Origin of the sequence: Dyadobacter subterraneus (assembly GCF_015221875.1) — a bacterium.
Lineage (GTDB): Bacteria > Bacteroidota > Bacteroidia > Cytophagales > Spirosomataceae > Dyadobacter > Dyadobacter subterraneus.
This window is the reverse complement of the sequence record NZ_JACYGY010000002.1, coordinates 173,015-230,685: the sequence shown is the minus strand read 5'-3', so window position 1 is coordinate 230,685 and position 57,671 is coordinate 173,015. Positions and strand designations below refer to the sequence as shown.

General features: G+C 39.9%; 39 protein-coding genes (2 of these 39 running past the window's edge). 15 read left to right on the top strand and 24 right to left on the bottom strand.

Going from position 1 to position 57,671, the window contains the following annotated elements:
- A protein-coding gene (locus tag IEE83_RS26240) for an APC family permease (protein WP_194123724.1) crosses the window boundary here: on the top strand, window positions 1-1,350 show its 3' portion. 78 nt of this gene lie to the left of the window's left edge; the window shows 1,350 of its 1,428 coding nt (coding positions 79-1,428); the start codon falls outside the window, past its left edge; its stop codon occupies window positions 1,348-1,350.
- Between the two features lie 29 nt (window positions 1,351-1,379).
- Entirely contained in the window at window positions 1,380-2,933 is a 1,554-nt protein-coding gene (locus tag IEE83_RS26235; RefSeq protein ID WP_194123723.1) for a M20/M25/M40 family metallo-hydrolase, read from the top strand.
- Window positions 2,934-2,941: 8 nt separating this feature from the next.
- Here IEE83_RS26235 and IEE83_RS26230 read toward each other — a convergent pair whose 3' ends face one another.
- From IEE83_RS26230 to IEE83_RS26215, 4 genes are all read right to left on the bottom strand, one after another.
- Entirely contained in the window at window positions 2,942-3,586 is a 645-nt protein-coding gene (locus tag IEE83_RS26230) for a DEAD/DEAH box helicase (RefSeq protein WP_194123722.1), read from the bottom strand.
- Window positions 3,587-3,603: 17 nt separating this feature from the next.
- Window positions 3,604-5,940, bottom strand: a complete 2,337-nt coding sequence (locus tag IEE83_RS26225; protein WP_194123721.1) for an AAA domain-containing protein — start codon at window positions 5,938-5,940, stop codon at window positions 3,604-3,606.
- A 65-nt stretch (window positions 5,941-6,005) separates the two neighbouring features.
- Window positions 6,006-7,169 carry an NRAMP family divalent metal transporter gene (locus IEE83_RS26220; protein ID WP_194123720.1) on the bottom strand — a complete coding sequence of 388 codons (1,164 nt, stop codon included), beginning with the start codon at window positions 7,167-7,169 and terminating at the stop codon, window positions 6,006-6,008.
- Window positions 7,170-7,305: 136 nt separating this feature from the next.
- Entirely contained in the window at window positions 7,306-11,082 is a 3,777-nt protein-coding gene (locus IEE83_RS26215; RefSeq protein WP_228102084.1) for a hydantoinase B/oxoprolinase family protein, read from the bottom strand.
- Window positions 11,083-11,277: 195 nt separating this feature from the next.
- Here IEE83_RS26215 and IEE83_RS26210 point away from each other — a divergent pair, with 195 nt between their 5' ends.
- The 4 genes from IEE83_RS26210 (at window position 11,278) to IEE83_RS26195 (ending at window position 16,314) form a co-directional block, all read left to right on the top strand.
- On the top strand, window positions 11,278-11,718 hold the full coding sequence (locus tag IEE83_RS26210; protein ID WP_194123719.1) for an RpnC/YadD family protein: 441 nt from the start codon (window positions 11,278-11,280) through the stop codon (window positions 11,716-11,718).
- A 266-nt stretch (window positions 11,719-11,984) separates the two neighbouring features.
- On the top strand, window positions 11,985-12,158 hold the full coding sequence (locus IEE83_RS26205; RefSeq protein WP_194123718.1) for a hypothetical protein: 174 nt from the start codon (window positions 11,985-11,987) through the stop codon (window positions 12,156-12,158).
- 254 nt (window positions 12,159-12,412) lie between these two features.
- Window positions 12,413-14,452 (top strand): ArnT family glycosyltransferase, encoded by a 2,040-nt coding sequence (locus IEE83_RS26200; protein WP_228102083.1) that lies wholly within the window; start codon window positions 12,413-12,415, stop codon window positions 14,450-14,452.
- Between the two features lie 59 nt (window positions 14,453-14,511).
- Window positions 14,512-16,314, top strand: coding sequence for a M61 family metallopeptidase (locus IEE83_RS26195; protein WP_194123716.1), 1,803 nt, complete (start codon window positions 14,512-14,514; stop codon window positions 16,312-16,314).
- 21 nt (window positions 16,315-16,335) lie between these two features.
- Here IEE83_RS26195 and IEE83_RS26190 read toward each other — a convergent pair whose 3' ends face one another.
- From IEE83_RS26190 to IEE83_RS26180, 3 genes are all read right to left on the bottom strand, one after another.
- On the bottom strand, window positions 16,336-17,214 hold the full coding sequence (locus tag IEE83_RS26190; RefSeq protein WP_194123715.1) for an AraC family transcriptional regulator: 879 nt from the start codon (window positions 17,212-17,214) through the stop codon (window positions 16,336-16,338).
- A 167-nt stretch (window positions 17,215-17,381) separates the two neighbouring features.
- Window positions 17,382-21,110 carry a PVC-type heme-binding CxxCH protein gene (locus IEE83_RS26185; protein ID WP_194123714.1) on the bottom strand — a complete coding sequence of 1,243 codons (3,729 nt, stop codon included), beginning with the start codon at window positions 21,108-21,110 and terminating at the stop codon, window positions 17,382-17,384.
- A gap of 143 nt (window positions 21,111-21,253) precedes the next feature.
- Window positions 21,254-22,378 carry a Gfo/Idh/MocA family protein gene (locus IEE83_RS26180; RefSeq protein WP_194123713.1) on the bottom strand — a complete coding sequence of 375 codons (1,125 nt, stop codon included), beginning with the start codon at window positions 22,376-22,378 and terminating at the stop codon, window positions 21,254-21,256.
- A 294-nt stretch (window positions 22,379-22,672) separates the two neighbouring features.
- On the opposite strand from IEE83_RS26180, the gene IEE83_RS26175 reads away from it, so the two are divergent.
- Both IEE83_RS26175 and IEE83_RS26170 read left to right on the top strand, forming a co-directional pair.
- Complete coding sequence (locus tag IEE83_RS26175) at window positions 22,673-23,254, top strand: GNAT family N-acetyltransferase (RefSeq protein WP_194123712.1); 582 nt, start codon at window positions 22,673-22,675, stop codon at window positions 23,252-23,254.
- Between the two features lie 79 nt (window positions 23,255-23,333).
- Window positions 23,334-24,605, top strand: coding sequence for an acyltransferase family protein (locus IEE83_RS26170; protein WP_194123711.1), 1,272 nt, complete (start codon window positions 23,334-23,336; stop codon window positions 24,603-24,605).
- A 184-nt stretch (window positions 24,606-24,789) separates the two neighbouring features.
- Here IEE83_RS26170 and IEE83_RS26165 read toward each other — a convergent pair whose 3' ends face one another.
- The gene (locus IEE83_RS26165) at window positions 24,790-25,647 is read right to left on the bottom strand and encodes a sugar phosphate isomerase/epimerase family protein (RefSeq protein ID WP_194123710.1); all 858 of its coding nucleotides are present in this window, start codon (window positions 25,645-25,647) and stop codon (window positions 24,790-24,792) included.
- A 139-nt stretch (window positions 25,648-25,786) separates the two neighbouring features.
- Between IEE83_RS26165 and IEE83_RS26160 the strand changes: the two genes are divergently transcribed.
- Complete coding sequence (locus IEE83_RS26160; RefSeq protein ID WP_194123709.1) at window positions 25,787-26,647, top strand: AraC family transcriptional regulator; 861 nt, start codon at window positions 25,787-25,789, stop codon at window positions 26,645-26,647.
- Window positions 26,648-26,830: 183 nt separating this feature from the next.
- Here IEE83_RS26160 and IEE83_RS26155 read toward each other — a convergent pair whose 3' ends face one another.
- The 5 genes from IEE83_RS26155 to uxuA form a co-directional block, all read right to left on the bottom strand.
- Window positions 26,831-28,513 carry an N-acyl-D-amino-acid deacylase family protein gene (locus tag IEE83_RS26155; RefSeq protein ID WP_194123708.1) on the bottom strand — a complete coding sequence of 561 codons (1,683 nt, stop codon included), beginning with the start codon at window positions 28,511-28,513 and terminating at the stop codon, window positions 26,831-26,833.
- A 149-nt stretch (window positions 28,514-28,662) separates the two neighbouring features.
- Entirely contained in the window at window positions 28,663-30,099 is a 1,437-nt protein-coding gene (locus tag IEE83_RS26150; protein ID WP_194123707.1) for a Gfo/Idh/MocA family protein, read from the bottom strand.
- Between the two features lie 100 nt (window positions 30,100-30,199).
- Window positions 30,200-31,039, bottom strand: coding sequence for a ThuA domain-containing protein (locus IEE83_RS26145; protein ID WP_194123706.1), 840 nt, complete (start codon window positions 31,037-31,039; stop codon window positions 30,200-30,202).
- A 37-nt stretch (window positions 31,040-31,076) separates the two neighbouring features.
- Window positions 31,077-31,868: an SDR family NAD(P)-dependent oxidoreductase gene (locus tag IEE83_RS26140; RefSeq protein ID WP_194123705.1), complete on the bottom strand. Its 792-nt coding sequence runs from the start codon at window positions 31,866-31,868 to the stop codon at window positions 31,077-31,079.
- Between the two features lie 104 nt (window positions 31,869-31,972).
- Complete coding sequence (gene uxuA, locus IEE83_RS26135) at window positions 31,973-33,169, bottom strand: mannonate dehydratase (RefSeq protein ID WP_194123704.1); 1,197 nt, start codon at window positions 33,167-33,169, stop codon at window positions 31,973-31,975.
- Window positions 33,170-33,311: 142 nt separating this feature from the next.
- On the opposite strand from uxuA, the gene IEE83_RS26130 reads away from it, so the two are divergent.
- Window positions 33,312-34,334: a LacI family DNA-binding transcriptional regulator gene (locus IEE83_RS26130; RefSeq protein WP_194123703.1), complete on the top strand. Its 1,023-nt coding sequence runs from the start codon at window positions 33,312-33,314 to the stop codon at window positions 34,332-34,334.
- A gap of 132 nt (window positions 34,335-34,466) precedes the next feature.
- A complete protein-coding gene (locus tag IEE83_RS26125; RefSeq protein WP_194123702.1) occupies window positions 34,467-35,033 on the top strand; it encodes a Uma2 family endonuclease in 567 nt (188 codons plus the stop codon).
- Between the two features lie 3 nt (window positions 35,034-35,036).
- On the opposite strand, the gene IEE83_RS26120 is transcribed toward IEE83_RS26125, so the two are convergent.
- From IEE83_RS26120 to IEE83_RS26095, 6 genes are all read right to left on the bottom strand, one after another.
- Window positions 35,037-36,365: a DUF3748 domain-containing protein gene (locus tag IEE83_RS26120; RefSeq protein ID WP_228102082.1), complete on the bottom strand. Its 1,329-nt coding sequence runs from the start codon at window positions 36,363-36,365 to the stop codon at window positions 35,037-35,039.
- A gap of 57 nt (window positions 36,366-36,422) precedes the next feature.
- Entirely contained in the window at window positions 36,423-38,654 is a 2,232-nt protein-coding gene (locus IEE83_RS26115; protein ID WP_194123700.1) for a hypothetical protein, read from the bottom strand.
- A gap of 38 nt (window positions 38,655-38,692) precedes the next feature.
- Complete coding sequence (locus tag IEE83_RS26110) at window positions 38,693-39,871, bottom strand: sialidase family protein (protein WP_194123699.1); 1,179 nt, start codon at window positions 39,869-39,871, stop codon at window positions 38,693-38,695.
- Between the two features lie 30 nt (window positions 39,872-39,901).
- Window positions 39,902-40,963, bottom strand: a complete 1,062-nt coding sequence (locus IEE83_RS26105) for a polysaccharide deacetylase family protein (protein ID WP_194123698.1) — start codon at window positions 40,961-40,963, stop codon at window positions 39,902-39,904.
- 62 nt (window positions 40,964-41,025) lie between these two features.
- A complete protein-coding gene (locus tag IEE83_RS26100) occupies window positions 41,026-43,284 on the bottom strand; it encodes a ligand-binding sensor domain-containing protein (RefSeq protein WP_194123697.1) in 2,259 nt (752 codons plus the stop codon).
- On the bottom strand, window positions 43,281-45,203 hold the full coding sequence (locus tag IEE83_RS26095) for a PfkB family carbohydrate kinase (protein WP_194123696.1): 1,923 nt from the start codon (window positions 45,201-45,203) through the stop codon (window positions 43,281-43,283). Before IEE83_RS26095 ends, IEE83_RS26100 begins: the two co-directional genes overlap by 4 nt.
- Window positions 45,204-45,816: 613 nt before the next feature.
- Here IEE83_RS26095 and IEE83_RS26090 point away from each other — a divergent pair.
- Window positions 45,817-46,356: an RNA polymerase sigma factor gene (locus IEE83_RS26090; RefSeq protein WP_194123695.1), complete on the top strand. Its 540-nt coding sequence runs from the start codon at window positions 45,817-45,819 to the stop codon at window positions 46,354-46,356.
- Between the two features lie 135 nt (window positions 46,357-46,491).
- On the opposite strand, the gene IEE83_RS26085 is transcribed toward IEE83_RS26090, so the two are convergent.
- Together IEE83_RS26085 and lgt are read right to left on the bottom strand one after the other, a co-directional pair.
- The gene (locus IEE83_RS26085) at window positions 46,492-47,109 is read right to left on the bottom strand and encodes a hypothetical protein (RefSeq protein WP_194123694.1); all 618 of its coding nucleotides are present in this window, start codon (window positions 47,107-47,109) and stop codon (window positions 46,492-46,494) included.
- Window positions 47,110-47,203: 94 nt separating this feature from the next.
- Entirely contained in the window at window positions 47,204-48,034 is an 831-nt protein-coding gene (lgt, locus tag IEE83_RS26080) for a prolipoprotein diacylglyceryl transferase (RefSeq protein ID WP_194123693.1), read from the bottom strand.
- Window positions 48,035-48,084: 50 nt separating this feature from the next.
- On the opposite strand from lgt, the gene yidD reads away from it, so the two are divergent.
- Entirely contained in the window at window positions 48,085-48,294 is a 210-nt protein-coding gene (gene yidD / locus IEE83_RS26075; protein WP_194123692.1) for a membrane protein insertion efficiency factor YidD, read from the top strand.
- A gap of 18 nt (window positions 48,295-48,312) precedes the next feature.
- On the opposite strand, the gene IEE83_RS26070 is transcribed toward yidD, so the two are convergent.
- Together IEE83_RS26070 and prmC are read right to left on the bottom strand one after the other, a co-directional pair.
- On the bottom strand, window positions 48,313-49,266 hold the full coding sequence (locus tag IEE83_RS26070; protein WP_194123691.1) for an AAA family ATPase: 954 nt from the start codon (window positions 49,264-49,266) through the stop codon (window positions 48,313-48,315).
- 192 nt (window positions 49,267-49,458) lie between these two features.
- The gene (gene prmC / locus IEE83_RS26065) at window positions 49,459-50,322 is read right to left on the bottom strand and encodes a peptide chain release factor N(5)-glutamine methyltransferase (RefSeq protein ID WP_194123690.1); all 864 of its coding nucleotides are present in this window, start codon (window positions 50,320-50,322) and stop codon (window positions 49,459-49,461) included.
- 93 nt (window positions 50,323-50,415) lie between these two features.
- Here prmC and ribD point away from each other — a divergent pair, with 93 nt between their 5' ends.
- Complete coding sequence (gene ribD, locus IEE83_RS26060) at window positions 50,416-51,483, top strand: bifunctional diaminohydroxyphosphoribosylaminopyrimidine deaminase/5-amino-6-(5-phosphoribosylamino)uracil reductase RibD (RefSeq protein WP_194123689.1); 1,068 nt, start codon at window positions 50,416-50,418, stop codon at window positions 51,481-51,483.
- On the opposite strand, the gene IEE83_RS26055 is transcribed toward ribD, so the two are convergent.
- Entirely contained in the window at window positions 51,480-52,253 is a 774-nt protein-coding gene (locus IEE83_RS26055) for a shikimate dehydrogenase family protein (RefSeq protein ID WP_194123688.1), read from the bottom strand. The two genes, ribD and IEE83_RS26055, sit on opposite strands and share 4 nt — an antisense overlap.
- Before the next feature lie 337 nt (window positions 52,254-52,590).
- Here IEE83_RS26055 and IEE83_RS26050 point away from each other — a divergent pair, with 337 nt between their 5' ends.
- A protein-coding gene (locus tag IEE83_RS26050; protein WP_194123687.1) for a S8 family serine peptidase crosses the window boundary here: on the top strand, window positions 52,591-57,671 show its 5' portion. Its footprint extends 298 nt past the window's final position; the window shows 5,081 of its 5,379 coding nt (coding positions 1-5,081); its start codon is at window positions 52,591-52,593; the stop codon falls past the right edge of the window.

Below are 57,671 nucleotides of genomic sequence, written 5' to 3'. Positions count from 1 at the left end.
GGAAGTATGATCGGTTCCGGGATTTTTATAGTAAGCGCAGATATCACCCGTAATACAGGAAGTGTTGGCTGGCTGATGTTCGTGTGGCTTATCACAGGTTTCATGACCCTTACCGCTGCACTAAGTTACGGCGAATTAAGCGCGATGTTTCCAAAAGCTGGTGGACAATATGTCTACCTGAAAGAAGCCTACAATCCATTGATCAGTTTTCTTTACGGATGGAGTTTTTTTACCGTAATTCAAACAGCAACAATTGCTGCGGTTGCGGTAGCTTTTGCAAAATTCACAGCATACCTGTTGCCAGTTTTCAGTGAAGATCTGGTAGCGATTGACCTGGGATTTATGCAGATAACGCCTGCGCAGTTGCTTTCGATTGTCGTCATTGTGCTGCTGACGTTTATTAATACACGTGGTGTAAACAGCGGCAAAATTATCCAGACAACCTTCACTTTGGCGAAACTTTTAAGTCTTTTAGGACTGATTGTTTTCGGTCTGCTTTTCATGAAACCTGAGATCTGGCATATCAACTGGGATTCGGCTACGATGTGGGATTTGCATAAACTGAATCTTGACGGAAGTATAGAATCTTACACAACTTTTGCCGCTTTCGGAGCTATTGCCGCATCTATGGTTGGATCCATTTTTAGCAGTGATTCCTGGAATAATGTAACTTTTATAGCGGGAGAAATTAAAAACCCGCAGCGTAATATTGGATTAAGTCTTGCATTGGGCACGATCATCGTGACCGTAATTTATGTAATGACAAACGTCATGTATACCGGCGTTTTGTCGCTTCCCGAAATCGCGTCAGCCGATAAAGATCGTGTTGCCGTTGCCGCGTCTCATGTTATTTTCGGAAATTCAGGAACAATCATTATTGCCATTATGATCATGGTTTCCACTTTTGGATGTAATAATGGTTTAATTATGTCTGGAGCCCGTGTTTACTATTCCATGGCAAAAGATGGTTTGTTTTTCAAAAAAGTAGGAGAGCTGAACAAAAACTCAGTTCCGGAATTTGGCTTGTGGATACAATGTGTGATTGCCTGTCTTTGGAGTTTAAGCGGGAAATATGGTAACCTTCTGGATATGATTTCCTTCGTGGTGGTTGTTTTCTACATGTTAACCATCATTGGCATTTTCATACTTCGTAAAAAGATGCCCAATGCTGACAGACCTTACAAAGCATTTGGTTATCCATTTTTGCCAATTGTTTATATCGTGATGGGTGTGGCATTTTGTGTGTTGCTTATCATCTTCAAGCCTGAATATACCTGGCCGGGATTGATCATAGTTTTACTGGGAATTCCGGTTTATTATCTGATCGCTAAAAAAGAAATTGTTTCCTAAATCTTAACTATAAAAAAACAAACGAATTCATGAAAAGAATTTTTTATCCCATGCTGATGCTTTTTCCGGGGGCATTATTTGCTCAGGAAATTGATATGGATGCCATGGCGAAAATCCGTAAAGAAGGTCTGGATAATTCAAAAGTTAAAGAAATTGCCCATCAATTAACCGATGTTTCAGGTCCGAGACTTACCAATTCACCAGGGTTTCAACGCGCCGCCGAATGGTCGGTTGGTGAAATGAAAAAATGGGGTTTGACCAATTCACGAATTGAAGAATGGGGGGAATTTGGAAAAGGCTGGCAGGTCGAAAAAAGCTATCTGGCGATGACCAAGCCTTACTATATGCCTTTTATCGGTATTCCAAAAGCATGGACTTCCGGCACAGGCGGTCCGATCAAAGGAGAAGTTGTCGTTGTTAATATTCAAAATGAAGAGGATCTTAAAAAATACGCAGATGGAAAGTTGAGCGGCAAAATTGTGTTGATGAAAAGCACCGTTGACACTGATCCGACTTTCAAACCGGATGCTGTTCGTTACACGACCGAGGATCTTGATAAAATGACAAATTCCCAGCCTTTTGGCCAGGGCAACTTTACACCGGAACAAGCGGAGAAAATGCGTACAATGCGTTCTTTCAGAACTAAGGTGGACAGCACGTTGAAAACGCAGAAAATTAAACTGGAATTAGCCGCGAGAAGTGGAAAACACGGCACTTTTTATACCAGTAACGGTGCTTCTTATTTAGGTAAATCTCCACTAGCCGGGCCGTCTTTCGAAATGTCTCCGGAACATGCAGGATTAATTACCCGTTTGGTTGAAGATGGAGTTCCTGTTACGCTGGAAGCTGAATCGGCTACAACTTTTTATGATAAAAAACTGACAACAGGTAATGTTATAGCAGAAATTGCCGGAACAGATCCAAAGTTAAAAGATGAAGTTGTAATGCTTGGCGGTCACCTTGATTCCTGGCACAGTGGAACGGGTGCGACTGATAATGCAGCAGGCTGTACTGTGATGATGGAAGCAATGCGTATCTTGAAAGCATCAGGTTTAAAACCAAAAAGAACCATCAGAATCGCGCTTTGGTCTGGTGAAGAGCAGGGATTGCACGGTTCAAGAAATTATGTAAAAAATACGTTTGGAGATCCGCAAACAATGAAACTGACTCCGGCGCACGAAAAATTGTCAGCCTATTATAATATTGATAACGGTACCGGCCGTATCCGTGGAATTTATTTGCAAGGAAACGAAGGCCCGCGTGCTACTTTTGAAAAATGGCTGAATTCATTCTCTGATATTATCGATCATCCAACCGTTACATCTAGAAATACAGGTGGAACCGATCACCAGAGTTTTGATGCTGTTGGACTTCCTGGCTTCCAATTTATTCAGGATGGTATCGAATATGGAACGCGTACGCACCATTCCAATGCAGATACCTACGAGCGTTTGGTGATGGATGATTTGAAACAAATGGCTATTGTCGTTGCTGCTTTTGTATATAACACTGCACAAATGGATCAGAAAATTCCTAGAAAAGAATTACCAAAAGCAAGAGGAGAGCAAGGCGCAAGAAGATAGATTTTTTCTTAGTGATACGTTAAATAATTGGCTAAAATACCTGAGGGTGTTTTAGCCTTTTTGTCTAATATAGCCGTATTGGCGAAAACAATAAAACTATCTTTTGCTCTTGAAACTGCAACATTCAGCATATTGGGTTTATTATCCCGATCAAAAAACATTGTCCCGGAATCACCTTTCCCATAAACCATCGAAAATAAAACAAGCGACCTTTCTGCACCTTGAAGCGCATGAACCGTACCTATTTTGAAAATACGGGTGTCGAAACCTGCTTTTTTTAAAGCATATTTCAAACTGTTTTTCTGTCCTGAAAATGGAGTGATAATGCCCACAACATCTTCTGTTTTTCCATAAAACATTTCAATTTGTTCTCTGTTTACGAGCAGCCAGTTTACGATTGCTTCAACTTCATAAAGGTTTGTCCGACTTGAATTCGTAACAGTTGAATTGCCGTTCACATGGATACAGTACATGGGTGGAAACGGATTGGTCTTCTTCGCCTTCCCTTTCAGCGGTTTCAATTGTCCGCTGTATGCTAAAACGTTGCAATAGTTGATGATTTCATCATAACAACGACGATGTTCGACGAGAATCACACCTTTTTCATCCAAACCTTTTTCTTTGTATTTGCAGGCATTTTGCGCCATTTTCATGATACTTCCGGTCGATGCTAAAAATCCTTTTGGATCAAAAGATTTCTCAAAAACAGGATCATTGTATCTTTAATTAGCCCGCCTTTTTTCAGATTTCCTACGTCAATTTTATTTGTAATATTCCAAACCGGCTCAATCTGTTTTACATCACCAACAACAACCGCTTGTTTGGCAAGTGAAAAAGTGGCTGCACCAACTTCCGGCGAAACCTGGCCTGCTTCATCCACAATCAGTAAATCGATAAAATTAAAAAGAGGTGGATTATCAAAAATATTTTTCCCGTCTTCACTTTTCTTCAAAAATTTGAAAGAGCTGAAAAACTTGGGTGACATATAAAATGTGCTTACAAAACAAGGTGTCAGCATAGCCTGACGCATCCAGCGGTTTTTTACGGCGTCAATTCCCTTTTTATCAAAATTCGGATCTTTCAAATCGGTATCGATTTTTGACAGCCACCGTGCTTCCCAATAATGCAGACTAAGTTGAAACGCCTTATGCCTGAGCGTTACATCCAGTTCGTCATAGAAACAATTTGGTTTCGATTTTTCCTTATCACCTTCCTTTGCGCCATCGATTTTCAGGTATTCAAATTCCCAGTATTCTTCCTCTGTTCTCGGTGGATTTCCTTGAATGAAATTTTTATTTTTCCAGCTTTTCCATTCAATGACGGTTTTACTTATCGCCTTCGCAATTTTAATTTTGTCGTTGATAATATCCAGTATCGCACTTTTTGTAAATTGAAAATTTGCCTTTTCGGCGATTAGCGAATCTCTTAAAAGAATCCGGATTTCAGCTGCTCTGTTTTTCAAAGCAGTTTTTACACCAAGTGAACAAAATACTTTTCGAAAAAAGGATTCATTTTGAAAATATTGAATGATCCGTTCTTCTAAAATCGTCAAACTGGATATGTCTTTACTTAAAACTTTTTCATCAATAATCTCATTGGAATAATATGTTGTTTTTGTCAAAAACTGATCGCCGACATAAGCGGACAAAATGCTTTCAACATTAAGATACTCTTTCCATTTTGTAGAAGCATCTTTAAGTAAGTTCTGAATATCAATGATTTCACTTCGAAGTTTTTTTGTAATATCTTCTATACTTAAATGTGAAGAATTGAAATAGACGGTACTTTTTTGAAGAAAATATTCTGTTGCCTTTTCCAGATATTCCTTATTTTCAACTTTGCTGAAAAGTCCGTTTCCGTTCTGCTTTTTGTAATTTATTCCTTTAAGTTCCGTCTCAGATTTTCCATTTGAAGGTAAATAAGTAGCATAACCTTCCAATTCAGGAAGCCATCTTCCTTCCAGTTTCCCAGGTTTTGTAGTTGATTTTGAAAAGCTGTCAATAATGTTGGTAACAGCCTGGTTGTTGGTTGAACAAGCCAAAATTACCGGTGGATTCTCACCGGTAATGGCACTTTCGACGATTTTATTGGCGACTATACTTTGTAACAATGTCGTTTTTCCTGTTCCGGGAGGACCGTTAACGGCAAAAACTTTATCGTTGCCATGCAAAAATGTATACAAACCTTTTCGCTGAGAAATTGACAGGGGGAAATCAAATCCCATTTGCCCCAGATGTAAAAAATTTGCATCCATCAAGTCAGAAACCGGAAGCGGCTGGCTTGCTATGCTATTTTCCAGATTAATAAATTCTGACAGCAATGGCGGAATAGTAGTTTCGGCTGCAATCTTTTCATAAAGCTGGATTATTCCGGTAGCCGCATTGATGTCCTCATCCGGTATTAAAATAATTCCATTATGAACCGTTTTGTATCCATCCGTTGTGTAAGTGCTGATATTTTGTTCAACAACTTCTTTAAAAACGGTTTTAATATAAATGAGGTAGTCTTTAAAAAACTTGTATTTCTCTTTTCCGATTGATGTGGCCTTATCCACTTTGTCAACTGTACTGAAAATGAACTCTGTTCTTTCATCAGCCAGTGGTTCAAGATATTTTCTTTGAAAAACCGGGAATAATTCTTCCGGGACTGACAGAAAACCTTGTCTGTTTATCTTGGCATAATACCAAAATGGGAACTTCGTTTTTTTGTCCTTGAGGAAACTCAGATGTTCTGGTAGTGGAGTGATTTTTATTGGCGCTATCAGGATTTGAATGGTTTCCAGTATTTCCCATTTTGGATTTTCCTTATCTGTAATGCCTTTTTTCTTATTAATTCGTTCTTCTTCAAAGTCGATAAGTTTGTTAATATCTTCTGTTGATTCAACGATTTGAGAATCCATTTCGACATTTTCTATTTCAAAATGTTTCAGTTTTTCAATGTCAATATCTGCCTTTAAAGAATCACTCAAACTCTTCTTCCAATAATTAATCCACTTTTTTTGCTCCATTTTTTCCAATTTCTAATGTGTGTAACTTGCCTAAAAAGCGGCAAATATTGAAAAATACATCTTTTTCAAATCGCCTGAATTCCCAACCCCACCATCACCAAAACAACAATCCATCCAATGATTTGTAAAAAATATGGATGTTTGTAAAGTCCCATAATTTTTGATTTTGTACTTGCTACCAAAAGAATAGCCAATGCTATTGGTAAAACAAAACCATTTAGAGTTCCTACAAAAATCAATACTTTCACTGGTTTGCCAACGAATAGAAAAACGGTGGTAGAAATCAGGATAAAAACGATGGTTAAGTATGTGTGATATTTTTCCAGTAAAGGATGAAAAGATCTCAGGAAAGATATCGAAGTGTAAGCTGCTCCAACCACGGAAGTTATTGCCGCAGACCAGATCATCAATCCAAACATTTGTTTTCCAAGTTGTCCGGCAGCATTTTCAAAAACGGAAGCAGTGGGATTATCCGGATTGATTTGTGCTCCTGTTAAAATAATCCCCAGCGTTGCCAGAAATAAAAAGTACCGAATCAAAGCCGTAAGTAAAATCCCCGTTGCGGCTCCGCGATTGACTTGTGCTAATGCTTCTTTACCTTTAATTCCGGAATCTAAAAGTCGGTGTGCTCCGGCGAAAGAAATATAACCGCCAACTGTTCCTCCAACCAAAGTCAGCGTCGAAATCGGGTCGAATTTTTCTGGTAAAAAAGTATGATGAATAGCTTCTAAAAATGGGGGATGGGAAGTGAAAGCGACGTAAAGAATTAGTCCGATCATTACTAATCCGAGAATTTTAGAAAAGGTATCCATCGCTTTTCCGGCTTCCTTGAATAGAAAAATTCCTATTGCCATCGCAGCACTTACTAATGCGCCGGTTTCTACCGGAACGCCCGTCATAGCCTGGATTCCCAATCCTGCACCTGCCACATTTCCAATATTAAAAGCTAGTCCTCCGATGACGATCAGAAAAGCTAAGAGATAGCCAAGTCCGGGGAAGAGTTCGTTAGCAAGATCCTGCGCATGTTTTCCGGAAACGGTAACAATCTGCCAGATATTAAACTGGACACAAAGGTCAATAATGACTGAAATCAGAATTATAAAACCGAAACTGGTGGCCAGCTGCTCAGTGAAAACCGTGGTCTGGGTAAGGAAACCTGGCCCGACTGCGGAAGTTGCCATTAAAAAAGCTGCACCTAAAAGTGCTTTGGAGGATTTGTTCGAAGCCATTTATTTTTGTGTTACAAGGAGTGAAAAGGGAGATTACACAGAGTGCCACAGAGAAAAAAGAGATACACAGAGGTTTGTTTTGAGATAAAGAAAAAACTCTGTGCACCTCTCTTAATTCTGTGGTTCTCTGTGTCATCTAAACCGACGCACCGTATCCGCCGCCGCCGGGGGTTTCGATTGTTAAAATATCGCCTGTCTGAACTTCCAGACTGCATATTCCGGGCAGTTTTGTGGTAATATGATTTTTTGTAGTTAATGTGTGCTGACCCGTTTTTCCGTCTTCACCACCATGCAATCCATAAGGTGCGTAATTCCGATGTTGACCGAGAATTGTTACCTGCAATGGTTCAAGGAATTCTACCTTTCTAATAATACCATCACCGCCACTAAATTTCCCGTCGCCTCCTGAATTTTTACGTATGCCGAATTCAAGTAAACGCACAGGATATTTTCTTTCCAATTGCTCCGGATCCGTAATTCGGGTATTGGTCATATGCTGATGCACTGCGGCTCTTCCATTAAACCCTTTTCCCGCTCCAACTCCGCCGCCAATTGTTTCATAATATCCGAAGTCCTGGTTTCCAAACAGAAAATTATTCATGGTTCCCTGACTGCACGCAGCGAGTTCAAATGCTTTCAATATAGTATCCACCAGCCGTTGACTGACGTCTGTATTTCCTCCAACGACAGCAGGACATTTTAACGGATCATCAGAAAAATCAGGATGAAGAAAACTGTTATCAGGCAGAATTATTTCTACCTTTTTCATCAATCCATCATTCAGCGGTACCTCCTTGTTTATGAGTAATCTCAAAACGTAAAGAATGGCGCTGTGTAAAATGGAAATGTTAGCATTTAAATTATTGGGATGAACTGACGATGTGCCAGTGAAATCAAAAACCTGTTTTTCTTTTGAAATTGAAATAGAAACCTGAATCCGATGGTCATCATCGAGGAATTCTGTTGCTTCAAATTTCTTTCCTTCCAAAGGTTTCAATGCAATTTCCAGTTGCAGAATTGCACTTGCTTTCAGCAGGCCCATGTATTTTTTAACCGTACTGATTCCGTGGATTTCAACCAGTTTTAACAACTGCTGACTTCCTTTTCTTAGTGCAGACAAAGCTGCAATAATATCGGCTTCATTTGACAAAAAATTTCGCGTCGGATAAGTACAATTAGTGAAAAGCTCACGAATTGCTTCCCATTGAAATTCGCCATTTTTAACTAAATATTGAGGTAGGATCACTACTCCTTCTTCCGCCAGACAAGTGGCATCCGGCGGCATAGAACCTGGTGTTTTTCCGCCAATTTCAGCATGGTGCGCCCGGTTAATTACATATCCAAGACATTCATCTGAATCGGTAAAAACACCAGCTATTAACGTTATATCCGGCAGATGCGAGCCGCCATATTTAGGATGATTAGTAATAATTACATCGCCCGGCCCGATATGAATTGCCTCGCGAACCAACCTTCCGCAAATTCCCATACTTCCCAAATGCACCGGAATATGTTGTGCATTTACAAGCAATTCTCCCTCTGCATCCAAAAGCGCACAGGAAAAGTCCAGTCGTTCTTTTACATTAACAGAAAAAGCCGTGCGTTGAAGCTGAACGCCCATTTCATCGGCAATGGCTTTAAACCGGTTGGTAAAAAGTTGTAATGAAACTTCTTCACTATGATCTTCCGATACTGTTTTCTGACTTTCTGTTTTAAAAACAACAGCATCTTTATTTTCCTGAATAACCAATTTCCAGCCTTTGGGAATATATGCTGTTGAAGTATTATTCAACAAAATAGAAGGCCCAGGAATTTCATGACCGGTCTCCAAAACATCCCATTCATACAAATCAGCAGTAATGGAGTTTTCTTCATTGGTTGAATTGAAAATTGATCTAACCTCTCGTAGCGGCTCTACTGACAAGCCATCTTTTTTTACTACGATGGAGGAAGAATTTGCAGTCTTTTCCTGAACTTTCAATCGAATACTTTCTATTTCAATAATAGCGTTTTCAGGATAATAACCAAATTGCAAAGTATATGCATTTTTAAATTTTTCAATGATCTGATCGCCTTCGATTGGAACTTCAATTGTATTTTCCTGTCCAGCAAAACGTAAGAAAACTGAGCAAAACGCAATTTCAAAATCTTTTACGCCTTGTTTGTTTAGTTCAATGGAAGCATTTTTCAATAAATCATTTTTCCAGATCTCAATTTGTGACTCCGCTTTTGTCCAGGCAAGCAAAACCTGTTTTGAAACAATCGTACTGATCAACGCTTCTCCAATACCAACGGCACTGAAAAGTCCGGCGTCATAAGGAATAATGACGCTTTGGATTTCTAATAAATCTGCCAGTTGACAACTGTGCAAACCTCCGGCGCCTCCAAAAGTTATTAAAGCATAATCAGATGGATTTATTCCTTTTTCAACCGAAATTTTTCGAATCGCATCTGCCATTTTTTCATTGGCAATTTTTTCAAGTCCAATCAGTATTTCATGAGCTGAAAGCGAATTTCCATTTTTGTCAAAAATACTTTTTTGTAGTTTTTCCAATGCTTCGATGGCAGCTTCCGGCCGAATTGGAATTCCGAATTTTGCTGCGTCCATCTTTCCCAACAGCAGATTTACATCCGTAATTGTCAATGGCCCACCTGCGCCATAACATGCAGGACCTGGTGATGCACCTGCACTTTCAGGGCCGACCTGCAATGTGAAACCATCAAACCAACAGACAGAACCTCCGCCGGCTGCAACGGTTTCTATGGCCAAAGTTGGATTGTGAAATTCGATTCCGTCTATTTCCGTAATGTATTTCAGTTCAGGTTCGCCGTCAATTCTGGCCACATCCGTACTGGTGCCACCCATGTCAAAGGTTAATACTTTGGCAAAACCCAGACGCTTTGCAGCGTTCGTAGCTGCCACCATTCCGCCAGCCGGTCCGCTCAATAAACTGTCTTTTGCTTTAAAACCATTTAGCTCGGATAAACTTCCGGTGCTGGTCATGATTTTCAGACTGCCATCATGCAGCGCATTTATAATATTATTTAGATATTGGTCTAAAACCGGATCCAGATAGGCATTAACGACAGCGGTTTGGGTCCTTCTCAGATAATGCGAAAAAGGGAAAAGCTGGGATGAGGCAGAAACATATTTAGAGCCGTTTTGTTTAAAAGCGGATGCTATGGCAGTTTCATGCTGATCATTTTGGTATGAATGCAATAGAGAAATAGCGATAGAGTCAAAATGGATTCCAGGAAAAAGACTGAAATCTGTGCTTTCCAGTTCTTTGATAATGTTACCGTCTGCATCAAGTCGCTCATGAAGTTCGATGACATCATGATATAACAATTTTGGCTCAGGAATGTTTAGTTGGAAAAGTGAAGGTCGCTGCTGGTTGCCAATATAAAGTAAATCTTTAAATCCTTTTGTGACAACCAGTAAGGTTTTTGCGCCTTTTCTTTCCAGTAATGCGTTCGTTCCTTTGGTTGTCCCGAGTCGCATTTCAAGTGCTGGAAGCGGATTTTTTAAAGGTGTTTTGGTTAATAATCTTGCAGCTAAAATCGGTGCTTCTTCTCCGCTGAATAATTCGAAATCCAGATTTGTAATTTCAGAAATATCCCTGTCAAGCGTTAATAAACCTTTTTCGTGATCCAGGGAAACCAGAAAAGCGGCGGTCTCGTTACCTGGAATTTTTATTTGGTATCCAACCAATAAATCGTCATCATATTTCCAGGGTGATTCAAACGCATAAGTAGAAGGCTCCGTTTTACGAATAATTCTTCCCCGTAAACGTGCAGAGCTGAGAACTTTTATTCTGGTGATTATGCCATCCGGACTTGTCGCAAGACAATCTGTAAAAGTGCCGCCGGTATCAATACTGATTTTCCAGATCGGGTTTGTTAGCTTATTCAAAATAGTAGGTTTAGCGCGAAATATTCAATTACCAAATTACATCGTATTTTCTGTAAAACCACAGGATGAAGAATTTGACGAATAATTATTCAAAGATTGAATAAACTAAGCCGTTTTTCGTAGGCTTTTATTTAAGAAGGTTGATGAAATTTGCAGCGGATATTTTGGCCACATACACACTATAAAACATTTGGGATGAAAAGAAATGACACACTATGGAAAGGTATTTTAGAGAATATATTTACAGATTTTTTAAAGTTTTTCTTTAAAGATGCAGAGACTCTGTTTGATCTGGAAAAAGGATTTGAGTTTTTGGATAAAGAGCTTGAACAACTTTTTCCGAGCGAACAGGTTAAGGATCCGAAATTTGTCGATAAACTGGTTAAAGTTTTTTCTAAAACCGGTGATGAAAAATGGATACTTGTTCATATTGAAGTTCAGGGCTACGAGGATAAGAAATTTGGTGAGCGGATGTTTACTTATTTTTACCGGATTCTGGACAGATATGAGAAACGTATTACAAGTATTGCGCTTTTCACAGATGCCGACAAAGATTTCAATCCGAGCGTTTACGAATATGAATACCTTGGAACGAAACTTACTTTTCAATTTAATAGCTATAAAATTATAGACTAGGACGAAGCGTTGTTGTTTGAGGACGATAATCCTTTTGCAGTCGTAATTTTAACGGCCATACTGGCATTGAAAAAGAAAAAGTTGAACGACGAAAGTCTTTATAATCTGAAATTTTCAATGGCTAAGAATTTGCTTTTGAAAAAGATACCAAAGAAGAAAATTGATGACGTTCTGATTTTTTACAACGATATATAACTTTTGCCGATTCCGAATATAATGTTAAATTTGATCAGGAAATTAATGTCTTCACCGAAAACAGAAAATCCATGGGCATAAGAGAAATGGTGCTGGAACAAGCTAAGAATGAAGGAATTGATATTGCAAAGGAAGAATTTGTCAAAAATCTTCTTTTGGCCAAACGATTTACCGTTGCTGAAATTTCGAACTTTGCTAATGTGACCGAAAAGTTTGTGATTAAAGTTCGGAGAACATTGAAATAAAAAATGTCTATACACACCCAGAAAAATTAAAGGCTCCTGATTGGAGCCTTTTTTATTAATACCTGTTATCTTCAAATCATTATTCAATATTTAAAGCTGTATAAATAATCCTCTACAAAACATTTATGAGTTTTTGTTTACTCCTGTTATCAGTTTTTTTAACATTTGGCCTCTTTTTTCTAACATCAGCAATAAATGGGTTATATACCAAAATTCGGCTTTCTTTTATATTTTCTCTTGTCGCTAACGCGGCATTGATATTTGTTTACAACGAAGTTTTTTCTTTTTTCGATGCGCTTAATTCTACCTCAGCGCGGTTTTTCTGGTTGGGAGACGTTTTGGGATTATCCGCGTTGATGGTTTATTGGAAATCCACCGGGAAACTGGATTTTTCTGAATTATCCAGTATAAATAATGCCATCCGTTTAAAAGGAATAAGTCGGAACAATAAAATAATTTCTATTGCAGCAATAGTGTTTTTTATCCTTCCTTTATTGTTTTTAGCCATTTATTCTCCACCTAACAATTTCGACGCACACAGCTACCACCTTAACCGGATTCTTTACTGGATCAATAATGGAAATCTTGATCATTTTCCAACGGTTCATATTCAGCAGCTCTATCTGAATGTCTTTGCGGAATATATAGTGCTGGATACTGTTTTGCTTTCTGGTTCCGATTATTTTGCCGGATTGGTGCAGTTTGGCTCTTTTCTGGGATCTTTGGCGGGAATAAGCCTGTTGGCAAAAAGGTTTGGGTTGAAACAAAACGGACAGCTATTGTCCATCATATTTTTACTGACACTTCCAATCGGTATTTTCGAAAGTACAAGTGCTCAGGTCGATTACGTTGCCTGTTTTTTCTTTATAGTATTTGTAAATTCAGGGTTTGACCTTCTCGAAAAAAAATCCTGGCTCACTCTGGTGATCATGCTGTTGTCTCTGTCTTTTGGAGGGTTTACAAAATACACGGTCTTTATTTTTGCTATCCCGTTTACCGTCTTTTTTGCCCTACGAATTTTGTTGCAATACGGATTTCTATATGCTGCAAAGGTTTTGGTATTGGCGCTGGTAATTTTGGCTTTTACATTCACGCCGTTTTTTTACCGAAACTATCAGCTATTTGGAAATGTGATGAGTCCGCCGGAAAACTCAACGCTTTTTGCAGAAAAAATTCCGGTCGATAAACATTCAGTCACTTTTGCGATATCGGGAATTGTTAAAAATATAGGGTTGCATCTCGGACTTCCCAGTACGGGTTTCAACGAATTTTTGACTTCCAAAATTCTTAATTTTCATAACGCAATTGATGTTGAAATTGATGATCTGGCATTAAGGCTGGATCCGTTTTCTGTCCGCTATTCGGTTCATGAAGATATGGTGCCCAATACCATACATCTATGGTTGATGTTACTCGCCACCATAGCTTTATTGTTTGTGAAGGGAGCAAGAAATTTCAAATGGTTCTGGCTATTTTCTATACTTGGATTTGTATTATTTTGTTCGCTCTTAAAGTTTCAGTTGTGGAGCACGCGTACGCATATGCCGTTTTTCGCAATGGGTGCTATATTGATTGCTTACGTTTATACACAAGTTTTGAAGTGGAAAACAGTTTATCTTATTATCCCTTTAATGCTCATTTCCACTGTATTCGTTGTTGGAAACCCAAATAAGGCATTGATCCCGATCGGCTATTTTACAAAGAAAGCACTGGCTCATATTCCTGTTGGTTTTTGCGTTACAGACAGTTTACAGGCGAAAAATTACGAGGCAAGTCTAGGGACATATTATAACTTTCCGGGGAAAGATAATTGTCATACACTTAAACAATTGCCAGGTTATAAAGAGCGTGTGAAAATTTTTGATATTTTTGAAAAAGCCGGATACTATGATGATGATAAATCAGCAACAGTGTTTGGTACCAGTAAGACAAAGGCGTACTTCCTGAGTCATTTGGAAAATTATTACGGTTTTGAACCTTTACTGCAATACATTAGTGGCGATAATAAAAATATCGGGGTGCTATTTAAAAGAGGAAACGGCTTTTATCATTATTGGAGTGCTGTTGCGACTAAACTGAAAGACCCGGGTCAGATGGAATACATCCGATATATGAGAGAATTTACGAAATTGAAAAACGCACAAAAAGATTTTTGCTATGATTATGTTTTGTGCGACGATGCAACTTTGCTGAAAGAATTTGTACCCGAAAATAATATTGCGGAAATACATCAAACCTCTCTGTTTTACCTGGTAAAACTTAAAAATAAGAGTTGTGAGCGTTTATTGTATTAAAAACGGTCTGACAAATGCTTGCTTTATACTTATCCCTTTAATTATTTTTTTTCCTGAACATGAAAAGTAATACCCTGTTTCGATGGATTTTCCTGACTGTTTTTATACTCAAATCGTTACTGATTTTTGCTCAGACGCAGGATCCTGTCCAATTTACGATAACGATTCCCAATCCGGCGAATCATACTTTTCATGTTGTGATGGAATGCAAGGTCGGTCCACATGAAACATCCAGGTTGAAAATGCCGGCGTGGTCGCCTGGATATTACCAGATCATGGATTTTGAATCATTTGTGAGCAATTTTCAAGTTACAGATCAGGCAGGAAATAAGTTGTTTTTTGATAAAAAAGGTAAAAATGAATGGCATGTGGAGAAGGCAAAAGCTACTTCCTTACATGTTGAATATGATGTTTTGACAACAAGAGAATTTGTTGGAACCAGTTTTGTTGATGAGGAACATGGATACATCATTCCTGCCGGCTTATGTATGTATCTTGAAAACGAGATAAAAAGGCCTGCCGAGGTAACGATTAAGCCTTTTGATAAGTGGAAAGATGTAGCTACCGGACTGGATTTAGTACCAGGAAAGAATTTTACCTATACTGCTCCCGATTTTGATATACTTTACGACAGTCCGATTTTAATGGGAAATCTGGAAGAATTGCCGGCATTCGAAGTTAAAGGAATTCCCCATCGTTTTATAGGTTATAAAATGGGCGATTTCGACAAGGTGAAATTTATGCAGGATATCAAAAAAATGGTTGAAGCCGCCTCTGCTTTGATCGGCGATATTCCTTACAAACATTACACATTTTTGGCTATCGGGCCGGGAGGCGGAGGTATTGAACATTTAAATTCAACGGCTGTAAGTTTTGATGGAAAACTGCTTAATGATCCGGTAAAACGTATCAAGATATTGAGTTTTTTGACGCATGAATATTTTCATCATTACAATGTAAAAAGAATTCGTCCTGTTGAATTGGGTCCTTTTAATTATGATAAAGGAAGCAAAACCAATATGCTTTGGGTTTCGGAAGGGGTGACGGTCTATTACGAATACCCAATTTTAAACAGGGCAGGTCTGATGACCCAGACACAAGTTTTAGATGCCTTCAAATCCTTAATTCTGGCGTTGGAAACGCAACCAGGAAGATTGTATCAATCCTTGGCACAAGCCAGTGCAGAAACATGGTCAGATGGACCGAGCGGGAGAGTTAATGATGAATTCAACAAAACGATTTCTTACTATATCAAAGGGCCGATTGTTGGTTTAATGCTGGATTTTAAGATCAGACATGAAACAAATAATAAAAAATCCCTGGATGATGTGATGCGCACTTTGTATCAGGATTTTTACCAAAAACAGAATCGTGGTTTTACAGAAACGGAATTCAGAAAGGTTTGTGAGAAAGTTGCAGGCGCTTCTCTGGATGAAATTTTTCACTACGTATATACCACCAAGGAACTGGATTATGTAAAATATTTCAATTATGCGGGACTGAATATTGATGTAACGCCGAAACAATTGCCAGGCGCTTATTCGGGTATAAAAGCAAAACTTGAAAATGATAGTCTGAAAGTTTCAAGTGTTGACTGGGATTCTCCGGCATGGAAAGCAGGTGTCCGTCGTGGGAATGTAATCGTTGATGTTGATGGAAAACCGGCTTCGGAAACTGACATTGCCTATATTTTTGCGGATAAAAAAGCCGGAGATAAAATGAATCTGAACCTGATAAAAAATGATACCAAAATTTCTTATCCGATTGTTTTAGGAACAAAATCTGAACGTTCTTTTGCTATAACTCCAATTCCCAATCCGGATAAATTGCAGGCGGCTATTCTCAAAGACTGGGTGAAATAAAATCCCGTTTCACGGAATATTTTAGAGAAGTTTTTTGAAAAAATCGCGGTGATATTCACGCGGTGATTTCCCGATTGTCTTTTTAAAAACACGGTTGAAATTGGTAACATTATCAAATCCTGTTTTGTAAGAGACATCGGAAAAGCTGTCGAATTTGCCCGAAACCACGATTTTACAAGCTTCATTAATCCGTACTTCGTTCAAAAAGCTGATCAGCGTTTTGCCCGTATGTTTTTTAAAATAACGGCAAAAAGCCTGTGGAGTAAGATTCGCGATTGAAGCAACTTCATTTAAGGTAATATGGTTTTTATAATTTCCTACAACAAACTGGAAAATCTGATCCATCCGGATTCCCTCCACATCGGACATTATTTGTTCGTTATTATTAGTCGATAATGGTTTAAGATTTTTTAGGGTAGAAAAGAGATTGAGCAGTTCAATAAATGCAGCAACTCTCAAACTGCCCGCTTTTTCCATTATTTCAGTCATTGTCTTTTTTACCAATTCATAAGAGGCCTCTTGAATCTGCAGGCCATTATGCACGCCCTCAACAAATTTCCTGATAGCTCCCATTTCCGGAAGCCGTAACAAATTCTGAAAAAGATGGTCCGGATTGAAAAAAAATGAAATTTCGTGTACAATTTTATTTTGCGAAGGGTCGTAATAAGCATCGTCGCTTTTGAAGACATGCGACTGATTTGCCCCGATTATATAGACGTCACCCGATTTGAAACGCTGCATATAATTTCCGGCAATGAGCATTCCTTCTCCTTCTTTTATCCAGGTGATCTGAACTTCCGGATGCCGGTGCAGGTGATTATAGAAATGCGGGATGATATTATCCTGCACTACAACAGTACTTTCCTGAGCAACCGGAATAGTGAATTGGACAACTTTCATAACGGGCTAATTTTTATTATATGTTCGGTAATTAAATATGCTAAAATTACCTATTATATGAAACTTGATTTAAACATTAGGTTAATATCGGTATATTATTGCTTAATATTGAACAAAAAAATGGCCATCACTATGCAGTGATGGCCATTTACTAATTATTTTCAATTTTATTCTTTAACAACTTTCATTACACCTGTCATTAGTCGCCAGTGACCCGGGAAAGTACAAACATATGGATAGTCGCCCAGATCTTTTGGAACAACAAATCTTAAACGATAAGTCTGCTCAGGATTTACAAGTGGTGTCGAAGCGATGATTTGCGGAATGTTCGGTACATAATTTTTCTCCGCACCATCTTTTGCCGTAATCATTTTATCAGCTGCCGCTCCGATGATTTCCTTTGTTTTCGGTTTTCCAACAACGATATTGTGCTGCATCGCATCAGGATTTTCAAAGACAATTTCAACCGTTTTTCCGGCAACTGCGGTAAACTCGGTAACACTGAATTTCATCTCTTCACGTATCGCTTTGATACGAACGATCTGAACATTAGGATCTGCTGCAACTTCATCTTTAATACCGTAAGATTCCATCAAAACATTCAATTTTGCACTCAGATCATCTTGAGTATTTGCTTTAACAGTCGCCAGTAAAGTACGATCCGCAGCTGTTGCAGTCTCCTTACGTTTTGGATTCCAAGCGCCAAGCACACCTTTCATGACTGCATTTCTTCCTTGTGGATCAAGATATTGAGCGGTATTGATTAAATCGATAACCTCGCCTCCGGTAGCATAAGAAGTATAACCACGGGCAGCGCGTTCCAGAGAAAAGTCAGATAAACGATCCAGACGTTTTACTTCAAAACTTTTTGTTAAAGTATTGTTTCTGTTTTCGTCTTTTTCAGGAATAACGTTATCAACGTCCACAGTTGCCGTAACATTTACCTTTCCGGCTTCATCAGATGAAAATCCAAAAGTACTTCTCCATGGACCGTTATTACCTTCTGTCAATTTAATTGTTTCACCAGGAGCAATGCCGTTAACAAGCTGACGGCTAACATAATTGGAATTCAAAGAACGGCTTCTGATACCAACATTTACTACCGGAACCAGATTTTTTGGCACTGCAACACTTCCCTGATTGGTAATTTCAACCGTCACTTTGGCATATTCACGAACATAAGGCGTAGCTGGCTCGATGGTAATATTTGTAATCGCCAACTCAGCGGAACCCTGAACCGTAACTTTATTTGCTTCATGACCATCATGGTTCATTTTTGAATGATCCATCGCCGTTTTGTCAGAAGCGGTTGTAGAAGGCTTTTGTAATTTTGCCTTTTTCACACGTTCAGCTAAATAGTCTTTACGAAGTTTTCCGTCGTGAGAGTTCAAAATTGCAGCGAAAGCATCTGGCATCCAGCGGTCATCTGCTTGTGCATAGGTATCAAGCAAACCTAAAACAGCATTTTCAATTTCAGGTGTCAATGGAATTTCACTGAAAGCCAGAAGACTGTTTAGTACAACCAATTGCTCCTTATCATGCAGAGCATCAACAGCAAGCAAAGTTTTTCCGGTTGCAACGGTGCGTGGTAAAACCTGAACTGCGGTTTTACGAACAGCATTGCTTGGATGTTTCAACGCACCTGTAACCGCCGCCAAAACTGCCGGATCTTCAATAGCATTTAATCCGTGTAAAGTCCATAATGCATGAATTGCAGCAGTATTCAAACCAACTTCATCAACCGATTTATCATTAACCAAAGCTATTAATTGAGGAACAACATCTTTTTGTCCACGTTCAACCAATAATCTTTGCGCGTGACGCCTCCACAACATATTGTTATTTTTTAAAGTCGCAACCAATTCTTCCGGACGACTTTTACTCAAAGAAATCGGCGTATAAGCCGGAGCTTTTTTATATGCCACGCGATACAAACGACCATGTGTGAAATCACGTAAATTAGTTTCGTAAGCATTACCAGCACCGTTATCTGAACCTTTTGGGGTTGGGTTATGCTGAATGATATAGCTATACCAGTCAGCAATCCATACTGCACCATCCGGACCAACTTCCGCGAAAACCGGAGCTACCCATTCATCAGCACCAGCGAGCAGGTTGAAACCAAGATTATCTTCATAATCTGTTCCTTTTTTTACCATTATATTCTGGTGAAGAATATGGCCTGTCGGCTCAGAAACGAAAGCTATATTGTTCCAGTATTTTTTTGGAAATGCACGTGCTGTGTAAAAATTTTGTCCGGCCGCAGCTGTAAATCCACCAAAAACGTCAACCTGACGAACTTTTGGCGTAATTGGCTGCATGTCTTTATGCGTATCTGTACTGCGACTTCCGTTGTCAACTTTACTCGCTCCGAAATAACGATTTGGAATTGCGCTATACCAACCGTGTGAATTGTTGGCAGTTGATCCAAACAAATCACCAGCTTCATTGAAACCTAATCCCCAGGTATTGTTTGAAGTTTTAGCAACAATTTCCATATCCGACCCGTCTGGTTTGAAACGGAAAAGTGCCTGTCCGAAATCAAGGGAATCGCTTTTTCCAACTTTTCCTTTAAAACCGGAATAACCTACCGATCCGTAAACCCAGTTGTCAAAACCATAATGCATGTTAGAAGGGCCTGCGTGCGTATCACCAGTTCCAAAACCGCTGAAAAGAATTTTCTTCACATCAGCCTTATCATCACCATTCGTATCCTGTAAAAATAACATATGCGGTGCCTGAGAAACGATCAAACCGCCGTTTGCAAAAACAAGTCCGGTTGGAATACTCAAATCATCAGCAAATTTTGTGAATTTATCAGCCTTACCATCTTTGTTGGTATCCTCACAAATCAGGATATAATCGCTTCCGCCAGTGTCTTTCCGCTCGTTTGGATAATCTTTTGTGATCAGTACAAACAATCTACCGCGCTCGTCCCAGGTCATTGCGATCGGGTGCATAACGTCAGGTTCGTGAGCAAAAACATCAAGCGTAAAATCTACGGGAATCTGGATATGTTTAACCGACTCTTCCGGAGAAAGTGGTAATTGCTGTAATTGAGGACCAGGGCGCTGTTCGTAGTTTGGAAGTTTTGCTTCGCGATATTCGAAAGGTTTTGGCGCCAAAGCCACAAAAGCCTTTTTTGCATCGTCATTAACTGCCCAAAGAATTCCTTTTTCAAGCAAATCCTGGAAACCCTGGGTTGCCCAGGTACGTTCGTCATGTCCGTAAGCGGTATAAAAAACGCGTCCTTTTCCATGCGTACGAACCCAGGTATAAGGTTCTTTTTCAACACCGGGTTTGTCTTTCGCCTGATCTTTCTGGATAATGCGTTCCGTAAGAATTACGTTATCCGGTTGTAATAGTTTATGCAAATAAGTTTCGTCAACCGTTTTGAAAGGTTTTACACCAGCAATGGCAGGATGATCAGGTTTTGTCCAAACCGGCTGAATAGTATCCCATGTATGTCTCCAGAATTGTCCGCCGATCAGCTTTACGACTTCCGGATTGTTGCGGAAACAATATGAAGCACAGTGAACCGGAACAAAACCTTTTCCGCTCGCAACATAATCCAGTAACGCTTTTGCCTGCTGCGGAGCAATAGAATCCCAGTTTGCATAAAGCATTAATGCATCATATTTGTTTAATGTTTCCGGATTCAGGTCGTTTAAATCGTCGGTATAAGTGAAGTTGATTCCTTTTGGCCCTAGTGCAGCCATAATTTGAGGAACGCGTTCGGAGGATTTGTGATGACCGATGGTGTCACCCAGGAATAAAACCTCAATCCTGCGGCCTTTGGCCTCTGTTTTGCTCACAGCCGCTGTCTGTGAGGATTGATGGACGGCACATCCCAAAAGGAAAATGCCAAGTAAAAAGGATAAGGCTCTGGTTTTCATTTAATTGTTAAAATATGTTTTTGGACGCTGGTAAATGTTATAAGTGCTCTGCACCTTATTTCTATGATGCAGAGCACCATAATATTTTATAATACTCTATTCGGAACGCTATCGTGGAATTCCTTCAACCTTAATTAAATTTCTTACGCATTTTTAAAATCCGGCAACTGAATCAATGCACCACCTTGCAAAGCCGATTCATGCGCCAAAATTCCAACACTCGTCCAGTTAGCAGATTGCCATGCATTCGGGAATGGATCACGATCTTCAATTAATGCGGAAATGAATTCGTGAGCCAAATGTGGATGAGAACCTCCATGACCACCGCCCTGAACGAACGAAAGATGTGAATTGTCATCGGCATCATAAACGCCGTGTCCCGTAAATTGTTGAATTTCAGCAGGAAGTAAATGTGCATAATCAGGCGTTTTCACATGTTCTGCAATTTCATGTTCCGGTTTTTTAGCAGTATGAATCACCGGATCTTCACCTTCAATCAATGGCCATTCAAAAGACTTTTTGCTGCCGTAAACTTCAAAACTTTCACGATACTGGCGGGCAACATCAAAAAGCGAGCGGTACACATAAGCCGACAAATCACTATCCTTAAATTTGATATGTGCCGATTCCACAGCAAAAGGAGAATTGTGAATTTTGGCCAGATCTTCGCTAATCGTTCCTGAGCCAAAACATGAAACATATTCCGCTTCCAATTTTAATAATCCGGCAACAGGACCAACGCAATGTGTTGCATAATGCATTGGAGGCAAACCTGGCCAGTAGTCAGGCCATCCTTCCATATCCTGCTGGTGGCTGGCTTTCAAAAATTGTATTTTCCCCAGTTCGCCTTTTTCGTATAGCTCTTTCACAAATAGAAACTCACGTGCGTAAACCACGGTTTCCATCATCATATATTTTTTACCGGTTTCCTTACAAACCTTTACAATTTCAAGACAGTCTTCAACGCTTGTTGCCATTGGAACCGTACAAGCCACGTGCTTTCCAGCGCGTAATGCTTTTAACGTTTGTTCCGCATGGTTTGGAATAGGAGAATTGATATGGACCGCGTCAACTTTTGGGTCATTCAAAAGGTCTTCATAACTTGTGTAGCGCACATCAATGCCATACTGGTCGCCAACGGCATTCAACTTTGATTCCGTACGCTGACAAATTGCGTACATATTAGCGTTTGGATGACGCTGATAAATAGGAATAAATTCGGCTCCAAAGCCGAGACCAACAATAGCAATGTTAATTTTTTGTGACATATAAAGTAAAGGATTAAAGATTCAGTTTGTTCCTTTCAAATTCAAAGTGAGAATTTAAAGAGGCAGATTTCAGGATATTTCTAGTTTCAATTCAAAAGAGTACATGAACAATCCATAACTCATTTATCAACAATACAATTTTACAGCAAAATAATGCTAAAAACTTTCTTTCTTTTGATTAGTAATGACTCTATTTTGACTTTTTTTTATGAGTTGAATCTATTTTGAGCAAAATATAGCTATAACGAAAAATGAAGCAAAGGAATATTTCAATCTAAATTATAATAAAAAAATATGATAAGACCGGCTATTCCTGCTGATGCAGATGCGGTAGCGCCACTGATGATTCTGGCCATGGGACATATTGCAGGAATTTTTGCTAATTCCGAAAATCACGAAGATGCGATTCCGTTTTTTGAAATGTTTTTTAAAATGGAAAACAACCAATATAGCTATGCAAATACGCTGGTTTACGAAAATGAAGATGGTGTGGTAGGATCTGTGACGGGTTATGATGGAAAAGATCTTCGCAAATTGAGACAACCCATTTTGGATGAATTACGAAAACGCGATCCAGGTTTCACACCAAATGATGAAACAGAAGCCGGCGAATTTTATCTGGATTGTGTTAATGTTAAGGAAAATAAGCAGGGAAGGGGAATTGGAAAAATATTGATTAATGCTTTTTGTGAACTTGGTTTTAGTTTAGGTCATAATCGGATCGGATTAATTGTTGATCTGGAAAATCCGGACGCAAAAAAACTTTACAGGAATCTGGGTTTTTACGAAGCTGGAATACGGGATTTTATGGGTCACCAATATTTTCATATGGTGAAAGATTATGATAAAATAGTGGCAAAGGATATCACTAAATAGATTTAGCGATATTTTTCAGACGGGATTTTAAAAAGCATTAACTTGTGTACTCCTAACCTTAACAAAAGAATCATTCCGAATGAAAACCCGCTTAATTTCTTTGGATGTCCTGCGTGGACTAACCATTATCCTTATGACAATCGTCAACAATCCCGGCGATTGGGGACATGTTTATTCGCCACTCTTACATGCAGAATGGCATGGCTGTACACCAACTGATCTTGTATTTCCAACATTCCTTTTTATTGTTGGCGTTTCGGTCGTTTTAGCGACTCCACAAAAAATTCTTAACGCAAATTCTTTTCAAAAAATAATAACACGAACGTTAAGGATTTTCTGTCTTGGAATGTTTTTGTATTTCTTTTCCAAGATCCAGGCTTTTGGTTTGGAAGGACTTTCGTTATTGGGATTTCGATTGATTTTAACTGCAATTATCGTTGCAGCACTTTTTAGCGATTATGACAAAAAACTTCAACTTTATGTAGCATTGGCCGTTTTCATCATTATGATGATCCTTGCTTTTGGAGGTTTTAAGGATTATGAAACTGTCAGGATCCCAGGTGTTTTACAGCGAATTGCCATCGTTTATTTTATTGTTTCGATATTATATTTAAAAACGAATTGGAAAACTCAGGCAATTTTCGGCGTTGTAGTATTATTGACTTATTGGGCATTGATGACATTAATTCCGGTGCCTGGCGTTGGAGAACCAAACTTTGAAAAAGGAACAAATCTGGCTGCCTGGCTGGATAATTATTTACTTCCCGGGCATTTATGGGCTACTTCCAAAACCTGGGATCCGGAAGGAATTCTTAGCACACTTCCTGCAATCGGTACCGGTATTGCCGGACTATTGGTTGGTACTTTGCTGACAAATTCTTTTTCCAAAGACAAAAAAGCACTTTATCTTTTCATTGGAGCGATATCAGGAATTGTGATTGGCTTAATCTGGAATACTGTTTTTCCAATTAATAAAGCACTTTGGACAAGTTCTTACGTCTTGTATGCCGCAGGTATTGCTTCGCTTTGTCTCGTTATTTTGTATTATATTATTGATATCAAAGGAATCTCGGGCTGGACTAAGTTTTTCGTGATTTTTGGGGTAAATCCGATGGTCGTGTTTTTCTTTTCAGGGATTATTCCAAGAGTTTTAAGCGGCATAAAAGTAGCTTATCCAAATGATCCTGCCCACGAGCCGATTGGTTTGCAAACTTACTTTTATGAGTTTCAGTTATCTCCGCTTTTTTCAGATCCGATGAATGCTTCGCTGGCTTATGCGCTTACTTATCTGACTTTGTGGTTTGTGATTTTGTATATTCTTTATCGGAACAAGCTGGTGTTTAAGGTGTAAAATAAGGTGCAGAATTTCGGTAAATTGATCTTTGCATTAAAAAACCGGCTTCGATCATTTTCGGAGCCAGTTTTTTAAGATAACCAGAAGCTTTGTTTACCCGTCCGACGGCGAAAAGAGCCGTCGGACGGGTGGCCCGGTCAAAAGGCTTTTCGCCGTCCGACCGGTATTAAAACTGTCAATCTTAAAGAGAAATCAATTTGGGAACTTGCGGGTTTTCAATATTTGATTTGATAAAAGAAAAACCGTCACGCATAAGTTGTTCTTCTGAATCAAACATTTTTCGCCAGATATTAGCAACGGGCAATTTTGGACTAAAAGCTTCGATACTGATCCAGCCGTCATATTTCAGATCGCGGATCGCATCAAAAATTCCCTCCCAATCCACATTTCCTTTCCCTGGCGTCGATCTATCGTTTTCAGAAAGCTGGATGAAAGAAATCCTGTCGCTCATTTTGCGCATCGTATCACCGATATTTTTCTCTTCAATGTTTGCGTGAAAAGTGTCAAACATGATCTTGCAATTCGGATGATTCACTTCGTCTACAAAACGGATTAGTTCATCTCCGCAGCTGGTAAGATATAATTCGAAGCGATTCAGATATTCCAGACCCAAAGTGATATCAAGTTCCCCGGCATAATCTGCCAATTCACGGATACTGTCAACCCCCCATTTCCATTCATCAGAAGTAGCGGGCTGTCCGGTGAAAACACCTAATGCGGAATGATATGGTCCCATCAATTTTGTAGCACCCAAAACCAGGGAACAATCGATGACACGCTTTAAATGTTCCAATGTCGATTTGCGCATTGAAGGATCAGCACTGATCAAATGATTATCCGGACCGCAAATGGTATCGGTTTCGCATGCTAATCCCAGATCGTCCAGTTTTTTACGGAATTTAAACCAGTGTTCAGGATTTGTATTAAATATCGGTACTTCAACCCCGTCGAATCCAATTTCTTTTATCAGTTCAAGGGTAGGAAAAAGAGAGTCGTCAATTTGATTTCCCCAAAGGAGAAGATTCATGCTATATTTCATGCGGAGTATTTTTTTTAATACAATTTTACAACAACAAAATACTAAATACTTTTCGTCATTTGATTACTACTAGCTGTATTTTGACTTTTGTATAAATATGTTTGCTAATTTTGGCAAAATTCAGATAAGTTGTGTTGTTATGAAAGCTCCGATCCATAAAAATATTGAAAGTCAGGTACGCCTGGTGACAGTGCATGAATTAAAAGAGCCTCATTTTGATCCAAACTGGCATTTTCATCCGCATTACCAGCTTTTTACGGTTTTGGAAGGAACCGGAAAACGTTTGATCGGAGATTCAATTCATACCTTTGAGCCGGGAGATACCGTTTTTCTCGGACCCGATATTCCGCATTTATGGAGAAGTGATCCGGCATATTTTGCGGGAGATACAGCATTATTTACACATGGCGTTGTTCTCTATTTTCAGGAAGATTTTTTGGGAAAGGAGTTTTTTGAAAAATCGGAAATGCTTGCTTTAAAACAACTTCTGATTGATTCAAAACGTGGGATTGCTTATAAAGGAGAACTTCGGGATCATATTCGTCAGGAGCTTTTGGAGTTAAGAAATGCAGAAGGATTTCAGGGAATATTAAAACTTCTGACTTTGCTTAATAAACTTGCTCATGAAGAAGGCGGTACGCCAATAGCTAGTTATGGCTACGTTAACACCTACAAAGTTTCGGAGACTGAAAGAATGCAAAAAGTGCATAATTACGTGCTCCAGCATTTTGCCCAGGAAATCAGGCTTGGAGATGTTGCATCGCTTGCAGGTATGAGTGAAGCCGCTTTTTGTCGTTATTTCAAAGCTCGTTGTAACAAAACTTTTATTGATTTTGTAAACGAAATAAGAGTCGGACATGCCTGCAAATTACTACTGGAAGACCAATGGACAATTGCACAAATCGCCTATGACAGCGGTTTCGATTCGTTATCAAATTTCAACCGGAATTTCAAACGTTACATCGGTCACACCCCAAGAGAATACAAAGGCAATTATTAAAATTTAGCCCTGAAAGGGCGTGATATCTTAGCCATGGCCAACGCCCATGGGGAATGTTCCATCGCCCATGGGAATGTTCAACGCCCATGGGGAATATGCCAATAATTACAATTGATCAAATATCATCGTTGCCGAAAATGGATAGGGCGATGCCCCATCCTAAGATATGACGCCTTTTCAGGGCTATTTGTTACCGGATTTGTATCCGGGGCCCTTTACGAATTTTCCGGGAGTGGCGCCGGTGTGTTCACCGTTTTTCAAAACCGCAACACCATTTACAAAAACATCAGAAATGCCGGTGGCAAATTGTTGTGGTTTGTCGTAGGTTGCTAAATCTTTCACCTTTTGCGGATCAAAAATTATCACATCCGCGAAATAACCCGCTTTAAGTTCACCACGTTTTTTGAGCTTTAAATTTGTAGCCGGGAGCTTTGCCAGTTTATAAATGGCTTTTTCCAAAGGCAATAATTTCTCATCCCTGGAATACTGGCCGATCACCCGAATGAAATTCCCATAAGCTCTTGGATGTGGCTGCGATTTAAGAAAAACTCCTTCCGGCGTATAACTTCCTTCGTCAGATCCGAAACTTACCCACGGTAAAGCAACTTGTTTTTTGACGTTTTCCTCGTTCATAAGAAAATACGCAGCACCAATTCTTGTACTATCCTGAACGATCAGATCCATAGCCGTTTCCTGGGGTGATTTTCCTTTTATTTTAGCCACTTCTGCCAAAGTTTTCCCGGTATATTTCTTTAACGAATCTTGTTTGAAACCAAGCAATAATACCTTTTCAGCCGATCCTGCGCCGTAATAAAGATTTTCCCAATCAGAAGGATTCGTTTTCATTGCTTTCGCCATTTTGGCTCTGATGGCCGGATCCTGCAAACGCAGCCATAATTTTCCAAAACCGCCATCCTGCAAAGAAGGAGGAAATGAGGCGGTAAGTCCGGTAGCGCCGGCAAGGTACGTGTACATGTCAGCGGTAATGTGCAAACCTTCGGCTCTTGCTTTTTCAATGCGTTTGATCACGCCGTCCATTTTCTTCCGGTTATCTTTTCCTGCTGCCTTGAGGTGATATATTTCTGCCGGGATGTTGGCTTCTTTGGAAATTGTAATTAATTCTTCGACAGCCTCATCCAGTTTATTTCCCTCGCTACGCATATGGGAAATGTACATGCCGCCATGTTTCGATGCCTCTTTGCATAACGCAATCAATTCCTGCGTATCAGCGAAAAAATCAGGAGGATAAATTAAAGAAGAACCCACACCCATGGCACCTTCTTCCATGGCCGATTTTACTAATAACTGCATGCTGTCAAGTTCAGCGGCTGTGGCTTTGCGGTTATCTTCTCCAACAACATAAGTCCGCACTGTACCAGCACCAATAAACGAAGCCACATTACAGCTTATCCCTTTCTTTTCCAGAAAATTGAGATATTCACCCAGCGTATTCCAGTTGATTTTGTATTTAATATCGCTTTGTCCTTTTTGCAGTTCAGATTTCATTTTCGGGTTTAGCGGCCCCATACTGGTGCCTTCTCCCATTACTTCCAAGGTTACTCCTTGTCTGATATCACTCTGACTGCGACCATCCTGAATCAAAGATTCCGTTGCCCAACTCAGCATATTAATAAAACCTGGCGCAATCGCTTTTCCTTTCGCGTCTATTTCATTTTTAGCGGATTCATTTTTTAGATCGCCAATGAAAGCGATGGTATCTGCATTAATTCCGATATCCGCGGTGAATGGTTTTTCTCCATTTCCATCGTAGATTATTCCGTTACGGATGATAGTTTCATATTTGTTTTTTGACGAACAAGAAAACAGACAGGCGCAAAATAGGAGTGAAAGTAGCAGATGTTTCATGAAGCTGAGGTTTAGGAGTCAGGTCAGTTTTTATCTAATTTAACCCAAATAACTCAACGGAAATCAATCTGTTGAAAAAGATTGGATTCAAACAAAAAAATCCCTCCAAACTTCTATGTTTGAAGGGATTTTGTACGTTTAGAACTGGCTCAGCCTTTCACCTTCGTCGTTCCATAAGGTCCGCGTTGTGGTCTTGATAATGTTGCACTGGCTTCTTTGTCACCAATAAAATCTTCTTTTTTAGGATCCCATTTCAGTTTTCTGCCAAGTTTCATAGCCGTATGAGCCAGAAGACAGGCAGTGCAGGAGCGTTGAGCAATTTCAGCGTGACTTATCGTTTGTTTGCCGCTCTGAATACTTTCGATCCAGTTTTGGTGCTGCTCCGGACTTTCATATAAATGAATTTCATTTTGTCCGATTACCGATCCAAGAATTTTTGGGTCACTTGCATAGAATGCTTTGTTTTCTTTTGCTGATTGTGCTGCGCCAGGATCAGAGGCTGTTACGCCTACATTACCACGAGAAACAAAAATCCAACCTTCTGTTCCTTCAAATTTTACACCGTTGGGGTTAGTCCCGCCAATTTCCATTTCTACGCCGTTTGCATATTTTGAGTTAACTAAAAAGTCGCCGTGAACATCCCACAATCCTGAACCGGGAGCCGGAAATGTTGCCTTTCCTTCGATCTCAATTGGTCCGGTTAACTCGGTATCCATTCCCCAATGGGCAATATCAATATGATGTGATCCCCAGCCTGTGATCATTCCGGCACCAAATTGTTCCAGACGTAACCATCCCGGACGTTCATTTAGCATATCAGTTTGGGAATGAACCCGGTCCAGGGTGTAATAAATGTCCGGAGTTGAGCCCAGCCACATATCATAATTCAAATTCGAAGGAACCGGCATTTTTGCAGGATTTCCGCCCGAAGGATCACCAGGAAGTCCAACATATACCTTTTTCAATTTCCCGATTCTTCCGTTACGCACCAGTTCGCAAGTTCTTTTAAATTGAGGCCACGGGCTTATCGATCTTTGCTGACTTCCCAACTGAAAAATGACTTTTTTCTTTATAACCATATCAGCCATTTGTCGACCTTCTCTAATGGTCAGGGAAGTAGGCTTTTGCATGTAAATATGTTTTCCGGCTACGGCTGCTTCCATGGCTGGTTGTGCATGCCAGTGATCCGGCGTACTGATAATAACTGCGTCTATATCCTTTCTTGCCAGGATTTCTTGATAATCATCGTAGGTTTTTACGTCCAGATATTTCTCTTTTCCGGTTCGTTCAGCATATTTTTTTTCAATCCAGATTTTTCCTTGTGCCAAACGGTTTTTGTCAAGATCCGCTACCGCAATTACGTGTGCAGCTTCATTTTTTATAACTTCTGGCAAATCGTGCGAAGAGCCTATCCGGCCGAATCCGATTTGTCCGATATTGATTTTATTGCTTGGTGCATTTTTACCAAAAACGCTGGCTGGAACAATCGTTGGGAACATTGACGCGGCGATGATACCCGCGGTACCCGTTCCGGCCGTTTTCAGAAATGATCTTCTGCTTTGATTTTTTTCTTCTGAGTTATGCATTGGATTCAGGATTGATGGTGATTGGATCGGGTTATGGAGTTAGCCAAATCTCAGTGCCATAGGGCGATGCCCCATGTTGAGGTATGTCGGCCTTTCAGGCCTATTTGGTTTGGACTTCGTCCGATGGGGTTTTTGCGTATGCTTTGCTGTAATTACGTGGTCTTTGTGAGCCGATTGCCCATTCAATTCCTCCTAAAACGTGTTTACGTAAATCGTCTTTTAGGTAATCGTCTTTTTCGTGTCCGATGGAAGTGTAAAAAGCGCGGCCTCCGTCATATTCATGCCACCAGACAGATGGAAATACATTTCCGAAAGTGTCAAGCGCTTTTCCGGCAGGTTTCTGAATGGTTGTATGATCGTTCACGGCAAGCACATTCAGGTTTACGCTCATTTCTTTGAGAAAGTAAAACTCATCCTTTTCTCGGTTCCATTTTTGAGGCAAATGTGAAAGTGAAGGATTTTTAGCATCAAGAATATTGACAGTAAAACTTTGTCCGGGTTCATGCCAGAAAAAAGTGCCGCCAAGCAAATTCTTAAACCATCTCCAACTGCGCTCAGTACCACAAGCCGAATGCAAACCCACAAAATTTCCGCCTGCCTGTATGTAACGCATCAAGGCAACGCGCTGTGCATCGGTATCAAAAACGTCATTATTTGTATTTGAAAAAACCAGCGCATCATATTGTTTCAGATTTTCATCTGTGAATTTTGAAGGATCATCACTTGCATCAACTGTAAAACCATACTGTTTCCCAAGTGCCTGAATCGCTTCGACGGAATTGGCTATGTTGTCATGAATATAACCCTTACCATTTTTGGTGTAAACAAGGATTTTAACTTTGTTCCACTTGATTTTTTGTGCCTGTGCCGGTATGCTGCAAAATGCCATTGACAGCACCAGTATCAAACAGGTTAATTTTTCAAAAACTGTTCTTTTCATTATTGAGATTGACTTTATTGAGGAATAGGAATATTTTTCAAAATCCGATAGAATTTCCACCATCAACCGGAAGCGAAACGCCGGTAATAAATTTTGCCGCATTTGACGCCAGAAATACTGCTGCCCAGCCAATGTCTTCCGGTTTTCCCCAGGTTCCCATTGGTGTGCGGTCCATGGCCTTATCTCTACGCGAAGAATCTCCGTTCATGGCCGTCAGCATCATGGGTGTTTCTATAAATCCGGGTGCAACGGCATTAATTCTGACATTATACGGCGAAAATTCTGTGGTTAAGGCTTTTACCATACCGCCAACGGCTGATTTGGATGCTGTGTACGCCACAACTCTGTCAATTCCATAAATGGCGGCCATGGATGTGATCATGATAATTGAGCCTGATTTTCTTTCTATCATCCGTTTTCCACATTCACGCGTCATGGAAAAAACGGCGTGCAGGTTTGTTTGTATGACTTTATCAAAATCCGCATCCGTTACTTCCACAGCAAACTTTTTCATATTGATTCCGGCATTATTAACCAGGATATCTATCGGTCCGCATTGAGCTTCAATCGCTTCAACAAGCGCCGGAATTGTTTCCAATTGTGTAATGTCATTGACGAAATAAGTTGCTTTTGACCCTAATTTTTCCACTGTTTCCTGCAAAACGGCTTCACGGCGGCCAGTCAGTACAACTTTTGCTCCGGCTTGAACCATACATTGTGCAATGTAAAATCCGATACCGCTACCGCCTCCGGTAATGAGGGCTAATTTGCCTTCCAATGAAAAAATAGTGGATTGTGAGATTTCCTCATTAAAATTTGATTCGGGCATTTTTATCAAAAAGTTGAATGATGGTAATTTTTTAAAAGCCTAAATCTGTGCGGTCTGCAAATATTTAGACTTAACTGATATTGGTATAATTTTTATATCAAAGATCAGGTCAGCGATCTTGAAATTCCCATTTCCAGTCCTCTTAATTCTGCCAGCGCCTTCAATCGGCCAATTGCTGAATAACCTGGGTAGGTTTTTTTATGTAAATCATCAAGCATTTGAAAACCGTGGTCTGGCCGCATTGGTAATGCGAAATCAGAATATCCGGCAGAATTGCGTTTTTTCTCTTCTTTGAGTAATGCTTTTACAACTTCATACATATCCACATCGCCTTTCAAATGCGGTGCTTCATGAAAGTTTCTGGTTCCCTCCTCGCGTTTGGTAGTTCGCAAATGGACAAAATGGATTCGATCACCGAAGCGTTCGATCATGCCCGGAAGATCATTATCTTCCCTAACACCCAGGGAGCCGGTGCAGAAAGTGATTCCATTTGCTCTTACATCACAAGCTTGCATCAACTGCTCAAAATCCGATTCTGTGCTGACTACACGCGGGAGGCCTAAAAGTGATCTTGGCGGATCGTCCGGGTGAATGCAAAGATTTACGCCCAGTTCCTGCGCCAAAGGTGCTACCTGGGAAATAAAATAATACAGATTTTTTCTTAACTGGCTATCATCAATATCAGCATATTGATCAATTAAACTTTGAAAAACGTTGAGATTAAATGCTTCTTCTGAACCTGGTAAGCCTAGTAAAACGGTATTGGTCAAAACTGAAAGCTGATAGGAGGACAAGCTATGGAATTTGCTTTCAGCCGCAATCCTGGTTTCCGGTTCATAATCCTGTTCTGCACCAGGTCTTTTCAAAATAAATAAATCAAAAATTGCAAAATCCACCCATACGAATCGAAGTGTTTTTGAACCTTCGGGCATTTCATAATCAAGTGACGTACGCGACCAGTCCAGCACCGGCATAAAATTGTAACAGACCGTTTTAATACCTGAAGCGGAAAGGTTTTTTAACGATTCTTTATAATTTTCAATATACAAATCACGCGATGGAAGACCTTTTTTAATATCCTCATGTACCGGAAGACTTTCAACAACCATCCATTTTAATGTGGAGTACTGTTTGTTTTTCTCTTCAATTAATTTTTTGCGGTTTTCAATTTCCGACAAAGTCCAGATATCTCCGACAGGAATCTGGTGCAATGCACTCACTACGCCACTGCATCCGGCCTGACGAATATCCATTAAAGAAACAGGGTCATTAGGACCGAACCAGCGCATGGTATGTATCATGGAAGATCAAAACAAGAATTTTAACAATTTTTAAAGGTATAAATATCTGAATATTAATTTGCATTGCAACCGATTGCATAATTTTTTATTACAAACCATACTTTTGTTATTATCTTTCAGGTTCACACGTATTACCTCTGCTATGGACAAGGAAGTTACCATTTATGATATAGCTAAAATACTCGAAATTTCTCCGGCCACAGTTAGCAGGGCATTGAATGATCATCCGGCGATCAACAGCAAAACCAAGTTATTAATTGGTCAAAAGGCGAGTGAATTGGGTTATCGTTCCAACACTTTTGCGAGCAATTTGCGAAGACGTAGTACCAATACATTAGGTGTGATCGTACCCCGATTGAACAGTCATTTTATGTCTGCTGTTCTGGCCGGAATGGAGGAGGAGGCAAACGATTCGGGATATAATCTTTTGATAAGCCAGTCTTTGGAATCTGTAAAAAAAGAGATTGCCAATGCCAAAACGATGTTTAACAGTCGTGTGGATGGCTTATTAGCTTCCGTTGCTTATGATACTGATACTTTTGAGCATTTTGAAAATTTCATAAAAAAGGGTGTTCCGATCTTATTTTTCGACCGGATTATTGACCATCCAGCATGCAGTGGGGTTGTAATTGATAATGAACTTGCAGGATTTGATGCGACTTCCCATTTGATAAATCAGGGCTGCAAAAGGATTATGCACGTCACCGGAAACCTTAAAAGAAATGTCTATTCCGGACGATTAAAAGGTTACCAAAACGCGCTTGTTCAGAACGGTTTGCCTTTGCAGGATGATTTGGTAATGGTAACGGATTTGAGCCAGGAAGCTGGGAAATTGGTAGCTCAAAAAATTGATGAAATGGAATCGAAGCCGGATGGAATCTTTATTTCCAATGATATTTGCGCGGTAAGCTGTATGAAATCTTTGAAGGAAAAAGGATATGTAATTCCGGATGATATAGCAGTTGTAGGATTTAATAACGATCCCGTTTCACAAGTCATAGAACCTAATTTAACAACGGTTTATTATCCCGGACAGCAAATGGGCGAAGTTGCTATAAGAAGTTTGGTAAATCACTTAAAAGGAATTCAGCATATTGATACATCCAAAACAATTGTTTTGCAGTCAGAATTATTTGTCAGGAGTTCGTCATTGAAAAATGGTTGATTTGAGCAATGAGATGAGCCTAAGTATTTCTCATGCTTATCTTTATGAATTGTTTGATTAAACTATAACTATATGGAATAAGCGTTTAAGGTTTCCGATTTAAAAATGTATTTTTGATAAAATGAAAATCTTATGGAAGCAGTAGCCGAAAAACTTCACAGTCTGGAAGAGTACTTTAAGTTTTGCGAAACGCATGAAGGGCGTTTCGAATACGTAAACGGAGAAATCACAGAGATGTCGGGAGAATCGGTTACAGCGAATCAGATCGCTGGAAATATACATTTTTATATACGCGGATTACTGCAAGACCAAGCTTATATTTTTGTTCAAAATGCAGTTAAATTACAAGTGGAGGAAGGTAAAATTTTCCGTATCCCGGATTTTTTTATTTTTAAGGAGGCAGGCAATAAAATAAAGTATGCAACTGAACCACTTTTAATTGTTGAGGTAATTTCTGAAAGTACTGAAAAGACAGATCGCATCACAAAACTTAATGAATACAGATCAATAAATTCATTAGAGTATTACATTATCGTTGAACAAAATAACTGTTTTGTGGAAATGTATACGCGTGAAGGCGAACGTTGGTATGTTGAGTTTTATGAAAAAATGGATGACATTATTAAACTCACTCATTTTAACATAGAACTACCGCTAAGCAAGATTTACAACAAAGTTTCTTTTGAAAAAGAAGTCTGATTACTATTTTGGCTGATAAGTTTTCACAAAAACCTGTAAAGTCGTCCCTGTGCCATTCTCATCTTTCACAGGTTTATTAAAAGCAAACATTTTCCCATCATGCGCCCAGACAATATTTGTCGGAGCCGGTTTTGATGATTTTGTTAAAGTTTGATATCGATCTTTAAATGGAGCATTTCCTGTTCGACATAACATAACACTACCATTCCAGACGTAACTTACATGTTTCCCATCCGGATGCCAGCGCAAATTACCTGAGACGTCCGATTCATGTTCCGTTAATTGTTGAGGTTTTCCACCGGTTGGAGGTAACAGAAATATTTGTGTTATACCTTTTTCATCTTTTGCTAAAAAAGCGAGAGAATTTCCATCCGGTGACGACCGGACCACACCGGAACAACCCGGATATTTTGAATCAGCAGTGAAAGTCAGTCTTCTTTGAACCGTACCTTTTGGCGGCATTGGGAAATCGGTTTTGGTACCTTCCAACGGACCATATTCTCCCGGTTTTGTGATATCATCCGGAATATCAACTACAAACACTTCCGGTACTGATTTGCCGTTTTTATCAATAACAGTACCAAGAAATGCTCTGGCAATCTGCGTTTTTCCATCGGAACGACGATAACCATTTGTGCCAACCCAGCTATCACTGACTGCATGACTGATTTCATCAGAACCCGGTTTGGGTTCAGGCACTACGCGAACCACCAGTGCGCTGAACCATTCGCCGGAGACATTTTCTGCATTTTTGTCAACCTTGACAGCCTTTATTTTTTTTGAAACACCAATCGTTCTGAGATTTCTTTTAGAGCCGGTAACATCTTCCAATGCTTTTAAAATGGCGTCGTTATAAGTAAAACCTATCCACTGGCCATCTCCGCTCCATTCATGGCGATGGGTGCCGCCCCGCAAAGCACCGGGAGTATATGGAAATGTTACGTCCCGGGCATCCATATAAATGGGTACGTTCGGTTTTGCATTTTCGATAATGACACCCGTACGGCGCCATTGCTGATATGGGTTTTCCTTGGTACTATTTTCCAATCCATGAATAAAAACAACCGAGTTTTCCTTTGGACTATAACTTACCGCACCAGCGCCAGGTCCCCAGATTCCGTTATTTTCTACTTTGAAAAGCACTTTTATTTCACCCGTTTTTACGTTCACTTTTTCAATCCGTGCAGATTCAGGAATTCCGCCATCATCTGTGCGGGTATCATACACAAGCCATTCGCCGTCAGGAGAAAAATTATCGTTATTATCCAGATCGTGATTGTAAGTCAGATCATGTGTAATCTGTTTTTCTTCTGTTTCTTGGCCGGATGACATGGATAATAATATTAACGTGAGAAATGCGGATGAAAGTAAGGTGCTCATAAAATTCGGTTATTTTACTGGTGCGCTGATCACGCCCAAATATCTTCCCATCCAGTAAGGCAACAGCCAGATATCACCGGCGCTTTCTTCGGAAGTACCGCCTACGCCGCCACGATCCAGGTCAAAAGTATTACTGTTGTGGCGTTTTACCGGCTTTTCATCAGGAGGTAAAAGTTCTTTGGTTGTCTGTTTGCGGAAATTAGGTTCCAATAATTCAATATCTTTTCTATGACTATTTTTGATAGACCAGTTGATCAAGTCCAACGGATATTCCTGCAAATACCAGACTGCTTCCTTCAAATCAAATTCATCAGTGCCGGTAAGTGCGGTGAAAATATTCCATGCGCCATCTTTTTCCGGACGCTCTACTTGCCAGTGGTCCAGAATTTGCTTTTTGTAAGCAGTTTTTAAAGTGTCATTGAAAGGATAACGATACAATCCCCAATACCCGATAAAATACATTTCATCATCCGAGTGGTTCCAGCCATCCGACATATGTTTGGCATGTTCATCAGCATCATCAGGCGCCTTTCCGATTTCACTCATTGGCCGCATCATGTTTTCGTAGTAACCATATTTATTCATCAGTTCAAACGCCTTTGTCTTATACTTTTCCTTTTTGGTAAAATGATAAGCCGTTTGCAGCATCGATACAATGTTGGAAGAATTCAATTTTCTGTCGCCAACGTTGGTAGGAAATGCGTTGACATATTTAGGATTCCATTTCCCCCACATCGTCGGTTTTCCATCAAAATCGATCAGATACATATCGTTTTTGACAATGTGAGACATAACAGTATCCAAAAGCATAATTGCCTTTTTCTTCATAGGCTCGTCGTCGATCAGTTCTGCGATGGCGCCAAATGCAAAAACGTGGCCGATAATTTCATCACTACTTGTTGTTGATTTCCAGTTCCATTCCTTTTCAGGAGATTGCTGCCAGCGCTCAGAATCAGAAAGACTTTCGATATGTCCGCTGCGTTCAAAAGACCGCGCAGGGAAACCCGGAACAGGATTTACCGTATAAAGTCTCTCAATGGCGTCCAGCGATTCCCGACAGTTTTGTAATGCCACAGAATCTTTTGTAGCAGCATATCGGAAAATTTCTCCGCCCAGATACATGGTTGTCCAAAGCCCGTCATTATCGGAATCTGACATATATCCGGTTGACAAATTTCCTTTTTCCATACCGTCCAACGCAGCGTTAAATCCGTTACGAATATGTCTCTGGCGAACTTGTTCTTCAAAATAAATAGCCTTATCCGCAAGAGTCATTTCCTTAAACGCTATTTGCCCCAAGCCCTTTGTTGTTAATACTAAAACTGAATTTTCAGGACCTTCGGAAATGTGGATTACTTTGTTTCCCGGCAACCATCGTTCACCATAGTAATAATCAAACTTGCCGTCAGAGCGAAGTGCAAATGCTCCCTGATCAGATCCGAACCAGATTTTTCCGTTCACTTCCTGTACAAAAGTGATATTCGTTACCGGAAGTTTTTTATTGATTGTTCCAATCTGTTTTTTGGTTGCAGGATCAAATTCGATAAAACCATCCGTAGTACCAATGATTAATTTTTGATTATTACTTACTACATCAAATGAAGTGAAATTCGCACCGTCAAAAGCCTTTGTCAACACATTGCCCGAAGACAAAGCGTATAAAGTTTTCTTTCCAAGAATCCAGAAGTCGCCGGTATTTTGCTGATAACGTATCGAAATTGCTTCGTCATCCGGTAAAGAACCACTGTAAAGATTTTTTGAATCCTTGATCAGCTGCAACGATTTTCCATCGGAAACAAGAAAAGTGAAATCTTTCCCGCCAGCAAAAAGTTTGGCGCCAGGTAATGTATGTTTTGAAAATAACGTTCCTGCCCATGCATTGCTGAAAACCACAGAATCGCTCAGATAAACAAGCTGTTTGTCATAAACACCAGTTGCTGAAATTTTCTTGGATTTCATAAAACGATAGGAATTATCGGGTTCTATCGAGCCGTGATACAACAATTTTCCGTTGTATGGATGTTGTAATCCTTCTTTTGCCAGAATCTGAATGACGCCGTTTCTGTCTGAATAAGCAGCAAGTAAATTTAATTTTGTCGTATCAGAATAATATTTAATGCTATAATCCTGAACAAAAGGTTTGTCTTCGTGAACAGGCTGCTTTGTGGTTGTTTTGCTGCATGAATAAAAAATTACTGCGGCAAAAAACACTAGGAATGATAAATAAAAGGGCTTACGCATAGGTTAAAATAAGAGATTTAATAATTAGTGTCTTACGTTTAGTTGACCATTTTTTTCAAGTCAACCACAACATATTTAATTGATTTTTTATCTTTTTCAGGATGATAGGAATAGGTCATATGAAGTAAGCCATCGGCAGTTTGAATCAGCGAAGGGTAGGAGTAACCGCCCTTTTTGGATAAATCATTTTCAATAAAAGTTTTCCATTTCCAGTTTTTTCCTTCATCGTCCGAGATTTTGAGACTTAATTGATAACGTCCGTCATCAATATCATTTCCAAGAAATGCCCATTTCCCGTCGTTTAAAACAAGCAATTCAACGCTGGCTGTATTTGGAATATCCGTTTTAACCGTCGCTTTCCAACTTTCACCTTTATCCGAAGATTCGCTGAAATGAACGCGGGTTGGTTCGTCACCGCTGTCGCGCATCAGAGCAACCAGATTGCCGTTTTTCTTTTTTGCCAAAGCGGGTTGAATCGGACCGCGGCCAACAACCGGTAAACCCGGATGCCAGCTTTCACCGTCATCATCAGAAATCGCCATCATCGAAAAATTAAAACCATCAGAATAAAGCGGTAAAACAATTCTGCCGTTTTCCAGAATGAGCGGTTTGATTCGAGTCATCCAGCCAATGCTTCTTTTCGGTACTTTTTTACTGGCTTCGATAATCATGTCATCATATTTTGGCGCATAACCAGCCCAGCCAATAGTACTTTCCGGGAGCTCTTTAAATTTCGCCGCGACTTCTTCTTCAAATTTTTTATCCGGTTTCAAAAAAATATTGTCCTGCCAGTTCCAGATTGGCGCACCGCTTTTGTTATAATCGCTTGATGTTTTAAACCGGATTATCGATTGTTCCCAAAGGTTCGCCTGAACAGCAATCCAGGTAAGGAAAAGTTTTCCTTTGCTGTTCAAAAATAAAACAGGATTACAATCCGGTATCAATGGTGTATCAGCCATCAGGAATGGTTCACTCCAAATCTTTTCTCCTTTTTTGAGTCGGGAGCCCATAATTTTCACATCATCCGCACTTCTTTCACCACTTCCCTGAAACCAGGCAACCAGAAAATCTCCGTTGGGTAAACTGACAATACTGCTTCCGTGCACGTGTTTTGGCTGCTGCGGAAAAATTAAACTTTGCTGCACAACCGGTGAAGATTGTGCGTGAATTGTTTGTACTGACAGGAAAAAAAGAAAAAAATATAACGGAACTTTCATTATTGATTTAAACAAATTAGGGTACTGCGACTACTTCACATTTTTCCGTCTTTCCAACATTTCTTTCCAGTTAGTCAAAATGATTCCTTCCGATTTTATATAAGCTTTCAGATCAGGATCCAGCATTGAAAGCATATCCGCATAACGCGAGCCGCCGGAAGCGCTGATGTGTTTGAAGGCATCGGTAATGTCGCTGCTGTGAACGATCATCATCGCAACACCTGGCTGCATTTTGCCAAGCATTTCTTTAAATTTCATGGCTTTGTACTTTCCCCATTGTTCCGGGGTAACATTTCCTTCGGGTTTCCAATCGCCGCTGTTTGTATGCAAATCATCCAGAACCGGCAAACCCGCATTCCAGATTTTTTCTCCAACTGCTTTTGATTCTTTTACAAGTGCGGGATCAGGAAGTTTGGTGCCTTCTTTCCATTTACCTTCTGCTTTTAATTTTTTGACAACCGGAGCGTTGAGACATTCGATGAGCAGTTTGTTATTGCCGCCGGGAAACATTACCGGTATTCCAAATTCCATTCCGACCTTGATATATCTTTCCAAAAAAGGAGCGTGCGCAAACAATGTTCCCATATGAGAATCCAGGTGCGTAGGTTTTAAACCGATTTTTAAAGCTCTTTGCACCTGTGCGCGGATTTCCTGTTCTACAATATCCGCACTCGCATTTTTCACAACCTGCTCCACTTCATGCCACATACAATCTTCTTCGTCAACCAGTCCGGGAGAATGTATGATACCTCCAAGCGGCGGCCAGCGATATTCCTGCCACTCAGAAGTTAAGGTTAGATGCAATCCTGCATCCATTTTTGGATTTTTTACCGCATATTTTGTAAACGCCGCGGCCCATGGACAAGGCATCATAATACTGCAAGAAGTTGCAATGCCATTTTGAATCGATTTGACAGCGCCCTGGTTGGATGAATACGACATTCCGGCATCATCCACATGAAAAATGATCACCTTTGCGCCTTTTGGCCAGCCCAGTTTTTCAGCATAAGTTTGTGCCGACTGTGCCATTATCTTCACCGTAGTAAAATGGATCAGAATAAATAACAGAAATAGCGGCGTCCTGTTTTTCATACTTTCTTAAAAATCTGTTTCAATGTATACTGGATTTCGGTGGTAAGTGACTAATAAAAAAATCACTTTATCATTCCCAGATATCTTCCCATCCAGTAAGGAAGCTGCCAGAAAACGGGTTCTCTTTCTGTCGAAGGATCGCCTCCGGTTGCAGTCCATGGGTTTTTATCCCATCGCACGGTCATACGTATACTTGCAGGCTGCATGGCGTCAACCTGAATGTCTTCCAAAACCGGTTTTCTGACAATTTTCAGATCTTCTCTTTTGCTGTGATCAATGTGCCAGTCGACCAAATCGAGTGGTGTATCGATCAGGAAATCAACCGAATTTTTTAGCTCCGCTTTTTTATTGGTACTGTAACAGTAGATGAAATTGATCAGTGGGTTATGATCGCCTTTTCTTTTTTCAAACCAGCGTTCCAGATGTGTTTTGTAGAAAGCCAATCGCTCAGGATCTTTTTCACAATTGATCAGGATTGGATAGAGGTAAGCTTGAAGCACGACATCGAAATAAATAAACCAGGCAGGATTCTGGTTTGTCACTTCCGACATGTTCTGAAGGTAATTTTCTTTTGCAATCAGACGTAAATATTCTTTTTGATATTTTTCGTCGCCTGTCATGTGATTTGCTAACAAGAGAAATGTCAGCATTTCCATAGAATTCTGGTTTCTGTCTGGTAGCCATTCCGGGTCGCGGTTTAGTTTATCCGGCGACCAAACCGACCAGCGGGTTGCTTTTCCATCTACATCAACCAGGTCAAGATTATGTTTCATCAAATAATCGACAATCCGGCCAACATGTTTGCCAATGATTTTCTTTTCGCTTTCATCAGCAACCAGCGTATAGTAGAAATAGTAACCAAACATATGTCCGCACATTTCATCACTGCTGGTATCACCTTTCCATAGCCATTTCCCATCTTTTGATTTGTGCCAGCGCACTTCGACCGGTTTATTTCTAGGTTCTTTTACCAGTTCGTCGGCCAGTTGTTTTTCGGTGAAAATTTTGTTGCCATCGTGCACGTTTTTCCAATCAGCAGGGACAATCGTACGTGCAAAAAATCCATCTGTATCAGTTACTTCCTGTAATAATTTCAGAAAGCCAAAAGCCTTTTTTGCATTTTCTTTTGCTTCCGGATCTTTGGTAGACGCATACCTGAAACTTTCCATGGCCAGATAATTTCCGGTGTATTCTCCGTCATTGTCATCGTCCTCCGGTAGCCAGAATGTCGTATCCCCTGGTGTGGTAAGATGGCATTGCCCGGCAATCCACGGCGCGCGAATATGACGTTTCATCAGAACATCGTTAAAGAAATCCTGCTTTTGAGCCAAAGTCATTTTCTTCTTTTTAATCGCACTTACACCTTTTGGCGTGGCAATCCAGGCATTTCCATTTTTGTCAAAAGCAATATCATTTACCTGATCATCCATGAGCCAGCGTCTGCTGAAACGCAATGAATGAGAACCATCAGATTTGTAACGGACAACACCCGTTTGCGTTCCGACCCACATGGTACTGTCCGGCGCATATTTTACAGATGTCACATAGACGGACGGAATTCCATTTTCCGGCTGTAAAGTTTTCTCAACTTCATCCGCATTTCTGATCGTAACGCCGCCTAACCCACCGATCCACAACTTTTTATCAGCATCAAGCGCAAGACCTTTGACATAACCGCTAAGCAGTTCTTTTTGCTTGTAAACATGTTCTGTTTCTTTTTCAGTCCAATGATATAATCCTACATCCGTAGCGATCCATAGGCCATGAGCTTGATCGGAAATGACGTCACGAATGGATTTGGGGAGAATTGTTTCCTTTTTGACAAATCCTTTTCCATTATCAAACCAAAAACCATTTGGTCCTAAAACATAAAGTCCGTCGGGAGTTTTACAAATAGCAGAAACCGTACCTTTCGGCCCGGTTATCTGTTCCAGTTTATTATTTTGATAACGCCAAAGTCCGTTCCACGTCCCAAGCCAGATTGTTTTATTTTCAACAAAAACAGAAAAGGAAGGTCCGGTTTCATCTTCCGGCAGCATGGAATCCCAGGTAGCAGAATCTTGTCTTTTCTGAAAAATCCCATCGCCCGTAGCAATCCAGACATTCGATTCATCATCAACAGCTATACTGCGAACGTCATTTGATTCAGGAGAAGCACCAACAGCGTAACCCTCATGATATTCCTGCCAAAAAGGTTTGTCCAGATAAACAAAATCAGAACCATTCTTTCTCCCACAAGAAAAAAGAACCAAAAAACTCAAAAATAAAACTCCCGAAACACCGCGCCTAAACTCTCCGAACACTGCGTTTAACAATTTCATGACGCGTAGTCAACGTTTTCCTGGAATAATAGCGAGATTAATTTTTTGTGCTGGGAAAAATCAGGAATCAGCAATTGTGCTCCTGCGCGTACTAGGCGTGGACGTTTTGCCGGATTGTGTCCGAAGCGTTGCAATTCGTTACTTGTTATCCCAACAGACACTCCACCTGCACGGCGACCTTCACGTATTTCGTCCGGACCGTCGCCAAAAACGGCCAGTTCATTTCCTCTCAGATTATTGTCCTTTATGATTTTTTCAATAATCATCTTTTTAGAAAACTTGGTATAATCTCTCAATGCGCCATAAATTCCTCCATCAAATAAATCGGCGTACCCAAGCATTTCCGCTTCATGCCGCACATCTTCTGCATCCGTTCCACTGGCCAGATACATGGTTACGCCGCGTTCTTTTAATTGATAAAGGAAATCAACGGCACCTTTCATAATGAAATCGCTTTGGCTTAATTCTCCGGCTTCAAGTTTTTGCATACGCTTGTTCACCATTTCCATCAGACCGTCGTTGTAAATTTCCTTGTATTGAAACTTGTCCAGAATTTCGTTTTCAGGAACATAACCGAATTCACGAACCAGATTAACCAGTCCTTCCATTTGGAAAATTGTTTGGATTCCGGTTGTTTTATGAATAAAATCTTTCACCTTTTCCTGCACTTTGTGGAAAGTCCCGGAATCGATGGTTTCGTACTGAGTTCCAAGTATTGATTTCATCATCACAGGCTCCATAATTTCTTCCCAGCCCTGACGCATCGAACTGATCGTACCATCATGATCAAAAACTGCATAACGGATATGACCAAGACGTTCCATCACTTCCGGAGCGCAAAGTTCGAATTCAGTTTCCGGAACATATACTGCCTGCCGTTCATTCTCTGCCAGGTCGGCATTGTATATGTAGTCAGGCTCGTTGCTGATTTTCAGAATTTCTTCGCCAGTCGCAGTTCCGGTTGTATATAACTTCTGAACAGTGACGGCAGCGGCCAGATTTGCAAATTCAGCTGCTTCATCAGCAGGAATTCCTGCGGCCAGACATAATGTAAGGGCGCTGATGGTTGTGTCTCCCGCGCCAACCGTATCCAGTTTCGTTTTTAATTGTAATCCGTGAATTTTATAAATGCCATTTTCATCAAAAGCCAAAATTCCACGTTCTCCGGATGTTACAAAGACAGGTTTGTTAGTTTTGTCAAAAACCGCCTTTCCATATTTTTTAACATCACCGGCAGGAATAACTTCGTCAGGACTAACCTGGACTCCTGAAAGTGATGCTATTTCACGATCATTTGCTTTTAGATGAGTATTCTTGAAACGGTCATTAAAATGACGGGAATCCAGCATGACGATTTTGTCGCTGTATTTTTCAAAAAGTGCGTTGGCGCGCTCAATGAATGATTCATTATTAATACTGCCGGTAACCTGCTGATTGAAAATGACAGCATCATATTCAATTAATGCATTTTCTATCGCATCAAGTATTTTTTCGTCCGTTTCCGTACTGCGTTCATTGAAGATACCAAAATCAATTCTTGGCTCTTCCTGTCCATCAATAAGACGTTTTAAATAACTATAGGTATTGAAATTTTCCTGTTGTATAAAAAGTGAAGAAGTATCAGCTCCCAAAGCCTGCAATTGCGCATCTAATTCTCTTCCAAAAATATCATTTCCAATGGCACCAATTACCTTGATTTTGGCAGGATTCAGGGCTGAAAGATTGGCAACAACGTTTCCGGCACCACCAGGTGTATAATAATGACTCGACACTGCCTGTGTTTTCAGACCGGTTTCAATAGAAATCTCGGAACCCCGCTCGTCGATAATCCAGTAAGAATCCAGGCAATAGTCGCCATATACCGCAATTTTAACAGTTGAAATTTTTTCCAGAATATTTTCAATTCTCTTTTGATCCATTGCTAAGGCAGATTGTTATGTTTAGGAATTTAATTTTTTAAATATATTTTAGCACCGTACAGCTTATCAATATATACGCGGCATATAATGTGTTGGACTATCCCGGAGCTGGTGATTTTTTAATTCGGAATATGCGTGTTTCTATGCTTTATTTTGTTTCTCAAAATCAAAAAACGACCGAAGAAAAATATTTTTTCAGACTAAAAACAGTCTGATTCTGAGCATTTGTGGCCTTTTTGAGAAATTATTATTACGGAATTATTAAATAAATCTATTTTGCGCAAAATGAAGATATATTTACGCAAGTTGCGATATCAATTGTAAAATCACACCGTAAATTTATCATCATAATTCTACGGGCTTCATCAATACAAAACATTATAGAAGATTATAATTGCAAAACATACAATTGTTAATATAGTGTTTGAGCATATTTTATTTCACAATACACGGTTTTTGAGTTATTAATAGAGTTCGATTTGTTCAGAAAAATTAAAATCTTGCTAATTATATTAATTTAAGAATAAATATTAACTAAATACAGAACTTTATATCAGACCGATTTTGATTTTAAACCCTGACCCAGTTTCCTTGACATAAACCTTTTACGAACGTGGCCTATCCTGACGAAAAAACTCTGCTCAAAGTAACGCAAGGCGATGAAGCCGCTTTTGCAGAACTTTACAATTATTACAAAGTGCCCGCATTGCGGTTTTCTATCTCGCTTCTGAAAGATGAAGAGGAGGCCGAAAATATGTTGCAGGATGTATTTGTGAAAATTTGGCTGAAGAAAGAGCAGATCAAACCAGACCTGAATTTTAATTCTTATCTGTTCACTTGCCTTAGAAATATGGCGTTTGATCATTTCAAGAAAATTGAGAAAAGCGAATTTTTGCGCAAGCAATATATGGAGGCCATGAAGGCATCCGCAGATGATGAAAAAGAGGAAAAGGAACGCCGCATTTTCATGGTGCAGACAGCCGTTGAATCTTTGTCTTTGAAGAGAAAGCAAATCCTTCGTTTAAATATTGAGGAAGGGAAATCGTATCAGGAAATTGCTGAATTTTTAAGAATTTCTAAAAATACAGTTAAAAACCAGCTTGTCAAGGCTAAACAAATATTAAGAGAGAAAGTGGATTTTGCTTCAGCATAGATGTTCGAAAAAATATTATTTACCCATACGCTACAAGTATTACCTTACCATTAGTACCCCGATAACTCTACACAAGATTCCTAAACCCAAAAAAGGAGCCCGAAAGGCTCCTTTTTTATAGTTAAAGAGATTGATTTATTTCAATCCGGAAAGCTTATCAAGATCAATTGCGCCTAAAATACTTTTGAGCTGATCCACAGAAAGATTATTTCCGTTAACATTTACAACAAACCGATCGGCAACCAGTACATTTAATTCTCCCGATTTATTTTGATTGTCATATTTTTCGTAACCCTTATAACCTTCCCGTTTTGTAGTTTTTTCATAGCCGGTAGCAGTTTCCTTATCAATATCAGCCATGGACCACGCGGCCAGAGCCATTGTAGAAATGCCTGCTACACCGCCGGTATCAAATATTTCAACATGAGCAGATGCGTCACCGTCGCCACTATATCTTGCCTCGGCTTGGGAAATTGTAAAGCCCATCGCCCCGTTTTTTTCTCCGGTTGCTTCGGTTCTGTTCAGTCCTTCTGCTTTTTCAGGTAATAGTTCTTTTAGTTTTCTAAAATCAACCGGGTCAACAGCTTCTTTATTATGCATCGTTTTTGCTTTGTTGGCAAATTGCTGCAAAGCTTCTACTGCGTTAGCCGGTGCTTCTTTTTCTTTTTCCTCTTCGGCTTCTTTTTTGCCTCCGCAAGCAGAAAGAAATAGCACTGATACAAGACTCAGGGATAATATAAATCTGTTTTTCATAAGAGTAGGTTTATAAAATCTTCGGGATAAATGCAATTTAACAAAAAATATATTCTGTTTGACAATCATGCAGTTAACTACTCGATCCTTTTAATTACCCTACTCTTTGTATTGTTTTGTTTCTAGACTGTATGATAAAATACAGACCGAGAATGACAACAGGGATACTAAGAATTTGTCCCATGTTCAATGCATAATTTGCTTCAAAAGCTTCCTGATTTTCTTTCAGGAATTCATACAGGAATCTTAACGTGAATACCCAAACGAAGAAAACGCCAACCAAAAGTCCACGCGGTGTGTTTTCCTTGAATTTATTCCATAACCCCAGTAAAATGAAGAAAAGGATAAAGCAGGAAATGGATTCGTATAATTGAGCCGGATGTCTCGGGATCTGTAAAAACTCAGTGTTTTTCATAAAAATGAATCCCCATGGCACATCGGTTGGACGGCCAACAATTTCAGAATTCATCAAATTTCCAAAACGGATAAATGAACCTGCCAGCGCTACTAAAATAACCATGCGGTCGGCGATCCATAAAAAGGTTTGTCCAGTGGCTTTTCTGCTCCGTGAGTAAAGATATAATCCTGTGATAATACCAATTACAGCACCGTGACTGGCCAAACCGGCGTATGGTGGTAAAATGACTTCCAAAGGATTTTTAAATAATACTTCGGGTTCATAAAAAAGAAAATGCCCGACTCTGGCCCCCACGACAGTAGAAATTACCATGTACAAAGTCAGCGCGTCAATATCTTCCAGCGGTTTTCTTTCTTTTTTGAAGATATGGATCATAATTTGTTGCCCGATCAGAAAACCGGCAGCGAAGAAAAGTCCATACCAGCGAACGGGAAACGGGCCAAAACCCAAAGTTTGAGGGATTGTAAAGATTTCGGGATTAACGTCCCAAATTATATAGGAAATCATGCGTTTATGATGTTAATTGTCAAAGATAATACTTTACACAACGAAGCAAAATGAAATTTCTACTCATTGGACTGGTACGAATTTATCAGGGTGTTTTATCACCGTATCTACCCAATTCATGCCGTTATACGCCTACCTGCTCACAATATATGATCGAAGCCATTAGAAAATATGGTGTTTTGAAAGGTGTGCCGATGGGATTGAAAAGATTTTCAAGATGCCATCCCTGGGGCGGTCACGGGCATGATCCGGTACCCTGATTATTTTAAATTGAAAAATTATCCGATTGCCACTTTTCTCAATATTGAATCAATAATTGTCGTGGTTTTTACGCCATCCGCTTCTGCTTCGTAATTCAATAAAATCCGGTGGTTCATGATATCCGGTGCAAGCTCCTTAATATCTTCCGGCAAAACGTAATCGCGCCCTTCCAGATATGCCAATGCCTTTGCCGCTCTGTTTAAATAAATTGTCGCACGGGGAGAAACCCCAAACTGAATATATCGCGCTTCATCCCGCAAACCATAATCCAAAGGCCGACGGGTTGCAAAAACAAGTTCAATGATATAGCGTTCCAGCGTTTCTGAAATATTGACATTATTGACATTTTCCCGGATGGCAAAAAGATCTTCCTTGTTCAGAATCGGTTTGATCTGGTAGTCAAAATTGATATTCGACATCCGGCGCATTACTTCCAGTTCTTCTGTTTTATTGAGATAATCCACATAGACTTTCATCATAAAACGGTCAATCTGAGCTTCGGGCAACGGATAAGTTCCTTCCTGTTCAACCGGATTTTGAGTTGCGAGAACTACAAAAGGTTTATCGAGAAAATAAGTCTGGTCGCCGATTGTGACCTGCTTTTCCTGCATCGCTTCCAAAAGTGCGGATTGCACTTTTGCAGGAGAGCGGTTAACTTCATCAGCAAGAATAATATTGGAGAAAATCGGACCTTTTTTTACTTCATAATCTCCGATTTTTGGTTTGTAGATCATCGTACCAATTAAATCGGCCGGTAATAAATCGGGAGTAAACTGTATACGGCGAAAATCCAGTTGAAGCACTTTTGCCATTACGTTGATCGTCAATGTTTTGGCTAGTCCGGGAACACCTTCCAGAAGGATGTGTCCGCCGGTAAAAAGTCCTATTAGTAATCGGTTGAGCAGTCTGTCCTGCCCAACCACTACCTTTTTCATTTCGTCAAGTACTTCTTTTACCTTTTCTAAATACATGTAGTGTTTATTTTACCACGGATTTCCGGGGTTTAGGAAAGAATTTTATGTTGTCGACAATTGGTTGATAATCATATGCCACCCCTTCGGGGTTTTTTGATCGCAAGGTCAGATCACTGCTATAATAATGTCATCCCTTCGGGATTGAATTCAGACAAATAAATTATATCAAAAATCTGTTTTGACCTTCAATTATTTATCCCAAACCGCGCGCACAAATCTGTCTTTTCCGTGGATGTCACGAAGAATTTCTACCTTGTTATAGCCTCTTTCTTCAAAAACCTGTTTTGTTCCTGCACCAAAATGTTCGTTAATTTCTACATAACATTTTCCGCCGGTTTTAAGGTGATGAACACCGAAATCGGCAATCGCTTTATAAAATAATTGCGGGTCGCTGTCTTCTACGAAAAGTGCTTCATGCGGCTCAAAACGAAGTACATTAGGACGCATAGTTTCTGCTTCCGAGTATGTTACGTAAGGCGGATTACTCACCAGACAATCGAATTTGATAATATTTCCAGGTAATGGGAATGTTACATTCAGCATATCCTGTTTTGCAAACTGCACATCTGCAATGAGTTGTCTCGCATTTTCACGAGCCACAGAAAGTGCTTCATCCGAAACATCCCAGGCGTGAACAGTTACATGTGGAAGAAAACGGGCCAGAACAATGGCAATACAGCCACTTCCTGTACCAATATCAAGAATGGAAACGTCTTTATCAGGTTCAGCGTAATCGCGCGTTACCATCTGAACAAGTTCTTCTGTTTCCGGACGAGGTATCAAAACGGATGATGAAACACGGAATTCCAGTCCGCAAAATTCTGTTGAACCTATAATATGCTGAACAGGTTCGTTGTTATTCAACCGCTCGATAATTCCTTCCCAATCAGGCTGTGCAGTATTTTCAGGAACAGGGCGATCAACGAGCACGTCGATATTTCTTAACCGCATATAATGTTCCAGAAGCATGAACGCTATGGCCTGGGTTTCTTTAGGCGGATAAACTTTAATTCCACTAACAATATGTTGATATAACTGACGAGCCGAAGTCATTTTTAGTTGATTTTTTATTCTGATGTCGGAAAGTTAGCAAATTATAAGAACTCACGAAAGTTGAGTTTGAAACGAGGTTTGTATTTTTGTCAAATGAATGAGGATATCAAGTGGATGCAGCGGGCATTATTGCTTGCAGAATATGGCCGTGGAAGTGTCAGTCCCAACCCCATGGTTGGCTGCGTGATTGTACATAACGACGAGATTATCGGAGAAGGCTGGCACCGGCAATATGGTGGCCCGCATGCGGAGGTGCGTGCGGTTGAAGATGTGATCAAAAGGAATAATGAGCATCTGTTTTCCGAAGCCACTGCATATGTAACATTAGAACCTTGTTCGCATACCGGAAAAACGCCGCCCTGTGCAGATTTGCTTGTCAGTAAAAATGTGAAAAAAGTAGTTATCTGTAATGGAGACCCCAATCCATTGGTTTTTGGCAGGGGAATTTCACTTTTACAATCAGTTGGAATTGAGGTGGTTTGTGATGTTTTGGCTGATGAAGGGTTGAAATTAAACAAACGTTTTTTTACAAGTTTTATAAAAAAACGGCCTTATATTATTTTAAAATGGGCGGAAACTGCTGATGGTTTTATAGGTGGAAAAAACGGTGAACCCATTCAGATTAGTGGTGAATTTTCAGGCATGCGCGTGCATAAATGGAGGTCAGAAGAAGATGCAATTTTAGTCGGCTATAATACTGCGTTAAATGATGATCCGAAACTAAATGTCCGTAATTGGGAAGGGAGAAATCCGGTAAGAATTGTTTTGGATCGAAATCTTCAACTTCCGGATTCTTTAAATTTATTCGATAACGTACAACCAACGATTGTAGTTAATTATAATAAAGAAACGGTTCCTGTTACGGTCCCTGAAAGATATTCAGAAAATTTCAGTACTTCTTTTTTAAAAATAAATGAAGGTGAAAATGAAATAGAAGAAATGCTTTACCAACTTCATAAACGTGGTATTCAATCAATAATCGTAGAAGGCGGGGCAAAAGTTTTGTCTTCGTTTCTGGATTCTGGTTTGTGGGATGAAATAAGAAGGTGCCAGAGTTTAAAAACAATCGGCAGCGGAATCAAAGCCCCGCTGCCGAAAGGAATATTGACAGGTTCTGAAAAGGTTCAGGATGATTTGTGGAGTTATTATTTGAATGCCTAAATACTCCACATTTCCTCTTCCGAAGTCCAGATATCCCAGGCTTTTTCCGCCTGCATTTCCAACATTTTTAATCCGTTATGCACAACAGCTCCCTGAGCTGCGCCATTTTTCATAAAAAGCGTTGTAGTAGGGTTGTAGACTAAATCGTACAGGAAATGACCTTTGGAAATAAACTGATATGGTATTTCCGGGCAAGTCTCAGTTTTAGGAAAAGTACCCAGCGGCGTAGTATTAATTATCAGAAGATGGCTTGCCATAATCTCCTGCGTCAACTCTTCGTAAGTGATTGAATCCGCACTTTTTTGTCTGGATACTACTACATATTCTGTTTTCATATCTTCCAAAGCTGTTTTCACGGCTTGTGCTGCACCTCCGTTTCCTAACACCAATGCTTTGAAGTTACAGCAGGCTTCTCCGCGGCGGTCCATCCACTCGGAAATGGATTGTCTGAACCCGTAATAATCTGTATTGTAGCCCTTTGTGCTGCCGTCTGCAAAAACTTTTATTGTATTCACAGCGCCGATTCTTTCCGCAGATGCATCATCCAGATCGTCCAGAAAAGGTATTATTTCCTGTTTATATGGAATTGTAACATTTAAACCTTTCAATTCCGGATGTCTTTTTAGTAATGCCGACAAGTTTTCAAGCTTAGGCATTTCATAAAGATCGTAGCTGCAATTCAGGATTCCTTCCCGCACAAATTTTTCTGAAAAGTAACGCTTGGAAAAAGAATGTGTCAGGGGAAATCCTATTAAACCATATAAATCCATAAGTAACTAATTAGGGATCATAAATGCTGTTTAGTTTGGTTATCAGCAATTTATGATGTGGAAAATGAATTGTGTTTTTCGAAAAAAAATCCATTAGAGGCGACGAAGTTACTTCACTCTTTCATGAATAACAAAACACATTTTAGTGTCTGGAAATATGTTTTAAATAATAAATAAAACTTCATCGCTGAATTTATTTAACAGTCGTTTCTGACTTCTGAATTTTTGTAGTAAAAAAATATTAGTCTATATATTGCATCTAACTAATTTTTATTTGACATTAGAAGTAATTCTATTTTAACCCAGTAAAATACTTCTACTTTAAAAATTAGTAATATTGAAAAAATTCTACTTTGTTGCCACATTAGTTGTATTCATTTCTAATGCTGCATTTGCGCAATACCGGCTGTTATTAAGGAACGAATCGTTCACCCCGGAGAAAAATATTTCTGTGTCAGGCGTTGCTGAGCTAAACCGTAAAAAGATTTCTCTCAACCGGAAATCGTTTGTCATCATACAGTTTGAAGGAATCCCAACAGAAGCAGAAACCAGAGAATTAAACGAAAACGGAATACAGTTGCTCGACTATATACCAAATAACGCCTATTCTGCAACGACCACCGGAAATATTTCCGCCGCTGCTTTACAGCGAGTTAAGGCGCGATCAGTCATCGAATTATCTGCCGCACAAAAAATGCATGTTTCTCTTGCCAACGGAAATTTTCCAGCACACGCAGTCAAAGTTGCGGGTACAGTTGACGTTTGGGTAAGTTTCCCCAAGTCGTTTTCGTTTCAGGAAGTTTCAGATGAATTAAGAAACAGAAGTTTTTCGATCACTTCTGATCTTTTCAAGACATACGGAATACTGGAGTTGCGTATACCAGTCAGCCGTGTAGGCGAACTGGCTCTACTTCCTTTTGTCCAATATGTGCAGGCAGTTCCCAAGAAAGATACACCTGTGAATGACCATAGCACTGTAAATTCGAGGGCAAATGTACTAGGTTCTACTACATCCGGAAATCGTAATTTGCATGGAGAAGGTGTTGTAATAGGGATTGGTGATAATTCAGATCCGCTTTTACATGTAGATTTTACCAACCGGATTATTAACAGGGAAGCTGTGGAGGTAAGTGGATCTCATGGTCTGCATGTAATGGGAACCATTGGCGGCGCAGGTATTATCAGTGAAAAATATAAAGGTTATGCTCCAAAGGCTACTATCCTGGCTCATTATTATTCTAACATCCTGGCGTTTTTACCCACTTATGTCAAAGATTATGGCATGGTGGTAACCAATAATTCTTACGGCAATGATGTGACCAGTTGTGAGTCATTTGGTACTTATGATTTGTATTCGCAAATGTTGGATCAACAGGCTTTTCAGATGCCCTACCTGGAGAATGTTTTTGCAGCAGGTAATAGCGGAGCAAATACTTGCAGCCCTTTTCCAACAGGTTTTGGAAATGTTTTAGGAGGATATCAAAGTGCAAAAAATATCATCAGCGTAGGTAATACAACCTTGGAAGGTAATATTTCAGAAAGTTCAAGCAGAGGCCCGGCAAAGGATGGTCGGATCAAACCTGAAATTGTTGCGCAGGGAACAAATATTATATCAACAATTCCGACCAATGCATACGGATTATCATCGGGGACAAGCATGTCTACGCCAGCAGTAACCGGTAGTATTGCCTTATTATATCAACAATACAGAAAGTTGAATGGTGGCGCCAACCCAAAAAATGGATTGATAAAAGCATTAGTATGTAATGGAGGAATAGATAAGGGAAATGCAGGGCCGGATTATAAATATGGTTTTGGCTGGGTAAATCTTTTGCGTTCAGTAAAAATGCTGGAAAGTAAAAGTTATGCGAATGATTCTCTGACCAATGGATCTTCTAAAACACATACCATTTCAGTCCCTGAAAATACTGCGCAGCTGAAAGTAATGTTGTACTGGAACGATCCGGCCGCAGCAATCCTTTCGAGCCAGACTTTGGTAAATGACCTTGATCTTGAAGTTACGGATCCTTCATTAGTAAAGACTTTGCCAAAACTTTTAGACGCTGCTCCTGCGAATGTAAATAATCCGGCAACAACCGGTGCCGACCATATCAACAATATTGAACAGGTTGTAATTGATAAACCAGCTGCCGGAAATTATACGATCACAATTAAAGGAACGGCCATAAATCAAAATCCAAGACAGGAATATTTTATCGTTTATGACGCCGTTCCAATTGAAACGACTATTACCTATCCGATCGGAAATGAGCACGTTGCCAACGGTGAGTTGATGTACGTCAACTGGGATTCTTATAGTAATGATTCAAATGGATTTTCTGTTCAATATTCTGTTGATAACGGTTCTTCCTGGATTGATATCAACACGGCCGTTGATGCAAGCCTTCGTCAGTTAAGCTGGACAATTCCTTCCGTAACCACGAGTCAGGCGAAAATAAGGATTACAAAAAATGGTACAAATCAGGTGACTACCAGTGAAGCTTTTACTATTGTCGGCGTTCCTGCACCTGTGTTAAATCCTGTTCAATGCGAGGGATATATTGCTATGAACTGGGATGCGGTTCCAGGTGCTACCGATTATGAGGTTATGATGCTGCAAGGTGATGAAATGGTTTCTGTCGGAACAACAACTGACAACAATTATACTTTCAGCGGTTTGTCAAAAGATCAAACTTATTGGGTAACCGTTAGAGCGCGTATCAATGGAAATCCTGGAAGAAGAGGAATTGCCTTGTCTAGAAAACCTGATAGCGGAAGTTGTGCGGGAACGATGTCAGATAATGATTTAAAAATTGATGCAATTCTTACACCTGCATCCTCCGGTCGGAAATTGACATCCACCGAATTATCGGCTTCAACAAGTGTTAAAATCAGAATAAAAAATCTGGATGACGCAAGCAGTAACGAGAATTTCAATGTCAGTTATTATCTGGACAATAATCTTGTAAGAGAGCAGACGATTTCGCCTGTTATCGGTGCAGGAGGTACTTATGACCATACTTTTGACGTAACCACTGATCTTTCAGCTACCCGATCTTACGTGTTGAAAGTAGTAGTAAATAAAGCTGGTGATGCCGTTGCAGCAAATAATTCACTCACCAAAACATTTGTCCAATTAAGCAATGCCAGTGTGACAATGCCATTTTCTGATGATATGGAAGCATTGCCGCAGCAGGAATATTTCACCAGACAAATGGGTTTTTCCGGCTCGGATCGTTACGATTTTACAGGAAGTACGGCTTCCGGACGTATCCGGACTTTTGTCAATTCCGGTGTAGCTTATTCCGGAAACCGGGCACTTACCATGGATACTGATCGCTACATGGCTGATGGAAATACGAATTATCTGGATGCCACATTTAATTTATCTGCTTTCAATGCTGCTTCGGATGATATCCGGATGAATTTCAGATACAAAAATCACGGAGAAGCCAGCAGTGCAGATAACAAGGTTTGGATAAGAGGAAAAGATACTGATGCGTGGATTGAAGTTTATAATCTTTTTACCAATCAAAGCGGGGTTACCGAAGGTTATAAATTATCCGCTGATATTGAAATAAGTCACATTCTGGCGGCAAATGGTAAGTCATTTTCTCCAAGTTTCCAGATCCGCTGGGGACAATTTGGCAAACTTCTGGTTTCGGATGTATACAACGGATCTGGATATAGTTTTGATAATATTCAGCTGTTCCAGGTTTCCAATGACGCCCAACTTGTTAGTCTGAACAATCCTGTTGGCGGTTGTGGAATGGGAAATTCCGAGTTTGTTAAAGTTACGGTTCGTAATAATTCTGCCAATAATCTTTCTCAAATTCCGGTAAAATTCCAGATCGATCATGGTGCTATTATTACGGAAGCAATTACATCTCTAAGCGGAAAAACGAGTGTGGATTATACGTTCACGGCCACTGCGGATTTGTCTGGCCCTGGCCCGCATACTGTCAAAGTCTGGACAGATTTGTCATCAGATTCCAACCGCTCCAACGACGTCATTATTACAGAAATGTACAATTCTCCAATCATTTCTTCCTTCCCATATCTGGAAGATTTTGAAAAAGGAAGCGGATATTGGTATACAGGCGGAACAAACGTTTCTCTGGCTTACGGCACACCTTCATCTACCAAAATAAGCAGTGCTGCAAGTGGAACAAAAGCCTGGAAAACAGGATTGGCCGGATCTTATAGTGTAAACGAAACATCATATTTGTATTCGCCTTGTCTTGACGTTCGTGGTATGGTTGTGCCAACTTTAAGTTTCAATGTGGCACTGGATTTTGAAGATTGCGGAAAAGCAGCCTGTGATGTTGCTTATATGGAATATTCCACAGACGGAATAACCTGGCGCCGGCTTGGTGCAAACAATATTGGAACAAACTGGTACAATAAAACTTACACAAACAACAATGCATGGAGTATCCAGGATTACACGCGCTGGCATGTGGCAACCATTGCTTTACCAGCTGGTAGCGCCAATTTGCGCCTGCGTTTTGTAGTAAAAACCGACGGAGACATTACCCGCGAAGGAATCGCGATTGACGATATTCATATTTATGACAACCGTAACAATATCTATGACGGATCAAGTATGTCCGTAGCAGCGGTAAGTTCTGCCGGGGATAAGGAGTGGGTAAATTATACTTCCAACGGCGCGCTAATTGCCTCTGTGTATGCAAACAACCAAAATCTTGGTGCTACGGATGTAAGGGTATATATGAACTCCGGTTCGTCCATTCGCTACACTAACGGACAATATTATGGCAATAGAAATATCACGATCAAACCAACCAATTATATCCTTTCAGATTCTGTAACGGTCCGTTTTTACTTTCTTGATACGGAAATGGAAAAGCTAATTAGTGCTACGGGTTGCAGTACTTGCGGGAAACCTGCGTCGGCGGTAGAACTTGGGATTTCAAAATACAGCGATACCAACGACGCCAATGAAGACGGAAATGTTGCTAATAATAACAGCTCCGGCTGGTTATTTATCAATGCACCAAAAGTAAAAAAGGTACCTTTCGACAAAGGATATTATGCGGAATTCAAGGTTAAAAATCTCTCGGAATTCTGGCTTAGTAAGGAAACGATGGGTGTTGTAACGCCGTTGCCTGTTGAATTGCTCAGTTTTACAGCAAGAAAAAAAGAAGGTGCGGATTCTTCTCCTGATGTCATTACGGAATGGGTAACCTCAGCAGAAGTTAATTTCAGCCATTTTGAGGTTGAGGTGGCGAAAGGAAATGATGCTTTAAAACTCGGTCAGTTTACAAAACTTGGAGATGTTTTAGCCGACGGAAGTCCCAAAGCCGGCCAACATTATTCTTTTGTAGATTATGAAGCCAACAAATCGGATGTCAGATATTATCGTTTGAAAATGGTTGACCTCGATGAAACCTTCCA

Bases quoted from the DNA above. Each gene is read 5' to 3' on its own strand.
- IEE83_RS26235 (WP_194123723.1), top strand. From the start codon at position 1,380: ATGAAAAGAATTTTTTATCCCATGCTGATGCTTTTTCCGGGGGCATTA.
- IEE83_RS26230 (WP_194123722.1), bottom strand. From the start codon at position 3,586: ATGAAAATGGCGCAAAATGCCTGCAAATACAAAGAAAAAGGTTTGGAT.
- IEE83_RS26225 (WP_194123721.1), bottom strand. From the start codon at position 5,940: ATGGAGCAAAAAAAGTGGATTAATTATTGGAAGAAGAGTTTGAGTGAT.
- IEE83_RS26220 (WP_194123720.1), bottom strand. From the start codon at position 7,169: ATGGCTTCGAACAAATCCTCCAAAGCACTTTTAGGTGCAGCTTTTTTA.
- IEE83_RS26210 (WP_194123719.1), top strand. From the start codon at position 11,278: ATGAAAAGAAATGACACACTATGGAAAGGTATTTTAGAGAATATATTT.
- IEE83_RS26205 (WP_194123718.1), top strand. From the start codon at position 11,985: ATGGGCATAAGAGAAATGGTGCTGGAACAAGCTAAGAATGAAGGAATT.
- IEE83_RS26195 (WP_194123716.1), top strand. From the start codon at position 14,512: ATGAAAAGTAATACCCTGTTTCGATGGATTTTCCTGACTGTTTTTATA.
- IEE83_RS26190 (WP_194123715.1), bottom strand. From the start codon at position 17,214: ATGAAAGTTGTCCAATTCACTATTCCGGTTGCTCAGGAAAGTACTGTT.
- IEE83_RS26185 (WP_194123714.1), bottom strand. From the start codon at position 21,110: ATGAAAACCAGAGCCTTATCCTTTTTACTTGGCATTTTCCTTTTGGGA.
- IEE83_RS26180 (WP_194123713.1), bottom strand. From the start codon at position 22,378: ATGTCACAAAAAATTAACATTGCTATTGTTGGTCTCGGCTTTGGAGCC.
- IEE83_RS26175 (WP_194123712.1), top strand. From the start codon at position 22,673: ATGATAAGACCGGCTATTCCTGCTGATGCAGATGCGGTAGCGCCACTG.
- IEE83_RS26170 (WP_194123711.1), top strand. From the start codon at position 23,334: ATGAAAACCCGCTTAATTTCTTTGGATGTCCTGCGTGGACTAACCATT.
- IEE83_RS26165 (WP_194123710.1), bottom strand. From the start codon at position 25,647: ATGAAATATAGCATGAATCTTCTCCTTTGGGGAAATCAAATTGACGAC.
- IEE83_RS26160 (WP_194123709.1), top strand. From the start codon at position 25,787: ATGAAAGCTCCGATCCATAAAAATATTGAAAGTCAGGTACGCCTGGTG.
- IEE83_RS26155 (WP_194123708.1), bottom strand. From the start codon at position 28,513: ATGAAACATCTGCTACTTTCACTCCTATTTTGCGCCTGTCTGTTTTCT.
- IEE83_RS26150 (WP_194123707.1), bottom strand. From the start codon at position 30,099: ATGCATAACTCAGAAGAAAAAAATCAAAGCAGAAGATCATTTCTGAAA.
- IEE83_RS26145 (WP_194123706.1), bottom strand. From the start codon at position 31,039: ATGAAAAGAACAGTTTTTGAAAAATTAACCTGTTTGATACTGGTGCTG.
- IEE83_RS26140 (WP_194123705.1), bottom strand. From the start codon at position 31,868: ATGCCCGAATCAAATTTTAATGAGGAAATCTCACAATCCACTATTTTT.
- uxuA (WP_194123704.1), bottom strand. From the start codon at position 33,169: ATGATACATACCATGCGCTGGTTCGGTCCTAATGACCCTGTTTCTTTA.
- IEE83_RS26130 (WP_194123703.1), top strand. From the start codon at position 33,312: ATGGACAAGGAAGTTACCATTTATGATATAGCTAAAATACTCGAAATT.
- IEE83_RS26125 (WP_194123702.1), top strand. From the start codon at position 34,467: ATGGAAGCAGTAGCCGAAAAACTTCACAGTCTGGAAGAGTACTTTAAG.
- IEE83_RS26120 (WP_228102082.1), bottom strand. From the start codon at position 36,365: ATGTCATCCGGCCAAGAAACAGAAGAAAAACAGATTACACATGATCTG.
- IEE83_RS26115 (WP_194123700.1), bottom strand. From the start codon at position 38,654: ATGCGTAAGCCCTTTTATTTATCATTCCTAGTGTTTTTTGCCGCAGTA.
- IEE83_RS26110 (WP_194123699.1), bottom strand. From the start codon at position 39,871: ATGAAAGTTCCGTTATATTTTTTTCTTTTTTTCCTGTCAGTACAAACA.
- IEE83_RS26105 (WP_194123698.1), bottom strand. From the start codon at position 40,963: ATGAAAAACAGGACGCCGCTATTTCTGTTATTTATTCTGATCCATTTT.
- IEE83_RS26100 (WP_194123697.1), bottom strand. From the start codon at position 43,284: ATGAAATTGTTAAACGCAGTGTTCGGAGAGTTTAGGCGCGGTGTTTCG.
- IEE83_RS26095 (WP_194123696.1), bottom strand. From the start codon at position 45,203: ATGGATCAAAAGAGAATTGAAAATATTCTGGAAAAAATTTCAACTGTT.
- IEE83_RS26085 (WP_194123694.1), bottom strand. From the start codon at position 47,109: ATGAAAAACAGATTTATATTATCCCTGAGTCTTGTATCAGTGCTATTT.
- lgt (WP_194123693.1), bottom strand. From the start codon at position 48,034: ATGATTTCCTATATAATTTGGGACGTTAATCCCGAAATCTTTACAATC.
- yidD (WP_194123692.1), top strand. From the start codon at position 48,085: ATGAAATTTCTACTCATTGGACTGGTACGAATTTATCAGGGTGTTTTA.
- IEE83_RS26070 (WP_194123691.1), bottom strand. From the start codon at position 49,266: ATGTATTTAGAAAAGGTAAAAGAAGTACTTGACGAAATGAAAAAGGTA.
- prmC (WP_194123690.1), bottom strand. From the start codon at position 50,322: ATGACTTCGGCTCGTCAGTTATATCAACATATTGTTAGTGGAATTAAA.
- ribD (WP_194123689.1), top strand. From the start codon at position 50,416: ATGAATGAGGATATCAAGTGGATGCAGCGGGCATTATTGCTTGCAGAA.
- IEE83_RS26055 (WP_194123688.1), bottom strand. From the start codon at position 52,253: ATGGATTTATATGGTTTAATAGGATTTCCCCTGACACATTCTTTTTCC.